This is a genomic window from Brevundimonas sp. (assembly GCF_030704825.1).
Lineage (GTDB): Bacteria > Pseudomonadota > Alphaproteobacteria > Caulobacterales > Caulobacteraceae > Brevundimonas.
In genome coordinates this window covers 53079-108174 of record NZ_JAUYNX010000024.1, presented here as the reverse complement: position 1 = coordinate 108174, position 55096 = coordinate 53079, and the positions used below count along the sequence as shown (strand labels likewise).

The 55096-nt window shown below is 69.7% G+C and carries 56 protein-coding genes (2 of these 56 only partly in view); 30 read left to right on the top strand and 26 right to left on the bottom strand.

The window, feature by feature from the left end:
- From Q8Q71_RS13345 to Q8Q71_RS13325, 5 genes are all read left to right on the top strand, one after another.
- Window positions 1–2141, top strand: the 3' portion of a protein-coding gene (locus Q8Q71_RS13345; protein WP_305760089.1) for a bifunctional [glutamine synthetase] adenylyltransferase/[glutamine synthetase]-adenylyl-L-tyrosine phosphorylase. The gene continues 748 nt to the left of window position 1, outside the view; 2141 of the gene's 2889 nt are visible here — the last part of the coding sequence; the start codon falls outside the window, past its left edge; it ends in the stop codon at window positions 2139–2141.
- 66 nt (window positions 2142–2207) lie between these two features.
- Window positions 2208–2804 carry an EF-hand domain-containing protein gene (locus tag Q8Q71_RS13340; RefSeq protein ID WP_305760088.1) on the top strand — a complete coding sequence of 199 codons (597 nt, stop codon included), beginning with the start codon at window positions 2208–2210 and terminating at the stop codon, window positions 2802–2804.
- A gap of 65 nt (window positions 2805–2869) precedes the next feature.
- Entirely contained in the window at window positions 2870–3433 is a 564-nt protein-coding gene (locus Q8Q71_RS13335; RefSeq protein WP_305760087.1) for an RNA polymerase sigma factor, read from the top strand.
- A 5-nt stretch (window positions 3434–3438) separates the two neighbouring features.
- A complete protein-coding gene (locus Q8Q71_RS13330) occupies window positions 3439–3867 on the top strand; it encodes a hypothetical protein (RefSeq protein WP_305760086.1) in 429 nt (142 codons plus the stop codon).
- Complete coding sequence (locus tag Q8Q71_RS13325) at window positions 3864–4385, top strand: periplasmic heavy metal sensor (protein ID WP_305760085.1); 522 nt, start codon at window positions 3864–3866, stop codon at window positions 4383–4385. The genes Q8Q71_RS13330 and Q8Q71_RS13325 overlap by 4 nt, the downstream gene beginning before the upstream one ends.
- A 9-nt stretch (window positions 4386–4394) precedes the next feature.
- On the opposite strand, the gene Q8Q71_RS13320 is transcribed toward Q8Q71_RS13325, so the two are convergent.
- From Q8Q71_RS13320 to Q8Q71_RS13310, 3 genes are all read right to left on the bottom strand, one after another.
- Complete coding sequence (locus tag Q8Q71_RS13320) at window positions 4395–6737, bottom strand: ATP-binding protein (RefSeq protein WP_305760084.1); 2343 nt, start codon at window positions 6735–6737, stop codon at window positions 4395–4397.
- 166 nt (window positions 6738–6903) lie between these two features.
- Entirely contained in the window at window positions 6904–7476 is a 573-nt protein-coding gene (locus Q8Q71_RS13315; protein ID WP_305760083.1) for a hypothetical protein, read from the bottom strand.
- Between the two features lie 93 nt (window positions 7477–7569).
- Window positions 7570–7980, bottom strand: coding sequence for a CBS domain-containing protein (locus Q8Q71_RS13310; protein ID WP_305760082.1), 411 nt, complete (start codon window positions 7978–7980; stop codon window positions 7570–7572).
- A 164-nt stretch (window positions 7981–8144) separates the two neighbouring features.
- On the opposite strand from Q8Q71_RS13310, the gene Q8Q71_RS13305 reads away from it, so the two are divergent.
- From Q8Q71_RS13305 to Q8Q71_RS13295, 3 genes are all read left to right on the top strand, one after another.
- On the top strand, window positions 8145–8546 hold the full coding sequence (locus tag Q8Q71_RS13305) for a hypothetical protein (RefSeq protein ID WP_305760081.1): 402 nt from the start codon (window positions 8145–8147) through the stop codon (window positions 8544–8546).
- Between the two features lie 97 nt (window positions 8547–8643).
- Window positions 8644–10155 carry an aldehyde dehydrogenase family protein gene (locus Q8Q71_RS13300; RefSeq protein WP_305760080.1) on the top strand — a complete coding sequence of 504 codons (1512 nt, stop codon included), beginning with the start codon at window positions 8644–8646 and terminating at the stop codon, window positions 10153–10155.
- A gap of 174 nt (window positions 10156–10329) precedes the next feature.
- A complete protein-coding gene (locus tag Q8Q71_RS13295) occupies window positions 10330–11427 on the top strand; it encodes a flavodoxin family protein (RefSeq protein ID WP_305760079.1) in 1098 nt (365 codons plus the stop codon).
- Between the two features lie 6 nt (window positions 11428–11433).
- Here the strand turns inward: Q8Q71_RS13295 and Q8Q71_RS13290 are convergent, their stop codons facing one another.
- Window positions 11434–12624, bottom strand: a complete 1191-nt coding sequence (locus Q8Q71_RS13290) for a winged helix-turn-helix domain-containing protein (RefSeq protein ID WP_305760078.1) — start codon at window positions 12622–12624, stop codon at window positions 11434–11436.
- Window positions 12625–12690: 66 nt separating this feature from the next.
- Entirely contained in the window at window positions 12691–14559 is a 1869-nt protein-coding gene (locus Q8Q71_RS13285) for a von Willebrand factor type A domain-containing protein (protein WP_305760077.1), read from the bottom strand.
- A gap of 151 nt (window positions 14560–14710) precedes the next feature.
- Between Q8Q71_RS13285 and Q8Q71_RS13280 the strand changes: the two genes are divergently transcribed.
- A complete protein-coding gene (locus Q8Q71_RS13280) occupies window positions 14711–16567 on the top strand; it encodes a monovalent cation:proton antiporter-2 (CPA2) family protein (protein WP_305760076.1) in 1857 nt (618 codons plus the stop codon).
- Window positions 16568–16607: 40 nt separating this feature from the next.
- Here the strand turns inward: Q8Q71_RS13280 and Q8Q71_RS13275 are convergent, their stop codons facing one another.
- Window positions 16608–17177, bottom strand: coding sequence for a DUF4142 domain-containing protein (locus Q8Q71_RS13275; protein ID WP_305760075.1), 570 nt, complete (start codon window positions 17175–17177; stop codon window positions 16608–16610).
- Window positions 17178–17270: 93 nt separating this feature from the next.
- Here Q8Q71_RS13275 and dusA point away from each other — a divergent pair, with 93 nt between their 5' ends.
- Window positions 17271–18284, top strand: coding sequence for a tRNA dihydrouridine(20/20a) synthase DusA (gene dusA / locus Q8Q71_RS13270; protein WP_305760074.1), 1014 nt, complete (start codon window positions 17271–17273; stop codon window positions 18282–18284).
- A gap of 110 nt (window positions 18285–18394) precedes the next feature.
- Complete coding sequence (locus Q8Q71_RS13265) at window positions 18395–18706, top strand: hypothetical protein (RefSeq protein ID WP_305760073.1); 312 nt, start codon at window positions 18395–18397, stop codon at window positions 18704–18706.
- Here the strand turns inward: Q8Q71_RS13265 and Q8Q71_RS13260 are convergent, their stop codons facing one another.
- Together Q8Q71_RS13260 and Q8Q71_RS13255 are read right to left on the bottom strand one after the other, a co-directional pair.
- Entirely contained in the window at window positions 18707–19333 is a 627-nt protein-coding gene (locus Q8Q71_RS13260) for a DUF4126 domain-containing protein (RefSeq protein WP_305760072.1), read from the bottom strand. It abuts the gene before it with no gap.
- Window positions 19334–19394: 61 nt separating this feature from the next.
- Window positions 19395–20009, bottom strand: a complete 615-nt coding sequence (locus Q8Q71_RS13255; protein WP_305760071.1) for a GyrI-like domain-containing protein — start codon at window positions 20007–20009, stop codon at window positions 19395–19397.
- A gap of 142 nt (window positions 20010–20151) precedes the next feature.
- On the opposite strand from Q8Q71_RS13255, the gene Q8Q71_RS13250 reads away from it, so the two are divergent.
- Window positions 20152–21135 (top strand): SDR family oxidoreductase, encoded by a 984-nt coding sequence (locus tag Q8Q71_RS13250; protein ID WP_305760070.1) that lies wholly within the window; start codon window positions 20152–20154, stop codon window positions 21133–21135.
- A 105-nt stretch (window positions 21136–21240) separates the two neighbouring features.
- On the opposite strand, the gene Q8Q71_RS13245 is transcribed toward Q8Q71_RS13250, so the two are convergent.
- The 5 genes from Q8Q71_RS13245 to Q8Q71_RS13225 form a co-directional block, all read right to left on the bottom strand.
- Entirely contained in the window at window positions 21241–21528 is a 288-nt protein-coding gene (locus Q8Q71_RS13245) for a GNAT family N-acetyltransferase (RefSeq protein ID WP_305760069.1), read from the bottom strand.
- Window positions 21529–21656: 128 nt separating this feature from the next.
- Window positions 21657–22076, bottom strand: a complete 420-nt coding sequence (locus Q8Q71_RS13240; protein ID WP_305760068.1) for a hypothetical protein — start codon at window positions 22074–22076, stop codon at window positions 21657–21659.
- A gap of 12 nt (window positions 22077–22088) precedes the next feature.
- Window positions 22089–22757: a hypothetical protein gene (locus Q8Q71_RS13235; RefSeq protein ID WP_305760067.1), complete on the bottom strand. Its 669-nt coding sequence runs from the start codon at window positions 22755–22757 to the stop codon at window positions 22089–22091.
- A 72-nt stretch (window positions 22758–22829) separates the two neighbouring features.
- Window positions 22830–23234 carry a dihydroneopterin aldolase gene (locus Q8Q71_RS13230; protein ID WP_371315963.1) on the bottom strand — a complete coding sequence of 135 codons (405 nt, stop codon included), beginning with the start codon at window positions 23232–23234 and terminating at the stop codon, window positions 22830–22832.
- Window positions 23235–23237: 3 nt separating this feature from the next.
- Window positions 23238–23996 (bottom strand): SDR family oxidoreductase, encoded by a 759-nt coding sequence (locus Q8Q71_RS13225; RefSeq protein WP_305760066.1) that lies wholly within the window; start codon window positions 23994–23996, stop codon window positions 23238–23240.
- Window positions 23997–24237: 241 nt separating this feature from the next.
- Between Q8Q71_RS13225 and Q8Q71_RS13220 the strand changes: the two genes are divergently transcribed.
- The 6 genes from Q8Q71_RS13220 to pgsA all read left to right on the top strand — a co-directional run bounded on the left by Q8Q71_RS13220 (window position 24238) and on the right by pgsA (window position 32176).
- Complete coding sequence (locus Q8Q71_RS13220; RefSeq protein ID WP_305760065.1) at window positions 24238–25065, top strand: alpha/beta hydrolase; 828 nt, start codon at window positions 24238–24240, stop codon at window positions 25063–25065.
- A 40-nt stretch (window positions 25066–25105) separates the two neighbouring features.
- Window positions 25106–25552: a DMT family transporter gene (locus tag Q8Q71_RS13215; RefSeq protein ID WP_305760064.1), complete on the top strand. Its 447-nt coding sequence runs from the start codon at window positions 25106–25108 to the stop codon at window positions 25550–25552.
- A gap of 16 nt (window positions 25553–25568) precedes the next feature.
- Window positions 25569–27452: an excinuclease ABC subunit UvrC gene (gene uvrC, locus Q8Q71_RS13210; RefSeq protein WP_305760063.1), complete on the top strand. Its 1884-nt coding sequence runs from the start codon at window positions 25569–25571 to the stop codon at window positions 27450–27452.
- Between the two features lie 62 nt (window positions 27453–27514).
- Complete coding sequence (locus tag Q8Q71_RS13205; RefSeq protein ID WP_305760062.1) at window positions 27515–30577, top strand: DUF3857 domain-containing protein; 3063 nt, start codon at window positions 27515–27517, stop codon at window positions 30575–30577.
- Window positions 30578–30620: 43 nt separating this feature from the next.
- Window positions 30621–31244: a carbonic anhydrase gene (locus Q8Q71_RS13200; RefSeq protein WP_305760061.1), complete on the top strand. Its 624-nt coding sequence runs from the start codon at window positions 30621–30623 to the stop codon at window positions 31242–31244.
- A 296-nt stretch (window positions 31245–31540) separates the two neighbouring features.
- Entirely contained in the window at window positions 31541–32176 is a 636-nt protein-coding gene (pgsA, locus tag Q8Q71_RS13195; RefSeq protein WP_305760060.1) for a CDP-diacylglycerol--glycerol-3-phosphate 3-phosphatidyltransferase, read from the top strand.
- Between the two features lie 8 nt (window positions 32177–32184).
- Here the strand turns inward: pgsA and Q8Q71_RS13190 are convergent, their stop codons facing one another.
- From Q8Q71_RS13190 to Q8Q71_RS13180, 3 genes are all read right to left on the bottom strand, one after another.
- Window positions 32185–32364 carry a hypothetical protein gene (locus Q8Q71_RS13190; RefSeq protein ID WP_305760059.1) on the bottom strand — a complete coding sequence of 60 codons (180 nt, stop codon included), beginning with the start codon at window positions 32362–32364 and terminating at the stop codon, window positions 32185–32187.
- Window positions 32365–32424: 60 nt separating this feature from the next.
- A complete protein-coding gene (locus Q8Q71_RS13185; RefSeq protein WP_305760058.1) occupies window positions 32425–34506 on the bottom strand; it encodes a S46 family peptidase in 2082 nt (693 codons plus the stop codon).
- Window positions 34507–34690: 184 nt separating this feature from the next.
- The gene (locus tag Q8Q71_RS13180; protein ID WP_305760057.1) at window positions 34691–36760 is read right to left on the bottom strand and encodes a S46 family peptidase; all 2070 of its coding nucleotides are present in this window, start codon (window positions 36758–36760) and stop codon (window positions 34691–34693) included.
- A gap of 190 nt (window positions 36761–36950) precedes the next feature.
- Here Q8Q71_RS13180 and Q8Q71_RS13175 point away from each other — a divergent pair, with 190 nt between their 5' ends.
- The 3 genes from Q8Q71_RS13175 to Q8Q71_RS13165 are packed head-to-tail and all read left to right on the top strand — an operon-like array spanning window position 36951 to window position 39912.
- Window positions 36951–38123, top strand: a complete 1173-nt coding sequence (locus tag Q8Q71_RS13175; RefSeq protein ID WP_305760056.1) for an ABC transporter permease — start codon at window positions 36951–36953, stop codon at window positions 38121–38123.
- Complete coding sequence (locus Q8Q71_RS13170) at window positions 38120–38875, top strand: ABC transporter ATP-binding protein (RefSeq protein WP_305760055.1); 756 nt, start codon at window positions 38120–38122, stop codon at window positions 38873–38875. The genes Q8Q71_RS13175 and Q8Q71_RS13170 overlap by 4 nt, the downstream gene beginning before the upstream one ends.
- A gap of 20 nt (window positions 38876–38895) precedes the next feature.
- Window positions 38896–39912, top strand: coding sequence for an HlyD family secretion protein (locus Q8Q71_RS13165; RefSeq protein ID WP_305760054.1), 1017 nt, complete (start codon window positions 38896–38898; stop codon window positions 39910–39912).
- Between the two features lie 8 nt (window positions 39913–39920).
- On the opposite strand, the gene Q8Q71_RS13160 is transcribed toward Q8Q71_RS13165, so the two are convergent.
- From Q8Q71_RS13160 to Q8Q71_RS13150, 3 genes are all read right to left on the bottom strand, one after another.
- Window positions 39921–40718 carry a crotonase/enoyl-CoA hydratase family protein gene (locus Q8Q71_RS13160; RefSeq protein WP_305760053.1) on the bottom strand — a complete coding sequence of 266 codons (798 nt, stop codon included), beginning with the start codon at window positions 40716–40718 and terminating at the stop codon, window positions 39921–39923.
- Window positions 40719–40755: 37 nt separating this feature from the next.
- Window positions 40756–41076, bottom strand: a complete 321-nt coding sequence (locus Q8Q71_RS13155; protein ID WP_305760052.1) for a hypothetical protein — start codon at window positions 41074–41076, stop codon at window positions 40756–40758.
- A 127-nt stretch (window positions 41077–41203) separates the two neighbouring features.
- Window positions 41204–41359 carry a hypothetical protein gene (locus tag Q8Q71_RS13150; protein ID WP_305760051.1) on the bottom strand — a complete coding sequence of 52 codons (156 nt, stop codon included), beginning with the start codon at window positions 41357–41359 and terminating at the stop codon, window positions 41204–41206.
- A 153-nt stretch (window positions 41360–41512) separates the two neighbouring features.
- Here Q8Q71_RS13150 and Q8Q71_RS13145 point away from each other — a divergent pair, with 153 nt between their 5' ends.
- Window positions 41513–41716 carry a DUF1289 domain-containing protein gene (locus Q8Q71_RS13145; RefSeq protein WP_305760050.1) on the top strand — a complete coding sequence of 68 codons (204 nt, stop codon included), beginning with the start codon at window positions 41513–41515 and terminating at the stop codon, window positions 41714–41716.
- 176 nt (window positions 41717–41892) lie between these two features.
- On the top strand, window positions 41893–42381 hold the full coding sequence (locus Q8Q71_RS13140) for a TIGR02281 family clan AA aspartic protease (protein WP_305760049.1): 489 nt from the start codon (window positions 41893–41895) through the stop codon (window positions 42379–42381).
- Between the two features lie 32 nt (window positions 42382–42413).
- Here Q8Q71_RS13140 and Q8Q71_RS13135 read toward each other — a convergent pair whose 3' ends face one another.
- A complete protein-coding gene (locus Q8Q71_RS13135; protein WP_305760048.1) occupies window positions 42414–43238 on the bottom strand; it encodes a sulfite exporter TauE/SafE family protein in 825 nt (274 codons plus the stop codon).
- 128 nt (window positions 43239–43366) lie between these two features.
- Here Q8Q71_RS13135 and Q8Q71_RS13130 point away from each other — a divergent pair, with 128 nt between their 5' ends.
- Window positions 43367–44236, top strand: coding sequence for a hypothetical protein (locus Q8Q71_RS13130; protein WP_305760047.1), 870 nt, complete (start codon window positions 43367–43369; stop codon window positions 44234–44236).
- Window positions 44237–44256: 20 nt separating this feature from the next.
- Here the strand turns inward: Q8Q71_RS13130 and Q8Q71_RS13125 are convergent, their stop codons facing one another.
- Together Q8Q71_RS13125 and Q8Q71_RS13120 are read right to left on the bottom strand one after the other, a co-directional pair.
- Entirely contained in the window at window positions 44257–44790 is a 534-nt protein-coding gene (locus Q8Q71_RS13125; protein WP_305760046.1) for a methylated-DNA--[protein]-cysteine S-methyltransferase, read from the bottom strand.
- Entirely contained in the window at window positions 44787–45575 is a 789-nt protein-coding gene (locus Q8Q71_RS13120) for an isocitrate lyase/phosphoenolpyruvate mutase family protein (protein ID WP_305760045.1), read from the bottom strand. Before Q8Q71_RS13120 ends, Q8Q71_RS13125 begins: the two co-directional genes overlap by 4 nt.
- A gap of 220 nt (window positions 45576–45795) precedes the next feature.
- Here Q8Q71_RS13120 and Q8Q71_RS13115 point away from each other — a divergent pair, with 220 nt between their 5' ends.
- The 4 genes from Q8Q71_RS13115 (at window position 45796) to Q8Q71_RS13100 (ending at window position 50259) form a co-directional block, all read left to right on the top strand.
- A complete protein-coding gene (locus Q8Q71_RS13115; RefSeq protein WP_305760044.1) occupies window positions 45796–45993 on the top strand; it encodes a hypothetical protein in 198 nt (65 codons plus the stop codon).
- 43 nt (window positions 45994–46036) lie between these two features.
- Window positions 46037–48373, top strand: coding sequence for an excinuclease ABC subunit UvrB (uvrB, locus tag Q8Q71_RS13110; protein WP_305760043.1), 2337 nt, complete (start codon window positions 46037–46039; stop codon window positions 48371–48373).
- 260 nt (window positions 48374–48633) lie between these two features.
- A complete protein-coding gene (locus Q8Q71_RS13105) occupies window positions 48634–49077 on the top strand; it encodes a hypothetical protein (RefSeq protein ID WP_305760042.1) in 444 nt (147 codons plus the stop codon).
- On the top strand, window positions 49078–50259 hold the full coding sequence (locus tag Q8Q71_RS13100; RefSeq protein ID WP_305760041.1) for a DGQHR domain-containing protein: 1182 nt from the start codon (window positions 49078–49080) through the stop codon (window positions 50257–50259).
- Here the strand turns inward: Q8Q71_RS13100 and Q8Q71_RS13095 are convergent.
- Window positions 50239–50898 (bottom strand): MT-A70 family methyltransferase, encoded by a 660-nt coding sequence (locus tag Q8Q71_RS13095; RefSeq protein WP_305760040.1) that lies wholly within the window; start codon window positions 50896–50898, stop codon window positions 50239–50241. The two genes, Q8Q71_RS13100 and Q8Q71_RS13095, sit on opposite strands and share 21 nt — an antisense overlap.
- A 507-nt stretch (window positions 50899–51405) precedes the next feature.
- Here Q8Q71_RS13095 and Q8Q71_RS13090 point away from each other — a divergent pair.
- Window positions 51406–52050 (top strand): hypothetical protein, encoded by a 645-nt coding sequence (locus Q8Q71_RS13090; protein WP_305760039.1) that lies wholly within the window; start codon window positions 51406–51408, stop codon window positions 52048–52050.
- A 146-nt stretch (window positions 52051–52196) separates the two neighbouring features.
- Window positions 52197–53096, top strand: coding sequence for a DMT family transporter (locus Q8Q71_RS13085; RefSeq protein WP_305760038.1), 900 nt, complete (start codon window positions 52197–52199; stop codon window positions 53094–53096).
- Between the two features lie 71 nt (window positions 53097–53167).
- Here the strand turns inward: Q8Q71_RS13085 and Q8Q71_RS13080 are convergent, their stop codons facing one another.
- The 3 genes from Q8Q71_RS13080 to Q8Q71_RS13070 form a co-directional block, all read right to left on the bottom strand.
- The gene (locus tag Q8Q71_RS13080) at window positions 53168–53371 is read right to left on the bottom strand and encodes a cold-shock protein (protein WP_183254651.1); all 204 of its coding nucleotides are present in this window, start codon (window positions 53369–53371) and stop codon (window positions 53168–53170) included.
- Between the two features lie 202 nt (window positions 53372–53573).
- Window positions 53574–54332: an extensin family protein gene (locus Q8Q71_RS13075; RefSeq protein ID WP_305760037.1), complete on the bottom strand. Its 759-nt coding sequence runs from the start codon at window positions 54330–54332 to the stop codon at window positions 53574–53576.
- 12 nt (window positions 54333–54344) lie between these two features.
- On the bottom strand, window positions 54345–55096 hold the 3' portion of the coding sequence (locus Q8Q71_RS13070) for a serine hydrolase (protein ID WP_305760036.1). Its footprint extends 358 nt past the window's final position; 752 of the gene's 1110 nt are visible here — the last part of the coding sequence; the start codon falls outside the window, past its right edge — the gene reads right to left on this strand; its stop codon occupies window positions 54345–54347.

Sequence of the window (55096 nt, the reverse complement as noted above, 5' to 3'; positions counted from 1 at the left end):
CCGTGGTCGTCGCGCCCATGGCGTTGGCCTATTACGAAAGCGTCGGCCAGAATTGGGAGCGCGCCGCCTTCATCAAGGCCCGGCCGGTGATCGGCGACCTCGCCGCCGGGGCCGAATTCGTCAAGGCGCTCAGACCCTTCATCTGGCGCCGCAGTCTCGACTATCCGGCCATTCTCGACATCCAGTCGATCAAGCGTCAGATCCACGTCCACAAGACCGGCGAGGGCATGGAGGCCGCGGGGGCCAATCTGAAACTGGGCCGCGGCGGCATCCGCGAGATCGAGTTCTTCGCCCAGACCCAGCAACTCATTCTGGGCGGCCGCGATCCGGCTCTGCGCCGCCCCCGCACCGTCGACGCCCTCGCCGCCCTGCGCGACGCCGGTCACGTCAGCGCGGAGGTCTGCGCCGGATTGACGGCGGCCTATGTCGAACTGCGCGGGCTCGAACACCGGGTTCAGATGCTGGACGACGAACAGACCCACATCCTGCCGGCCGAACCCGCGCGCCGCGCGGCCGTGGCGGCGCTGGCGGGCGTGGGTGACCTGGCCGCCTTCGACGCCCGCATCGAGGCGCTTCTTATCGGCGTCAACCGCCGGTACGGCGAACTGTTCGAGGGCGAGGAGGCGCTGTCGTCGCCCTACGGCTCGCTGGTCTTCACCGGCGTCGAGAACGATCCCGAGACCTTGGCGACGCTCGAGCGTATGGGATTCGCCGAGCCTGCGGGCGTGGCCGATACGATCCGCAGCTGGCACCACGGACGCATCCCCGCGACCCGATCGGCCCGAGGGCGCGAGCTGTTCACGCGTCTGGCTCCGCGCCTGCTGACGGCCTTGGCCGACACCGGCGCGCCGGACGCCGCCTTCCGCCGCTTCGCCGTCTTCTTCGCCGGCCTCAACAGCGGGGTTCAGGTCCAGGCCCTGTTCCTGGCCCAGCCGAAACTGTTCGACCTCGTGGTCGGAGTCATGGCCTTCGCCCCCCGGCTGGCGCGCACCCTGGGCCGTTATCCCGCCGCCCTGGACAGCATGCTGGACGCCCGCTTCGGTCAGGCCATCGACGAGGACTCCGGTCTGGTCGACCAGATGATCGCCGAGGCCGCCGCCGCCGCCGATTTCGAGGGAGCCCTCGACGCCGCGCGCCGGGTGCATCGCGAGCAGATGTTCCGCATCGGCCTGCAGACCCTGGCGGGCCACGCCGGACCCGAGGCCGCGGGACGGGCCTACACCGCCCTGGCCGATGCGGTCATGACGACCCTGGCCCCCGCCGCCATGGCCGAGGCCGTACGCCAGGGCGGAACCCTGCGAGGCGGGGCCGTGGCCGTGATCGCTCTCGGCAAGGCGGGGTCGCGCGAGATGACCGCCAGCTCCGACCTCGACCTGATGACCGTCTACGACGCCCCGGCCGAGGCCGTATCCGACGGCAAGGGCTGGGCCGCCGGCGTCTTCTATTCCCGCTTCACCCAGCGGCTGATCGCGGCCCTGTCGGCCCACACCGCCGAGGGCGGCCTGTACGAGGTCGACATGCGGCTGCGGCCCGGCGCGGCCAAGGGGCCGGTGTCGCTGCGGCTTCCGGCGGTCGAGGACTACTACGCCGCCGAGGCCGACACCTGGGAGTTCATGGCCCTGACCCGCGCCCGCGTGGTCTGGACGGATGATCCGGCCTTCGGCGCCCGGGCCGGCGCGGCGCTGGAGGCGATCCTGCGCCGGCCCCGGCCCGGCGTGAATGTGGCCGCCGACGCGCGTCGGATGCGCGACCTGATGGCGCGCGAGCGGCCCGGGCAGGGGCCCTGGGATCTCAAGCTGGCGCCCGGCGGCCAGGTCGACGCCGAATTCGTCGCCCAGGTCCGGCAGCTGGCCGCCGCGGCGGCCGGACCGCCGCTGACGGTGTCGACCCTCGAAGCCCTCGCGGACGAACCGGCGCTGGCCGAGGCGTGGCGGCTGCAACAGGCGTTGAGCCAGATTCTGGGCGCCGCCTTCGACGACCGGCCCGATCCGGAGCAGGAGCCCGAAGGCTTCCGCCGCCGTCTGGCGGAGGCGGCGGGGGTCGCCGATTTCGGCACGCTGAAGGCCCGCCTCTTCGAGATCCGGAGCGCGGCCCGCGCGGCCTTCGAAAAGGCCCTGCCCGCCATACGCGACGGAAACTGACCCCACCCTCGTTTCAGTCTCCAGACGCAAGCAAGGCCGCGTTGGGCGGCCGTGGAGAGCATCGAGATGAACAAGTCCCTTCTGGTTGGCGGCATGGCCGCCCTGGCCTTGGCCGCCGCGGCCGGCGTCGCCATCGCCCAGCAATCCCCGGCCCGCCCGGCCCACGGCGCGCGGGCCGACGTCGATGGCGACGGTCGCGTCAGCCAGGCCGAGTTCGTGGGCCGGCGCGTGCAACGCCTGACGGCGGCCGATGCGAACAGCGACGGCTCGGTGGCGCCCGACGAAATGCGCGCCGCCCGCCGGGCGCATATGGCCGCCCGCGCCGACGCCGGTTTCGACCGGATGGACGCCGATGACGACGGCGCCATCAGCCGCGCCGAATTCGACGCCCGACGCGAAGCCCGCGCCCACCACGGTCCCCGCCGCGCGGGCCGCGGAGCCGCTCGCGGCGGCCATATGGAGACGCGGGGTCCGGTGGTGATCGCCGAAGCCCAAAGCCGGGCCGAACAGGCCTTCGCCCGGCTCGACGCCGACAACGACGGCTTCGTCACCGCGGCCGAGCGTCAGGCCGGCCGGCAGGCGATGCGCGAGCACCATCGCGAGCGGATGGCCCAGCGCCGCGCCCAACGACAGGCGTCGCCCCAGGCGCCCGCTTCGGAGTAAGGAAATGTCGGGGACGACGGTCATGGACCGGCCTGCCCTTTCGGTAACGAGTGAAGAGGGCCGGATTGGCGCCGATCGCCGACCCCGACGAGGACCTGGTGCGCCGTGTGGGTCAGGGAGACCCCGCGGCCATTCAGGCCATGGTGGCGCGCAAACTGCCGCGCATGCTGGCGCTCGCCCGTCGGATACTGGGCGATCTGACCGAGGCCGAGGACGTGGCCCAGGACGTGATGCTTCGGGCGTGGAAACAGGCTCCGCGCTGGACGCCGGGTCAGGCCAGGTTCGACACCTGGCTGCACCGGGTGGGTCTGAACCTTTGCTACGACCGGCTGCGTCGGCGGCGCGAAATCCCCACGGGGACGCCGCCCGAGCGGCCCTGGGAAGGGCCGGCTCCGGACCGGGGCCTGCTGGCGGCGGACGTGGGCGTTCGCGTCGACGCGGCCCTGGCGCGATTGCCGGATCGTCAGCGAGAAGCCATCGTGCTGTGCCATTATCAGGAACTGACCAATATAGAGGCCGCGGCCCTGATGGAGATCAGCGTGGACGCGCTGGAGAGCCTGTTGTCGCGCGGGCGGCGGGCCTTGAGACAGGCACTGGCCGACATCCGGCCGGGCGCTGAAGGAGTATGAGTGGGATGACGGCGGAACGGTTCCTCGCCCTGGTCGCGGCCTGGGGCGCCGACGCGCGGCGCTGGCCCGAGGCGGAACGGGCGGCGGCGCAGGCCTTCGCCGCCGCGTCGCCCGAGGCTGCGCGCGCGGCCCTGGCCGAGGCGGACGCGACCGACGCCCTGCTTCAGCTGTCGCGCGCTTCCCATCCCTCCGCGGCGCTGCGCGACCGGGTTATCGCCTCGGCGGCCGGGGCGGGCCTGAAGGCGCGTCGCGAGGGCCGCCGCTGGCTGGATCGTCTGACCCTCGCCCTGGGCGCCGGATGGGTCGCGGCAGCCTGCGCCGGCATCGCGGCGGGCGTCATGATGACCGCCCATCTGACCGCCGCCGCCCAGGCCGACGCGGTTCTGTATGAGGCCTCCTTGCTGGGCATGGACGATACGGAGGTGCTGGGTTGACCGCTCGCACGCTGAAGATCGCGCTGGCCGTTTCGGTGGCGGTCAACCTGTTCGCCCTGGCCGCCGGGACGACCCTGCTGGTCACGCGCGCCCGGGTTGAACATCGCATCATCGAGCAGTCCCGGCCGCTGCGTCAGCCGCCGATGATCGAGGTCATGGGCGATCTGACGCCCGAGGTGCGCGAACGCGTTCGCGAAAGCCGGATCGCCTCCGCCCTTGCCGCCCGGCCCGATTTTCGCGAGGCGCGCCGGAAGCGACGCGAGGCGGTCGAGCTGGCGGCGGCCGATCCTCTCGACCTCGACCGGGTGCGGGCCTTGCTGGAGCAGTCGCAGCAGGCCGAACTTCGCGGGCGGGCGCGGCTGGAGGCCGACAGCCTGAGGCTGCTCTCGGAACTGGAACCGGCCGATCGAAAGATCGTGGCGCGGATCCTCGAGGGCCGCCGGGGCCGACGCGATCGCGATCGCAGGGAGGACGGCGCGCACGCGCCTCGTCCCGGAACCGGGAGCGCCGCCGGCTGAGCGTGCGGCTCAGGCCGCGCGGGCCTGCTCCGGTTGCGCGGCGGCGGGCCGGTGGATCGGCAGGTCGAAGCTCACCGTCGTTCCGCGCCCCGGCTCGCTCTCGATGCTCAGGGTTCCGCCGTGCAATTCGATCAGCGACTTGGTCAGGGCCAGGCCCAGGCCCGTGCCCTGGGTGGTCTTGGAGTGCTGGCCCTCGACCTGTTCGAACGGCCGCGCCAGCCGGTTCAGATCCTCGGCCGCTATGCCGATGCCGGTGTCCGTGACCGCGACCCGCACCCGGTCGTCATCCTCCCGCGACAAGGCCACGACGATGTCGCCGCCCTCGGGCGTGAATTTCACCGCGTTCGAGATCAGGTTCAGCACCACCTGCTTCAGACCACGGTAGTCGGCGTCGAGCTCGGGCAGATCGGGCGCGTCGACCAGAAGGTTCAGGCCGGCCTCCTGGATCTTGCCGCGCATCAGGCGGGCGGCGTCGTCGACCACCTCCTTCATCGAGACCTTTTCGTAGTGCAGCGTCAGCTTGCCCGCCTCGATCTTGGCCATGTCGAGGATGTCGTTGATCAGGCTCAACAGATGCTGACCCGATTTCAGGATGTCGGCGGCGTAACCCTTGTATTTGGGGTCGCCCAACGGGCCGAACATCTCGCCGGCCATGATCTCGGAGAAGCCGTTGATGGCGTTCAGCGGCGTGCGCAGCTCATGGCTCATATTGGCCAGGAATTCCGACTTGGCCTGGTTCGCCGCCTCGGCCCGGGTCATGGCCACCTCGTATTTGCGGGCCAGCAGGGAGAGCTTCTCCTCACGGTCCTCCAATTCGGTGATGGTGACGTGCAGGCGTTCGGTGGCGCGCTGGCGCTCGGCTTCCTTCTGCTTGATGGCGGTGATGTCGGCCGCGGTGACGACCGAGCCGCCGTCCGAGGTGAACCGCTCGACCAGTTGCAGCCAGCGCCCGTCAATCAGCTCGACCTCGCGCGCGCCGGCGCGGCCGCCCGTCGCCGGCTGGTCGGACTTGATGGCCAGGGCGGCGATCTGGTTGAGATCGTTCTTGAGGGCGCCTCGCCGCACCACGCCGGGCCCGAAGGCGAAGGCGTCCTGGAAGGCCTGGTTTGACAGGATCAGCCGCCCGTGCCGGTCGAACAGGACGAAGGCGTCCGACACGCTCTCGATGCCGTCCCGCAGCCGGCCCTCGGCGGCCTGGGCCTGGGCCTTGGCGCGCCGGGCCTCCGTGGTGTCCAGCGCCACGCCCAGAACGCTGGTGAAGCCGTCGTCGCCCCGGTCCCCGCGGGCCTGGCCCCGCGCATCGATCCAGCGCGCCCGGCCCTGCGCGTCAGGCACGGGAAAGCTGACATCGAACGTCCCGAAGGTCTGGGCCTGGCGCAGCGCATGCAGCACCGCCTCCTGATACCGCGGATGGATCCGGGCCATCAGTTCGTCGGTCGGGATCGGGCCGCCGTGCTCCAGCCCCATCAACTCGGCCATATAGTCCGAGACGGTGACCTGTTCGGTCTCGGTATCCCACTCCCAGACTCCGCAGCGCGCGGCCTCGACCGCGCCGCGAAAGCGCTGTTCCGACGCCGCCCATTGACGGCTGATGCCCTGCTGGCGCCGCTGCAGCAGCAGGGCCAGCAGCACCACGAAGGCGCCGATGCCGACCGGCGCGGTCAGCACCCAGGCGTCGTCCAGAAGGGCGTCCGCCCCGGTGTGGACCGGCGTCGAGGCCACGGCGATCAGGCCGGTCCCGTCCGCCGACACGGCGGTCCGGCGGATCGACCGCTCTCCGGCGGTCAGGGTGACGCCCCGGCCGTTGGCCACCACCGGCGTCGAGGGCAGGCCCAGGGCCGCGCCGTCGGATCGCGCGCCGGCCAGCACCGCTCCAGGCCCGGAAAGGATCGCAAGGTCCACGCCCTCGCGACGACCCAGCGCCGGCAAGGGCGCGCGACCGACCAACCGGCTTCCGCCCGGCAGATCCCTGGACACCAGAATGGCGCGGCCGTCGGCGGACAGCCGGGGCCGTCCGGGGGCCGGGGCGAAGGCCCGGACGTCGTCGCCCGCCGCCGCTACGACGCGGCCGTCGACGGCGACCACGGCGAAGGCCCGCCCGGGAGCCGTGGCCCGGGCGCGGTCGACGGCGGCCCGGGGCTGGTCGGCCCGGGCCGCAGCGGCTCCGGCCCGCACGCCGGCCTCGACGGGGCTGATCCGGGTCTCGATCTCGAGCGCCAGCAATCGCGCCTCGCGGTCCACCGCCGTCAGGCGAAGGGCGTCGGCTTCATAGCCCGGACGGGCGATCTCGCGGGAAAACAGCAGCACATAGGCCGCGACGGCCAGGGTCACCACGAGGATAGCGATGCGCACCCAAGAGGGCGGGCCCTTGCGCCGGTCCGCGGCGCGTCGTCCCTCGCTGGTTATGCGGCGCTCCTCACCCCGCAAGGCGCTCTCCCCCAAGGATTGACGACGAATAGGCGAATCTAGGCTGCGTCGCGGATTCCTGTCGAGGCTTGGTTAGGAACCATCAACCATTTCAGGCGGCCTGGGATTCCCGGGCCGCGGCCGCGGTGTCCGAAGGCGGCCCCAGCACGTCCTTGATCGACTTGAGGACGGTCCGGGCGTCGCGGGCCAGGATCAGCATTTCCGGAGGCGCGTCGTCCGGCGCGTCGTCGACGGCGGCCAGCACCCGCTCGGCCAGGGCCATCAGGCCGGGAGCGGCGGCGATCAGCCGGGCCTGGAACTCGATCTGGTCGGGGTCGCGGTCGTATTCGGCCCCCGGCACGCGCCAGCCGCCCCAGTCGGCCTTGTCGGTAACCACCACCGGATAGGTGCCTGGAAAGGGATGATGCGGGCAGTCGTCGGCGTTCTGCCACTTGTTGCGGGCCCGCATCAGCCGCCAGGTTTCGCCGCCGTTGGCGGCCGGATCCTCGGTCGGCAGCAGAAGCTCGTGGCCGAGGAACTCGCGGCCCAGGCCGACATCATAGGTGACGCGTACGGGTTCCTCGAAGCCCTTGGCCCACACCGGCTGGACCTTTTCGATCTGGGCCCATGCGCCGACACATTCGACCCAGACCTTCTGACCCTTCTGGAACTGCGCGCGCGCCATCGGCGTCTCCCGTACTCGACGGACAGACTAGAAGCGCCGGGTGAACGCGTGGTTTGGCGAAAGGGTTAAGAGGAGCTTGACGTCCCGCGCCCGTCAGGTGCGCGAGATATCTTCCAGCGCCTCGCCGGCGTATTTCTCCTTCACCCGCGTGGACAGGTCGCCCAGCGATACCACCCCGACCAGGCGGTCGTCCTTGTCCAGCACGGGCAGGCGGCGGATCTGCCGGGAGCCCATGGCGTCCAGCACCGTCTTCAGATCGTCGTCGGCCCGGGCGGTGTGGGGATCGCGCGAGATATACTCGACCACCGGCGAGGTGCAGGCTGCGCCCCCGGCCACGGCCCGCACGGCGATGTCGCGGTCGGTGATCGTGCCGATCAGGGTGTCGCCGTCCGCAACCGGCATGAAGCCGAAGTCGCCGGCGCTCATCCGCGCGGCCACGTCCTGAAGGGTGTCGCCGGGTCGGGCCACCTGCACGTCCTTGCTCATCACGTCGCGAACTTTCATCGGTCATCTCCTTGTCGAGGGGCTGCGGTCAAAACCCCCGCCCGGGGTCGCGGTTCCGGTTCATCTGGCTGACTGCCAGACAACGAGGCTCTCAGGGTCTCGTCACGCGCCGGGTGATTTCCTGCCTCCATGACCCGACAGGGGTCGGAAGAAGGAAGACGACAATGAAAACCGCCATGATCCGGAAGGCCCTGCTTTCCACGCTGGCGGCGTCGGCGGTCATGGTGGCCACGCCGGCGCTGGCCCAGAACGTCAGTTTCTCCATCGGCGTCGGCTCGCCGGGCTACAGCCAATCCTACGGCTATGGCCACCGCTACAACCGCGGCTATGGTCACGACCTGCGGGCCCGCGCCGAGCGGCTCGAGCAGCGGGTCGACCGGCTCGCCTGGAACGGCCGCATCAGCCGGCGCGAGGCGCAGACCCTCAGCTGGCGGCTGCAGGAATTCCGCAGCCTGGAATGGCGTTATGCGCGCGACGGACTGAGCCGTCGGGAGTACGCCGACCTCAGCCACCGTCTGGACCGTATCGAGCGCCAGCTCCGTCACGAGCGTCGCGACCGGTGGTAGTCTGACGCGACCCGCGCGGGCCGCCTCGACGACGGGGCGGCCCTTTCGCTTTGGCCCCGGTCCCGCTAAGCCGCGCGGGCCAGCCGGAGCCCGCCCCATGACCGTCCCGACGACCGCCGCCGCCGAATGCCGCGAGATCCTGAACCGCCTCGGCGTCCCGGCCGCCGCCTGGAGTTCGGACGGGTTCGAGGCCCGCTCGCCGATCGACGGCTCGGTCGCCGGTCGCGTGGCCGAAACGCCCGACCTCGACGCCGTCGCCGACCGCGCGACCGCCGCCTTCCAGCAATGGAAGCGCGTCCCTGCCCCGCGCCGCGGCGAACTGGTCCGTCTGCTGGGCGAGGAGTTGCGGGCGTCCAAGGACGACCTCGCCCGCCTGGTCACGCTCGAGGCCGGCAAGATTGTCTCCGAGGGGCTGGGCGAGGTTCAGGAGATGATCGACATCTGCGACTTCGCGGTCGGCCTGTCGCGGCAGCTGTACGGGCTGACGCTGGCCAGCGAGCGGCCCGGGCATCACATGCGCGAGACGTGGCAGCCGCTGGGGCCGGTGCTGGTCATCTCGGCCTTCAACTTTCCGGTCGCTGTCTGGGCCTGGAACGCCTGCCTGGCCCTGGTCTGCGGCGATCCGGTGATCTGGAAGCCGTCGGAGAAGACCCCGCTGACCGCCCTGGCCACCCACGCCATTCTCGACCGCGCCGTCGCCCGGTTCGGGGACGCGCCCGAGGGCCTGTGCCAGCTGGTCATCGGCGGGCGCGAGGCCGGAGAGGCCCTGGCCGCTGACCCGCGTATTCCGCTGGTTTCCGCCACCGGCTCGACCCGGATGGGCCGCGCCGTGGCGCAGACGGTCGCCGCCCGTCTCGGGCGGTCGCTGCTGGAGCTCGGCGGCAACAACGCCATGATCGTGACGCCCAGCGCCGACCTCGACATGACCGTCCGCGCCATCGCCTTTTCGGCCGTCGGCACCTGCGGCCAGCGCTGCACCACCCTGCGCCGTCTGCTGGTCCACGAGAGCGTCGCCGATGGTCTGATCGCGCGGCTGAAGGCGGCCTATGAGACCCTGCCCGTCGGCGATCCGCGCCAGGACGGCGTGCTGGTCGGGCCCTTGATCGACGAAAGCGCCGGCGCGGCCTTCGACGCGGCCCTGCGTCAGGCCGCGACCGAGGGCGGCGAGGTCGTCGTCGGCGGAACCCGCGGCGCCGGGGGGGGCGGCATCTACGTCCGTCCCGCCATCGTGCGCATGCCGGCCCAGACCGCCGTGGTCGAGCACGAGACCTTCGCCCCGATTCTCTACGTCCTGACCTGGTCCGACTTTGACGACGCCGTGGCGATGCAGAACGCCGTGCCCCAGGGCCTGTCGTCCTGCGTCTTCACCGACAGCGTGCGCGAGGCCGAGCAATTCCTTTCGGCCTGGGGCTCGGACTGCGGCATCGCCAACGTCAACATCGGCCCCTCGGGCGCCGAGATCGGCGGAGCGTTCGGCGGCGAGAAGGACACCGGCGGCGGCCGCGAATCCGGCTCGGACGCCTGGAAAGCCTATATGCGCCGCCAGACCCAGACGGTGAATTTCAGCGCCGCCCTGCCGTTGGCGCAAGGGGTGAAATTCGACATCTGAGGCGTCCGGCCGACCAGGCCAATTCGTCCGATCCACTCGACATCGTCGGTCGGGACAGGGTGACATGCACGACACCTTCGACATCTTGCGGAGAATCCCGTCCGGAGGCTGACGGAACGACGCGCCGCAGCTTCACGTTGACGCTCCAGCCCATGCCGGGCTGGAGCCGCCTGCATGGCCGACGACGCCCCGCCCGTCGAGACGCCCGACCCTCGCAAGGGCATGCCGAGTCCGCAACTGGACAAGACCGCCTTCACCGCCCGCTTCCTCAGCCGCTACCGCGATCCCGCCTTCGACGACCTGCGGGCCGAACTGGACCGCATCGCGGAGGTCGCCTGGGACGGCTACGACCAGGGCCGCAAGTCGCCGGTGACGCGGAAGGCCGGGCCCGGGTTCGCCGATCCCGACTACGACCTGTCCGTCGACTGGATCGCCGCCCGGGCCATGATCGAGGCCGCCCAGGCACGGCACGATGACAAGGGCCGCCCGCCCCGCGTCCTGCTGATCAACGGTTCGTCGCGCAGCGAACACACCTGCCCGGGCGAGATGTCCAAGAGCTTCCGCCTGGTCGAGATCGCGCGCGCGGTGCTCGAGGCCGACGGGGTCGAGACCGAGGTGCTGGACCTGTCGCGTCTGGCCTCCGAATTCGGCCGGACCATCCATCCCTGCAAGGCCTGCTTCTCCACCGCCGCGGCCCTCTGCCACTGGCCGTGCAGCTGCTATCCCAACTACAGCCTCGGCCAGGTCGACGACTGGATGAACGACATCTATCCGATGTGGGTCGCCGCCCACGGGATCATGATCGTCACCCCGGTGAACTGGTACATGACCTCCTCGCCGCTCAAGCTGATGATCGACCGGATGGTCTGCGCCGACGGCGGCAATCCGGACCCGACCCTGACCCAAGGCAAGGACGCGAAGAAGGCCAAGGCGGTCGAGCTGGCCGGCTGGGACTATCCCCGCCACCTCAAGGGCCGGGTCTTTTCGGTCATCGTCCACGGCGATGTGGAGGGGGCCGGGAACGTGCGGCGCTCGGTGTCGGACTGGCTGCGCTTCATGAAGCTGCTGCCCGCCGGTCCGACCGCCGAACTGGACCGCTACATCGGCTACTGGGAGCCCTACGCCACCAGCCATGACGCACTGGATCGGGACGAGGCCGTGCAGGAAGAAGTCCGCAACGCCGCCCGCACCCTGCTGGAGGCGGTCGCGGCCCAGCGCGAGGGCCGGCTGGCCTGCGCCGGCGCCGAGCTCGAGAGCCCACGCCAGAAATAGCCGGTGTCAGAGGATCGCCTGCAACGCCCCCGCCAGATCGCCCTTGCCGACGACCTCCACCGCCTCAAGCCCCAGCCATCCCGCCATGCGCTGCAGCTCCTCCCCCAGTCGGGCCGCTGTCTCCGGCGTCGCATCGGGCTCGCGCCACGCCGCCTGCACCAGCAGCCGCCCGGCCTTGCGGTCGGACTTCAGATCGACCCGGGCGGTGATCGCCTCGTCCTCGAGGAAGGGCAGGACGTAGTAGCCGTGCGCCCGCTTGTGCGCCGGGGTGTAGATCTCCAGCCGCACCCTGACCCCGAACAGCCGCTCGGTCCGATCGCGGGCCCAGACGAGGTTGTCGAACGGCGACAGCAGGGCGGCGCCCGCCACCTTGCGCGGCGACCGCGCTCCGGCGGCCAGATACGCCGGCTGCCGCCAGCCCTTGACCGGGACCGGCGCCAGCTCGCCCGCCTCGACCAGCTCCGCGATCCGGTCGCGCGCATCGGCCAGCGGCAGCCGGAAATAATCCCGCAGGTCCGCCGCCGTCGCCACGCCCATGGCCCGCGCCGAGATGCGGACCAGTTCCCGCTGGGCGTCGGCCTCGTCGGGCGTCGGCAGGTCGACGATGCGGGCGGGCAGGGCGCGTTCGGTCAGGTCATAGACGCGCTCGAACCCGTTGCGCGTCTTCGTGGTGATCAGCCCGGCCCAGAACAGCCATTCCAGCGCCCGCTTGCCGTCCGACCACGACCACCAGCCGGGCGCCCCGCGCGGGCCTTCCGCGAAGTCCGCCCCCGTCACCGGCCCGCGCCGCTCGATCTCGGCCAGCACCCCGTCGATATAGTCGCGCTTCTCGCGCCCGAACCGCGACAGGCCGGTCCACATGGCCCCGCCCCGCGCCCGCTCCATCCGCCAGCGCAACAGCGGCTGGCTCTCCAGCGGCAGCAGCGACGCCTCGTGGCCCCAGTATTCGAACAATCCGCGCCGCGCCCCCCAGGCCTCCGCCTCCAGCGCCTCGCGCGGATAGTCGCCCAGCCGCGAGAAGGCCGGCAGATAGTGGGTCCGCGTCACCACGTTGACGCTGTCGATCTGGATCACGCCCAGACGGCGCGCGACAGCGCGGACCTGGCTGCGGCCCGGCGCGGCGGGGTGCGCGCGGCCGAACCCCTGCGCAGCCAGGACGATGCGGCGGGCGGTCTTGAGGGAAAAGGTGTCAGTCACCCGATCAGCCTAGCGGGAGTCTCCCGGCGCGCCAGATCACGGGCGCGCCGGGATGGCGGAAATCGGCTACGGCGCCGCCCGCGCCGGCAATCCCTGCGCCGCCCGGACCAGTTGCACGAACTCGGCCCGCTCGCCATAGGGATCGTCGCCGCGCGCGCCCTGCGCCTGTTCTAGGATGTCGTCCCAGCCGTACTCCGCCGGCATCCACGGATCGCCGCGCAACCTCTGGCCGAAGGCGGCGACGGCCAGCGCCCAGCGGGTGCTTTCGGGGCCGGTCCAGTCGCCGTTTCGCATCGTCGGCCGGTCGGCGTTGGACGCCACCCGCTGCATCAGCCGCGACTCCGCCTCGCCCGGCAGTTTGTAGCGCACCTGGACGAAGCCGACCTCGCCGTCCGGATCGCCGCCGCCGACGCTGAGGCTGTTGCGGTTCTCGGGATAGCGCCGATCGCCCATCTGGCTGGGCCCGCCGACCGGAGTGATTTCGTAAAGGGCCGTCACCGAGGCGCCCGACCCGACCTCGCCGGCGTCGACGCGGTCGTTGTTGAAGTCCGCCTCGTTCAGCAGCCGGGTCTCATAGCCGATCAGCCGGTACTCGCTGACGCGCGCCGGATTGAACTCCACCTGGATCTTGACGTCGTCGGCGATGGGGAAAGCCCCGCGATCGAACGCCGGGCCGAACAGCCGCCGCGCTTCGTTCAGGTCGTCGACATAGGCCGCCGTCCCGTTGCCGGCCTGGGCGATCGTCTGCATCCGCGCGTCCTGATAGTTGCCGCGCCCGAAGCCGTAGACTGACAGATAGACCCCGGTTTCCCGCTTGGCGGCGACATAGTCCTCCAGCCGCATGTTGTCGGTGACGCCGACGTTGAAGTCGCCGTCGGTGAACATCAGGATGCGGTTGACCCGGTCGCGGGCGAAGCTGGCCTCGGCCTGCTGATAGGCGTTGGTCATGCCGGTCGCCCCGGCCGTGCCGCCCGAGGCGTACAGGCTGGCCACCGCGCAACGCAGCTTCAGCTTCTGGTCGCCCGGCGTCGGGGCCAGGCGCGTGCCCGCTCCCTCGGCGTAGAAGGTCACCGCCGCCGTATCCTGCGGCCGCAGCCGGTCGATGATCAGGTTCATCGCCTTCTGCGCCAGGGCCAGCTTGTCGGGGCTGTCCATCGAGCCCGAGACGTCGACCAGGAAGGTCAGGTTCAGCGGCCGCCGCTCGCCCTCGGGCAGTTCGTAGCCCTGCAGTCCGACATGGACGATCTGCCGTCCCGGCGCCCAGGGCGAGGCCGTGACCGCCGTGGTGATGGCGAACGGCTGCGTCGCCGAGGTCGGCCGCTCATAGCCGTAATCGAAATAGTTGATCAGCTCCTCGACCCGCACCGCGTCGGCCGGCGGCGCGCGGCCGTCGTCGATGAAGCGGCGCACATTGGCGTAGCTGGCCGTGTCGACGTCGATCGAAAAGGTCGAGACCGGTTCGTCGGCCACGCGGCGCACGGGATTGGGCGTGGCGTCCGGATAGCGTTCGGTGTCGGTCGGTCGCGGCGGGGCGATGACGCCGGGCGAGGGCGCTGGCGCGCGCGACCCGGAGACCACGACCTCGTTCAGCGCCCTGGCGTCGGCCGCCGACATGGGCGCGGGCGCATGCAGCAGGGGCGGCGGCGGGGGAGGAGGCGGAGGCGGAGGCGGAGGAGGCGGGGGCATCGGCGGGGCATAGGCCGGCGGCGCGCCGGCATGGGCCCGGGCGGTCCCGCCGCCGCCCACGCCATAGTTGGCGTTGCGCTCCTGCGGCAGGGTGAAGCCGAACACGCGGCAGGCGGCGGGTGATACCGCGCCGTCCGACGGCTTGTCGGGGTCGACGCTCTGCGCCCGCACGGGCAGGGGGGCCATCGGTACGGCCAGGGCGAGGCTCAATACCCCGGCCATGGCCTGTTTCAGCGGAAGGGTCGTCATCGGCGCATCTCCCCTTGTTGATATGACCGATGAGGCCGGCCGGCGTCGGGCGAAACTGTGGCGCTCCGGGCTGACGGAGTCTGACGGCGTCGGGCTGGCGCCGCGAGGCGTCACCCCCCACTATCCGTCCGACGCACGACAGGGGACCCGCATGCACGAGACGACCAGCATGGGACTGGGCCACGCGGTGGCCCTGCTGGCCGCCATGGTCGTGGCCGCCACCCTGTTCCGCCGCTTCGGCCTCGGCGCCGTGCTCGGTTATCTGGCCGCCGGCCTGCTGATCGGCCCCTCGGTGCTGGGGGTGGTGAACGATCCCGAGTCGGTGCTCCACGTCGCCGAATTCGGCGTCGTCATGTTCCTGTTCATCATCGGCCTGGAGATGCGGCCCGCGCGATTGTGGAGTCTGCGCAAGGAAATCTTCGGTCTTGGCGCGGTCCAGGTTCTGGCCTGCGCCCTGCTGCTGAGCGGCCTCGCCATGGCGGCCGGTCTCGCCTGGCCCGCCGCCCTGATCGCCGGTTTCGGCTTCGCCCTGTCGTCGACGGCCATCGTCATGCAGCTGCTGGAAGAGCGCAACGAGAACGCCGAGCCGGCGGGCCAGCGCGTGGTCTCCGTCCTGCTGTTCGAGGATCTGGCCATCGTGCCGCTGCTGGCCCTGGTCGCGGTTCTGGCCGGGACCTATGGCTCTGCGGTCGGGACCGGCCATCCCATCTGGTTGACCATCGGCCTGGCCATCGCCGCCGTGGCGGGGGTCTACGCCGCCGGCCGCTGGGTGGTGAACCCCTTCTTCCGCCTGCTGGCCCGCTACGGCGGCCGCGAGGTCATGACCATGGGCGCCCTGTTCGTCGTCCTGGGCGCCGCCTACGCCATGAACCTGGGCGGGCTGTCCATGGCCATGGGCGCCTTCCTGGCCGGCGTCCTGCTGTCGGAATCGACCTTCCGCCACCAGCTGGAGGCCGACGTCGAGCCGTTCCGCGGCCTGCTGCTGGGCCTGTTCTTCCTCAGCGTCGGCATGTCGCTGGATCTGCGCGTGGTGGTCGCCGACTGGGCCTGGGTGCTGGGCGGACTGGCCGCCTTCATGACCGCCAAGATGGTCGCGGTCTACGCCGTCGCCCGGCTGCGGCAGAAGCATGGCGAGGGCCTGCTGCGCGCGGCCCTGATGGGCGAGGGGGGCGAGTTCGCCTTCGTCCTCTATTCGACCGCCTTCGCCGCCGGCCTGTTCGACGCCCGCACCGCCGCCATCCTGTCGGCGATCGTCATCCTCTCCATGGCCCTGACGCCGCTGCGGGTTCTGCTGGCCGACCGTCTGCGCCCCGACGAGGATCTTTCGCCGGACGACGCCGAAGGCGTCGACCACGCCCGCAATCTGCGCGAACGGGTGCTGATCATCGGCTTCGGCCGCTTCGCCCAGGTCGTGTCCCAGCCCCTGCTGGCCCGCGACGTCGACGTCTCCATCATCGACATGGACGTCGAGATGATCCAGGCCGCCGGCAATTTCGGTTTCAAGGTCTACTATGGCGACGGATCGCGCCTCGATGTCCTGCGCGCATCCGGAGCCGGGAACGCCGAAACCATTCTGGTGTGCGTCGACAAGCCCGAGGTGGCGGACCGCATCGTCGAACTGGTCAAGGCCGAGTTCCCCCTGACCAAGCTTTTCGTGCGCGCCTTCGACCGCGGGCATTCGATCCGGCTGGTCAATGCGGGGGTCGAGTACCAGATCCGCGAGACCTTCGAGAGCGCCCTGGTGTTCGGCTACCAGGTGCTGATCGACCTGGGTTTTTCGGACGAAGAGGCGCGCGAGACGATCGAGGACGTTCGGCGACGGGACGAGAAGCGGTTCACCCTGCAGCTCGCCGAGGGAATCCAGGCCGGCCGCGCCCTGATGCGCGGCAACATCGCCACCACCCGGCCGGAGCCCTACGTCAAGCCGCGTCGCGAGGGCCAGGCGCTCAACGAGGAAGCCGCCGACGCCCTGGAGGAGGACGAGCCGCACGAAAAAGCCGACGCCTGAGGGCGCCGGCTCTCTCGCTCCAACCCGGAAGACGGAAGGCCTAGAGGGCGGCCTTGATCTGCTCGGCCATGCGCAGGTGGGCCTCGATCTTCGGAACCACTGAGCGGGCGTGCGCCGCCAGTGGGGAATCCTCGTTCGAAAAGCCCCGGTGCAGGGTCAGGGCCTCGTTGTGGGCCGCGATCTGCTGGTCGATCCAGGTCGCGTCGAAATTCGTCGCCGAGGCCGAGCCGAGGTTGTCGATGAGGCCCTGGCGCCGCTCGTCCAGCTCGGCCGGAACCGCGGCCCCGGGCGCGGCTTGCGGCAACAGGGCCTTGAAGGCGTTGGACGCGGCGGCGTGGTCGGTCTTGAGCATGGTCGCGAGTTCGCGGACGCGGGCGTTCTGCGAACGTTGCAGGGCGATGTCGGCCGCGGCGATCTCGTACATGTCGCCGATGGCCGCGCTCGGGATATAGGCCGACTGCATATTGGCGCCCATGGTCGCGGCCGAGGTCTGGCCCACCGGTCCGGCGGCCATGTCCTGGGCCTTGTCGACAGCCTCGGGGCTGCGTTCCTGGTTGCAGGCGGCCAGCAGGGCGAGACAGGCGGCGCCGGCGAGAAGCGGTCTGATCATGGGGTTCCTCCTTGTGGCCGGGAAAACCGCCTGGAAGGGAGCGGGTTCCATCGTTGGCGCAGGAGACGCCTTTCGGTGTAGAAGCCCCGCGCCATGAACCGCCGCCTCTCGATCGCACCCATGATGGACTGGACCGACCGGCACTGCCGGGCGTTCCATCGCGCCCTGACGGCGGAAACCCTGCTCTATACGGAGATGGTCACCGCCCCCGCCGTCGTTCACGGCGATCGGGACCGCCTGCTGGGCTTCGACGCCGTCGAACACCCTGTCGCGCTCCAGCTCGGCGGCTCCGACCCGGTCCAGCTGGCCGAGGCCGCCCGGATCGGGGAAGCGTTCGGCTATGACGAGATCAATCTGAACGTCGGCTGCCCGTCCGACCGGGTCCAGTCGGGCCGGTTCGGCGCCTGCCTGATGCGCGAGCCTGGACTGGTCGCCGACTGCATGGCCGCCATCCGCGAGGCGGTGTCGGTCCCCGCCACGGTCAAATGCCGCATCGGCGTCGACGACCAGGATCCGCAGGTGTCGCTGTTCGCCACGGTCGACGCCTGCGCCGCCGTCGGGATCGAGGTCTTCATCGTCCACGCCCGCATGGCCTGGCTGAAAGGCCTGTCCCCGAAGGAAAACCGCGACGTTCCGCCGCTCGACTACGGCCTGGTGCGGCGGCTCAAGCGCGAGCGGCCGCATCTCAGCGTCACCCTCAACGGCGGCGTCGCCTCGCTGGATGAGGCCGAAGCCCACCTGGACGACAGCGACGGCGTGCGGCTGGACGGGGTCATGCTGGGCCGCGCCGCCTATCACGAACCGGCCATCCTCGGTCAGGCCGACCGGCGCCTGTTCGGCGCGGCGACGCCGGACGTGGACGCTTACCAGGCGATCGACCGCTATCGTCCCTACATGGCCGCGCGGCTGGCCGAGGGCGTCCACCTGCCGGCCATGACGCGGCATATGCTTGGGCTCATGCACGGGCGCCCGGGGGCACGCGCCTTCCGCCGCATCCTGACGGTCGAGTCCATCGGCCCGGGCGCGGGGCTGGAGGTGGTCGATCGCGCGGTCGACGCGGTCCGCGAGGCCGAAGCCCGTCACGAGCTCCGGGGCGAGGCGGCCTGATCCGGGCCTGTGATTCCGCGGCCACACCGCCGCAACGACCCACAGCCGGTTCGCCCGTCGGGGGAACGCCGCGGCGGCGCTTCGCATTGGTCCGGGCAGGAGACTGGTCCATGCCCAAGAGTCCGCCCGCCAAGCCCGATCTGCGCCTCGTCCCGGCCGAGGCCGAAATCTACGACCTGATGCGCACCCCGGAGACCACGACCGAACGGGTCCGGCGGCTTCAGCTCGAAGCGCGCGCCCTGGCCGTCGAACAGGTCGAGGCGCTCGAGAAGGTGCTGATGCAGGCTTCCGTCATGGCGAGGGAGATCGCGGACGGCGGCGACGCCTATCCGGTCGGGGCCCGGGAATTGGCCGGCCGCCTCGCCGCGGACCTGCCGTCGAAGGCCGAGACCCTGAAGGCCATCGTCAGCCGCGTCCTCTGATCAGGCGGCCCGGGTCTCTCGCCGGTCGCGGATCCGCCGCGCCAGCCGGAACACCACCACGATCAGGATCAGCAGCACCAAGGGTATGACGATCGGCGCCAGGAAGGCGACGATCACGGTCAGCGCCGCCAGCACGTCCTCGATCAACGACACCAGCGGATTGCCCAGTCCGCCGGTGGCGGCCGTCGATCCGACACGCACCCCCGTCTGCGCCGCGTTGAAGGCCAGGGCCGCCGGCGCCCCGACGATCAGGCCGGCGACGGCCGCCGCCGCCGGATCCACGTTCCAGAACACGCTGCCCGCCGCTATGGCGCCGGCGACCGGCCGGGTGACATAGCCGATGGCGTTCAGTCCGTGATCGATGGCCGGGACCTTGTCTCCCAGGAATTCGGCCACGGTCGCGGTCCCCAGCGCCGCTATGGCGGGCCAGGAGACCAGCCAGTCCATCTGATCGATCAGGCGAACGCCGAACATTTCGAACCGCGCCGCCAGCGCCAGCATCAGCAGCGGCAGGAAGGTGCGCAGGCCCGTGGCCGAGGCCAGCCCCAGTCCCAGCAGGGCGGGCAGCACCCAGGTCTGCAGCGGTCCCGCGGCGGCGCCCACGGCGGACAGGTCGATGTCTGGCATGGCGGCGTTCCTTGTCGTCGAACATCACAATGCACGGGAACGCCGGTGCGCTCCATCGGCGTCAGGCGGCGCGCACCGGCTGGCGGAGGATGGTCCTCAGCTTCTCCGGCGCCGCCTTCCGCGGATCGCCGAGATAGATTTCGTGATGCCTGCCGACGGGGACCAGCCCCTGCCCGGGCAGGAATTCATCATGTAGCCGCGCCAGGATCGGGCCTTCCCCGTCATAGGGACCGACATGCAGAACCTGCACGCAGCGGCCTTCCTCGAGCCGTTCGGAGCGCAGACGCGACAGCGCGGCCGTCGGGTTCTTGAGCCCGGCTTTCGCGACCGCCGCCCTGACCTGGTCCGCGGAGATCCAGTCCGGCTGCAGCATCATCATCGTCCAGCGCCATTTGCCCTTGGCGCGCTGCCGGAAGGCCGCCATGTCGTCGGCCCACCACAGCCCCTCGAGTGGCGGCACGACATAGTCCCGGCCGACGGCCTTGCTGGCGAACTTCAGGGCGTAGGCGACGCCATAGAGGGCCTCGACCGCTTCCGCATAGGCGGGCGCCGTGTTCGGATCGCCTTCGCCGTCGACCATCAGATAGGTCAAAGGCGGCGGCTCGACGAAGGCGAACCGATCCTTCGGCGCCGTATAGAGGTCCTTGTGGACCTGCTTGAGATCAACCTTGCCCATCTCCGCCCTCCAGCGTTCGCAACGTCTCTTCAGTCCGGGACAGCCGCACCCGGCTGGCCCGGGACGTAGCCCAGGATGACGCCAACGGGAACGCTTGCCCGCTCCATCGGCTTTTCCATCAATCCTGAGATTGGAGGCCGCCATGGACGACCGTTTCGAACCCCGCGCCGGGAAGATCGCCGATCAGGAGCGGAAGATTCAGGCCGGAATCGATGCGAAAGCCGGCGCGGGCGGCGATGAGTCCGAAAAGGCGGTCCAGGCCGGGGCCCGCGAATACCCCGAGCCGCCCTTCCCGAAACAGCATCAGACCAAGCCCGGCGACGAGGCCGCGCTGGATCCGGCGCCCATGTATGACGCGCCTTTCTGGAAGGGCTCGGGCAAGCTGGAGGGCATGGCGGCCATCATCACCGGCGGCGACTCCGGCATCGGTCGCGCCGTCGCCGTCCTGTTCGCCCGCGAGGGCTGCGACGTCGCCCTCTGCCATCTCGACGAGGAACGGGACGCGGCCGCCACGAAAGCCGCCGTCGAGGCCGAGGGCCGCAGGGCCATCGTGCTGAAGGGCGACGTCGCCGACCCCGCCTTTTCCGAGGCCGCCGTCAGGGCGACGCTGGACGCCTTCGGCCGCCTCGACGTGATCGTGCCCAACGCCGCCTTCCAGGAACATGTCGAGGCGCTCGAGGATCTGACCTTCGAGCATTTCGACCGCACGCTGAAGACCAATCTCTACGGCTATTTCAACCTGGTGAAGGCGGCGGTTCCGCACCTGAAGCCGGGCGGCTCGATCGTCATGACCGGCTCGGTCACCGGCATCGAGGGCAACAGGAACCTGCTCGACTATTCGATGACCAAGGGCGGCATCCACGCCTTCGCCCGTTCGCTGGGTACGCACCTGGCGCCCAAGGGAATCCGCGTGAACGTGGTCGCGCCGGGCCCGGTCTGGACGCCGCTGAACCCCGCCGACCAGCAGGCCGACAAGGTCGCCAAATTCGGCTCGAAGACGGTGATGAAGCGCCCGGCCCAGCCCGAGGAGATCGCGCCGGCCTTCGTCTTCCTCGCCTCGCCCCAGATGTCGAGCTACATCACCGGCGAGATCCTGCCGATCATCGGCGGCTACGGTGGGGGATAGGCCGCGTCGGGTCGAAAAGGCGGAGCCTTTTGAGCGCGGCCCGCCGGAAGTCAGGCCGCGTCGGGTCGAAAAGGCGGAGCCTTTTAAGCGCGGCCCGCCGGAACCTCAGGCCGCCAGATCCTCGAACTCGCGATGCCGCTTGAGCCAGGCCACGGCGTAGCTGCATCGGGGCTGGAGTTTCAGGCCCTCCGCCCGCGCATGGTCCGCCAGCGACTGCATGAAGCGTCCCGCCGCCCCCGATCCGCGCAGGGCGGGATGGGCCTCGACGTGCAGGATCACCCGCGTCGTTCCCTGCACGGCATAGTCGGCGAACACGGTGCGCAGCACGCCCTCGTCGTCCGTGAAACCCTGCTCGAAACGCTGCTCGGCGCGGACGTCGCGAAAATCGGTCACGGGAGGCTCCTGGAGGTATGTCGGCGAACGGACATAGTCGCCAACTCCTTGCTTGTCCTGCCGTTCCTCGTCGAACCGGATAACCTCGAACATCCTCGCCGGTGTCGCTCCACCGCCACAGACGAGGCTCAGGGCGCGCGATCGCCCAGCAGGTTGATCAGACCGATGATGCTCTTGATCGTGAACCAGACCGTCAGGAACAGCAGCGCCAGCAGCAGGAGGACCGCCAGGGGGACCAGCGCCACGCCAAGGGCCGGCGCCGTGAACACGCCGACCACGCAGGCCCAGAACCCGACCCAGAGCAGGATGGTCCACCAGAACACCGACCAGAAAAGACCGATCTGGGCGTCGATATGGGCCCGCGACAGGCCGTCGGACCCGCTCCGTCCGGCATAGGCGACGATCAGGCCGACGATGACCAGCAGGTTGGCGCTGGGCAGGGACAGGATGTACAGGCCCCAGGCGATCAGCGCCGCCGGCTTGCCCTGCGATTCATGACCTGGCGCGAAGCGCGGCCCCTCGGTTCTTTCGGGCGTCGCGTCGGCCATGCGGTCTCTCCGTCAGATCCACCAGCCGAGCGGATCTGCGATCGCGCGGCCGGACTTCAGGGCCCAAACGCCCGAAGCGCCGCGAAGCACCATCCACAGGGCCAGAAGGAACAGGATCGGCACCCCGAGGGCGAAGGGGGCGGCCATCAGGATCAATCCCGCCACCGCCGCGACGGCCGCCGCCCACAGGGTGCGCTGCTGGTAGATGAAATGCGAGGACGACAGGTCGTCGTCCGGCCCCGCCCGCCCGGTGACCGCGAAAAGGCCGATCGCCGCGGACACGCCCAGCGTCGGCACGGCGAACAGGATCAGGGCGTAGACGGCGTACAGCCCCATGCCGCCGCCCGGCACGGCGGCGGGCTGGTCGCGCCGCCGCGAACGGGTCGAAAACTCCCGCGAGGACTGGAAGACGGAACCGGCCTCCACCGGCGTCGGCCCGGGCGGCGGCGCGTCCTCGACCGTTTCGAACAGTTCGGGCTCAGGTTCAGGCTCGGGCTCAGGGCGCGGCTCCGGTTCGAACGCGAACTCCGGTTCGGGATCAGGCTCAGGTCGCGGATCCGGCTCGAACGTCGGTTCCGGTTCCGGCGCGCGCATGCGCCCCTCCAGCGACGCCGGAGAGGCGAAGCCGATCAGGTCGTCGTCGTGGTCGTCCGCGTTCGTGGGATCGCCGGCTTCGGCCATCGGATATCCTTCAGTCCGGTCCAAGGTATGACGGCCCCCCGCCGCCCGCGCAACCGCCCAGGCGCCGCAGGCTCAGCGCGCCAGCACGACCTCGCATCCGGCCGCGGCGGCGCCCTCCAGCGCGCCGGGCTTCTCGATCCGCACCGAGCAGCGCCGCACCCGACCGTCTTCCAGACACGCCAGGGCCAGTCGTTCGGCGAAGGTCTCGACCAGTCCGACATGGCCCTCGGCCGCGATGGCCAACGCCCCCCGGGCCACCGTCTCGTAGTTGACGGTGTCCGACAGCCGTTCGACCGGCGCGGGAGTCAGGTCCAGCGTCACGTCGATGATCAGGGTCTGCAGCCGGCCCAGCTCGTGGTCGTGCACGCCGATTCCGGCCTGGACCGTCAGGCCCCGCACGAACACGGTCAGGCCCTCGCGGCGGGGCGCGTCGCCGGCCGCCGAAGCGCCGGAGAAGGGCAGGGGGGAGACGGTCAAGGCTTACTCCACGATGTCCGGGGTTCGCCAGGCCAGATGCTGGCCCCCGTCGACGGCGATCATCTGGCCCGTCACCAGTTCGGCGTCCACCAGCCAGCGCACGGCGGCGGCCACGGCTCCGGGACTGCCCGCCCGCTGCAGCGGCACGGCCCCGGCCTCGGCGGCGAACTCTTCGGCCGTCTGGTGCACCGACGGCAAGGTCGGTCCGGGCCCCACGCCGTTGACCCGGATGCGCGGCGCCAGGGCTTGGGCCATGGTCCGGGTGGCGAACCACAGCGCCGCCTTGGACAGGCTGTAGGAAAAGAATCGCGGGTCCGGCTTCAGCACCCGCTGGTCGAGGATGTTGACGATGGCCGCGCCGTCCGGCGCCTGCCGCGCGAACACCTGGGCCAGCAGCACCGGCGCGCGCAGGTTGGTGTCGATATGGTCGTTCCAGCTCTCGCCGGTGATGGTGTCCAGCCGGTCGTCCTCGAACACCGAGGCGTTGTTGACCAGAACCGACAATGGTCCCAGCGCCCCGGCCGCGCGGTCGACCAGTTCATGGACCGCGACCACATCGGTCAGATCGGCGGGCAGGGCGACGGCGCGCCGACCCAGGGCCTCGATCTCGCCCGCCACGCCGGCGGCCTCGTCCCCGGAATCACGATGATGGACGGCCACGTCGAAACCCGCCGCCGCCAGTTCGAGACAGATCGCCCGGCCGATCCGCCGGGCCCCGCCGGTGACGAGGGCGGCGCCCCGACGGGCCGGAATCTCAGTCAACCCGGCCGAACTCGATGAAGTTGATGGCCGCGAGAACCGCGACGAAGCCGAGAATGATGTAGAGGGCCAGCATGGAAACGCTCCTTGGTTGGGGTCGCAATAAAGCGCCGCGGCCGGCGGTTCAAGAACGCACGACAGTCCGGGCGGCTCTCGTGTCGACCCGGGCCGGGCGGGTGAGCGACGGAACATCGCCTCGCCGCCGTGAAAGATCACGCAAGGCCAAGCCTGAAGGAGCCCGCCCATGCTTACCTCCCGCCGCGCGCTTCTGACTCTCGCCCTCGCCGCTGGCCTGGCGCCGTCCCCGGTTCTCGCCCAGCGCGCCGCGGCCACGGCGCGCGCGGTCTCCTTCGGAAGCCATCCGCTTCAGACGCTGGACCTCTATCCCGGCGCCGAGAGCGGGCCCGTCCTGCTGTTCGTGCACGGTGGCGGCTGGAGCCGGGGCGAGCGGAGCATGGTCCATGATCTGCCGGCCTACGCGACCCGGCACGGGCTGACGCTGGCCTCGACCTCCTACCGGCTGGTCCCGGAGGTCAGTGCGCGGGAGGCGGCCGAGGATGTCGCCGCCGCCGTCGCCCGGCTGAAGCGGGACCTGCCGGGTCGCCCCCTGTTCCTGCTGGGCCATTCGGCGGGCGCGCACCTCGCCGCCCTGGTCGGCGTCGATCCCGTCTATCTGGGTGCGCATGGGCTGGCCCCGGCCGATATCGCGGGGGTCATACTGCTGGACGGGGCCGGTTATGACGCCACGGGCGATCGAGGTCCCGGGATCGTCGGGCGCGCGCTGGACCGGAGATACGAACAGGCCTTCGGCGCCGACGCCGCGGCGTTGTCACCGACGCTGCGGGTCGAATCCGGCCGGGCCTATCCGCCGTACCTGATCTTCCACATTGGCCGCCGTCAGGATTCCGCCGCCCACAGCCGGGCCCTGGCCGAGGCTCTGGTCCGCGCCGGCGGCCGGGCCGAGGTCGCCGTGGCGCCGGACGACAGCCATCGCGACATCAATGTCGGCTTTGGCGGGCCCGGCGATCCGGAGGGAGTGCGCGCCGCTCGCTTCATCTCCGCGGAGTCCTGACGCCTCGTGTGACCCGGCCGACGTGTGCTAGCCAGAGTCCATGAACCCCAACCTGCTCGCCATGATCGCTGTCGTGTTCGGGGGCGCCGCCACCGCCCTGCAGGCGCCGACCAATGCGAAGATGATGACCGCCGTCGGTTCGCCGGTGAACGCCGCCTTCGTCTCCTTCGCGGTCGGCACGGCGGCGTTGGGCATTCTCGCCGTCATCCTCCAGACCCGCCCCGACATGGCCGCCTCGCGGGCCCTGCCCTGGTACGCCTGGGTCGGCGGGCTGTACGGGGCCATCTTCGTGGTCGCGGCGGCCTGGGGCGTGCCGCGGCTGGGGGTGGCCACGACCATCATCCTGATGGTGGCCGGCCAGCTGTTGCTCAGCGTCACGCTCGACCATTTCGGGGCCATGGGCATGCCGAAACAGCCGATCAGCTGGGGCCGCGTCGCCGGCGTGCTGATGGTGCTGGGCGGCGTCCTTATGGTTCGCCGCTTCTAGCCCTATATCGGTCCCGATGACCGAGGCGCCGATTCCCGAAACCGCGAGCGACGCCGGCGCCCTCAAGGCCGCCGACCTGATCCGCGACGAGGCCCGGCGCGCGCCCGACAAGCCGGGCGTCTACCGCATGTACGGCGAGGACGGGACCTGCCTCTATGTCGGCAAGGCGCGGTCGATAAAGAAGCGCATCCTCCAGTACGCCCAGGGCCGGTTCCACACCCAGCGCATCGGCCTGATGGTGTCCCTGACCCGGTCGATGGAGCTGGTCGTCACCGCCTCCGAGACCGAGGCCCTGCTGCTCGAATCCAACTTCATCAAGAAGCTGAAACCGCGCTTCAACGTGGTGCTGCGCGATGACAAGTCGTTCGCCGAGCTGATGATCCGCCGCGACCATCGCGCCCCCCAGGTGCGCAAGCATCGCGGGGCGCACGCCACGCCCGGCGACTATTTCGGCCCCTTCGCCTCGACCTGGGCGGTCAACCGCACCCTGACCACCCTGCAGAAAGCGTTTCTCCTCCGCTCCTGTTCGGACAGCGTCTACGAGACCCGCACCCGCCCCTGCATGCTGCACCAGATCAAGCGCTGCTCGGCGCCCTGCACCGGCCTGATCTCGCTCGAGGACTATGGCGACCTGGTCGAGGAGGCGTCCCTGTTCCTGCGCGGCAAGTCGCGCGCCGTCATCGGCCGGCTCTCGGCCGAGATGAGCGCCGCCGCCGAGGCCATGGACTACGAACAGGCCGCCCGCGTCCGCGACCGCATCCGCGCCCTGTCGGCCATCTCGATGGAGAATTCCGTCAGCGCCGACAGCGTGGCCGAGGCCGATGTCTTCGCCCTGTTCTCCGAGGGCGGTCAGGCCTGCGTCCAGGTCTTCTTCTACCGCGGCGGCCAGAACTGGGGCGGCCGGGCCTATTTCCCGCGCGTCGACCGCAGCGACACCGACCCCGAAATCCTCGCCGCCTTTCTCGGCCAGTTCTACGAGGACAAGCCGATCCCGCGTCTGGTCCTGTCCAACGTCCGCCCGCACGAGCTGGAGCTGCTTGAGGAGGCCTTCTCGATGAAGGCCGGGCGCAAGGTCGAGATCGCCAACCCCCGGCGCGGCGACAAGCTCAACCTCGTCGACCACGCCCTGACCAACGCCCGCGAGGCGCTGGGCCGCAAGATGGCGGAAGGGTCCGCCCAGGGCAAAATCCTCGACGAGGTCTGCGAGGCCTTCGGTCTGGACAGCCGCCCCGAGCGGATCGAGATCTACGACAACGCCCACATCCAGGGGACCAACGCCGTGGGCGGCATGGTCGTGGCCGGACCCGAGGGCTTCCAGAAGTCGCAGTACCGCAAGTTCAACATCCGCGGCGAGGACCTGACCCCCGGCGACGACTACGGTATGATGCGCGAGGTCATGCGCCGCCGCTTCTCGCGCCTGGTCAAGGACGAGGACGCGGGCGAGGAGGTGGTCCGCCCCGACCTGCTGCTGATCGACGGCGGCGCCGGCCAGCTGGCCGAAGTGCTGGCCGTGCTGGCCGATCTGGGTCTGGACGACATCGTCGCCGTCGGCGTGGCCAAGGGTCCCGACCGCGACGCCGGCATGGAGCATTTCTTCATGCTCGGCAGGCGGCCCTTCATGCTGCCGCTGAAGTCTCCGGCCCTCTATTACATCCAGCGGCTGCGCGACGAGGCCCACCGCTTCGCCAACGGCGCCCACCGCACCCGCCGCTCGATGGACATCAAGAAGAACCCCCTCGACGAGATCGAGGGCGTCGGCCCCGGCCGCAAGAAGGCCCTGCTGCACGCCTTCGGCTCCGCCAAGGGCGTCGGCCGCGCCTCGGTGGCCGATCTGGTCAAGGTCGAGGGCGTCAGCCAGCCCATGGCCGAACGCATCCACGCGTTTTTCCGAAAGGCGTGAGCCCCGGCTGGCGGTTTCACGCGCCCGTGATAAACCTGAGCGGGAGTAGGGGGGCGTTTTCAATGTTTGTACGGTTGTTCGTGGCGGTGGCCGCGTCTCTTGTCATGCTTGCGACCACCGCGGCGGCGCAGGAAGTTGAGCATGCGCCCGCGCCGGCCTGGGTCGCGGCGCCCTCGCTGGACGCGCCCACGCCCGCCACCGGCGACGCGGCCCTGCGCATCCTGACCAACGACCACCAGATGCGCTTCGACGCCGGGGGGACGCACACCTACACCTTCCAGCGTTTTCAGGTTCTCACCCGGCAGGGTCTCAGCAGCGTCGGCACCGTCAGCCTGGTGTGGAGTCCGCCGCGTGAGACCGTTCAGGTCCACGCCCTTCGGCTCGTTCGCGACGGCCAGGCGATCGACGTGCTGGCCGGTCAGGAGTTCGAGACGATCCGCCGGGAGAACAACCTCGAGTCCGCCATGCTGGACGGCCAGCTGACCGCGACCCTCCAGCCGCGCGACATTCGCGTCGGCGACATCCTCGAGCTGGCGTTCACCGTTCACGACACCCACGGGGTGCTGGCGCCCCACCGGGAGGCGTTCGACAGTGCGGTCTCAGGGCAGGTGATCGACCACTATCGTCTGCGGGCGAGCTGGTCGGATGACCGCCCGATGCGCGTCATGGCCACGGCTCCGTGGGCGGATATTCGCCCGCGCCGGGTCGGCCGCGATTGGGTCTATGAGATCGACGCGCGGAGCCTGACGCCTGAGCGGGTCCCTGAAGACCTCCCCGTGCGCTTCACCCTCACCCGCACGGTTCAGTTCACCGACTTCGAATCATGGGCCGACGCCTCGCGGCTTATGGCGCCGCTCTATGAGAAGAGCGCGACGCTGGAGCCCGACTCGCCGCTGTTGGCCGAGATCGAGCGCATCCGGGCGGAGAACGACACCGACGCGGGCCGCGCCGCGGCCGCCCTGCGGCTGGTCGAGGATCAGGTCCGCTACCTCGCCCTGGCCATGGGCGAAGGCAACTATGTCCCGATGACCGCCGACGAGGTCTGGCGCACCCGCTATGGCGACTGCAAGGGCAAGACCGTGCTGCTGCTGGCGCTGCTCAAGGGATTGGGCATCGAGGCCGAAGCGGCCCTGGTCAGCACCAATTGGGGCGACGGGCTGGACGCCCAGCTGCCGCTCATGACCTGGTTCGACCACGTCATCGTTCGCGCGATCGTGGACGGCAAGGTCCACTGGATGGACGGCACCCGCATCGGCGACCGCACGCTGGAGGGCCTGATTCCGCCCCCCTATCGCTGGACCCTGCCTGTCCGGGCGGAGGGCGCGGCCCTCGAGCCCATCGCCCAGCCCCCGCTGACCGTTCCGCTTACCGAGGTAACAGTGAGCATCGACGCGAGCGCCGGCATCGACGCCGACGCCGGGATGGTGCTCGACGTCGCCTACGGCGGCGACTTCGCGACGGCCATGCGAAGCCAGCTTGGAAACATTCCGGCGGACCAGTTGGAGACCATGCTCAAGGCGCGGTGGGCAGCCGCCGATTCCGGCGTGACGATCGAGACCGTGGAAACCCGCTACGACGAACCGGCCAATGTGCTTCACATCATCATGCGTGGCGCGACGCGGATGAGTTGGGTCAACGGGTCCGCCGGCCGGGTCATGGCATTTCCTGAGTCGGCCATCGTCCTGCCCGGCACGGCCGAGCGCAAAGGCCTCCTCGCGGCGTTCAAGGACCATCCCTATGCGATCGGCCATCCGACGATGACCCGGTCCGTCTCCCGGATCACCCTTCCCCACGGCGGCCGCGGTTTCCAGCTCGAGGGCGGCGACCAGGTGCTGGAGGGCGGGGGTTACCGGCTGGAGCGACGCGGCTCGCTGGAGAATGGAGTCGCCGAAATCACCGTGAACATCACCAGTCTGAGGTCCGAGATCACGGCCGCGGAAATGGCCGCCGCCCGGACCAGCGCCGAAAACGCCCCGGCCCTGCCCCTGCGCCTCCGCGCCCCGGCCGACTATGTAGCGACCAGCGGCGACGCGGCCCGCCAGCAGCCGGGATCGAGCGACACGGCCGATCTTCTCGCGCGCGCGGGCCGCCTGCGCGCCGCCGGCGACCATGACGGCGCCCTGGCCCTGCTCGACGCGGCTATCGAACGCGAACCGGACAACGCCGAGGTCGTGCGGGCGCGGGGCCAGGCGCGGGCCGCGGCGCGGGACTTCGACGGCGCACGGGCCGACTATGACCATGCGGTCGATCTGGACCCGGCCGATCAGGCCGCGGTCATCGGCCAGGGTCGCGCCGCCTTCGGCCAGCGCAAATACGGGGAGGCGGTGATCAGCTTCTCCGTGGCGCTGCGGCTGGACCCTTCCGACGGCGGCGCCTTGGGCGGGCGGGCCGCGTCCTACTACCAGCTCGGCCGCTGGGACCGTGCGCTCGCCGACTATCGCGCGTTCCGCAACGCCTCGCCCGACAGCGACTTCGCCGCCTCGGGCGAACTGGCGACGCTGATCAAGCTGGGGCGCGGCGAGGAAGCCCGACCCCTGCTCGAGGCGCGGCTGCAGACCGATCCGACCGACCCTACGGCGCTGGAAGCCCTGGTCCGGCTGGAGCGGCAGGCCGGCGCGCCCGCAGACGCCCTGCCGGCTCTCGACGGCGCCATCGCGGCGGCTCCGGACGCCGCCCACCTGCTGAGCCTGCGCGGCCAGATTCGCGCCGCCGCCGGCGACGTCGAAGGCGCGCGCAGCGATTTCGCCGCCATGCGGGCCATGGACCGGAACGATCCCACCCTGGCCAACAACGTCTGCTGGGCCCAGGCGATCTCGGGCTTCGATCTGGAACTGGCGCTGACCGACTGCGATCGGGCCCTGTCGGCCGGGGAGGCCGCCTATATCGACAGCCGCGCCATGGTGCTGCTGCATATGGGTCGCTACGCCGAGGCGCGGGCCGACTACGAACGCGCGGTCGCCGCGGCGCCCGACCAGGCCGCGTCTGTCTACGGGCTCGGCATGGCCCGGCTGGCGCTCGGCGACGAGGGCGGCCGCGAGGACCTCGCCAGGGCGCGCGCCATCGATATCGATGTCGCCGAAGACTTCGCCGTGTTCGAGGCGCGTCATCCCGGGCTTGTGAACTGAACACGGGCTGGCGCCGTCGCGGGGTTTGAGGCATGCCGCGTCCATGTCAGACGAATCCCGCGACGCCCTGCTCTCCGGCTACCGCCGCTTTCGCGAGGGCCACTGGGCAGAGGCCCGGGCCGAGTACGAGGCCCTCGCCGAACAGGGGCAGAGGCCCCACACGCTCGTTGTCGCCTGCTCCGACAGTCGCGCCGACCCGGCCCTGATCTTCGACGCCGCGCCGGGCCAGCTGTTCGTCGTGCGCAACGTCGCCAACCTGGTCCCGCCCTATGAGCCCGACGGCCATCTGCACGGCGTCTCGGCGGCGCTGGAGTTCGGGGTCAAGGTGCTGAACGTCTCGCGCATCATGGTCATGGGCCACGCCCTCTGCGGCGGCGTGAACGCCATGATCCATGGCGCCCCGGCCGACTGCCAGGATTTCGTCGCCCCCTGGGTGGCGCAGGGCTCGGCGGCCGTCCGGCGGGTCTGCGAGGAATGCCCGCCCGAGGAGCTCATGCAGAGGGCCGAGGAGGCGGTGGTCCGGCTGTCGCTCGACAATCTGCGCACCTTCCCGTGGATCGCCGAACGCGAGGCGGCGGGAACGCTTGCGCTCAGCGGGGTCCATTTCGGCATCGCCGACGGCATCCTGCGCTCACTGCGCGGCGCCCGGTTCGAGGTCCTGGACTAGGTCTGGAGGCGCCCCTGCGTCCGAATCTGACGCAGGCGGGTGCTTTCCTGATCGCGACCTCCCCGAGGTCCGGTCTTTGACAATCGAACAATGCGAGGCATCCGGACGCTTCGGACGCTTCGGACGCTTCGAACGCCTCGGACGGTGTTTTCCGCCCTGCACGCTGCGCACTCTTCGGACGCTTCGGACGCTTCGCACCGTGTTTTTCGCGGGCCCGGCATGAACCCGACGGCCAACCGCCTCGCTTCATGCAGCGAAGCGTGGCAGATCGGCGTTGAAGGCAGCGGAGCCCTTGCATGACCCCCAATCCCCACGCCAACCCCATCCCCAACATCCTGACCGGCCTGCGCCTGTTCGCCGGGGTCATCATGTTCCTGATCCTCGCCGGCGCCGCGCCCCAGGGCATCCCCGTCCTGTCCGAATATCTGAGCCCGGACGACCAGTTCCGCTTCGGCCGCACGGCCTTCGTCATCTTCGTGGTCGCGGCCTCGACCGACTGGGTCGACGGCTTCCTGGCGCGGCGCTGGCACGCCACCACCCGCTGGGGCGCCATTCTCGATCCGATCGCCGACAAGGTGCTGGTCACCGGAGCCATCCTCGGCGTCCTGGCCTGGGGCGCCCTGCCGCAGATCGCCATCCCCTGCGGCCTGATCCTGTTCCGCGAGTTCGCCGTCTCGGCCCTGCGCGAGACCGTGGCCGGCAAGGTCAAGCTGCCGGTCACCCTGCTGGCCAAGTGGAAGACCCTGCTGCAGATGGTCGCCCTCGGGGCCCTGCAGATAGCCCTGCTGTGGGACGGCTTCGGCTTTCCACTGGAATGGCAGCCGCATTTCCAGATCTTCGCCTACGTCCTGATCTGGGTCGCCGCCATCGTCACCCTGTGGACCGGCTGGCAGTATTTCTCCAAGGCGCAGCAGAAGATGAGCCAGCTCTAGGTCTCTGATCAGGCGGGCCCGTTAGTCCGCTTGATCATCCAGCGACCAATGAGGTGCATGACCGATCCTCCCGCCACATTGGCGGCGATGATGCCTGCGGCGAACCAGGTCATCTGTCCGGCGACCACGGCTACGACCAGAAGGAAAAGCGCGCCGACCACCATAATGGCGCCCACGTAGTAGAACATGTACGCCCTCAGATGACGCACTCGAGTCTCAAGGCGTGGGAAGTCGATCATGGGTCGTTTTCACCGAACCCCCAGTTCCTGCACCAGCCGCTCCATCCCGTACACATCCCGCAGCGCCGCCGTCACCGCGCCCGTGGTCACGATCACCGAGCGGTTGACCCTGACATCATAGCCATAGGCGTTGCGCTGGGTCAGGACGGTGGAGTCGAAATTGGCGCCCAGTATCTCGCCCGCCGCATTGACCACGGGCGAGCCCGACGAGCCGCCGATGGTGTCCGAGGACAGGGTCATGTTCATCACTGTAGCGCCGTCGATCCGTTCGCGCGCGGCCAGCAGCCGCGGGGCCACGTCGAACGGCGGAGCGCCCGTCGCCCGGTCCCACAGGCCGTCGAAGGTGGTGAAGGGACCCCAGCGCTGACCGGGAACGTCCGAGCCTTCGATCTTGCCATAGGTCAACCGCAGGGTCCCGGTGGCGTCCGGATAGACGGCGGAGCCATAGGCCTGGAAGCGGGCGGCGGCCAGGGCCTCCGAGGCGCGGTCGGTCGGGGCCTGGACCTTCTCCTCCCAGTCCGAACGGATGGCGCGGGTCTCGTCCTGGATCGACAGCAGGTACCGGATCAGCGGGTCCTGCGAGGCCTCCACGGCGGCCAGGCCGCCTTCCCACAGGGCGCGGCGCACGGCCGGATCGGCCAGGGTCGTGCCCTCGACCAGGCGGGCCGAAAGTTGCTCGGGCGATTCCCGCCCCAGCAGGCCGCGCACGGACGGGTGATCGACCGTCAGCCACTCTCGGGTCTTGGACAGCCACCATTCCATGCGGACCTGCTCGAGGCCCGGATAGACCGGTCGTTCCGCGAACAGGCCGGACTGCACGCCGGACAGACGGCTGTCGGCGTACTCCGGCAGCCGCTCGGCCGAGGGCTTGGCCCGCTCCTGCGCTCCACGCACCAGGGTCCGGGCCCACAGGAACAGCTGCGATCCGCCCGCCACCGGCGTGGTGCCCATGCCGGTGCCGCCCTCCAGCAGGGCCATGGCCGGATAGAGCTCGCGCGCGATCGGTTGCACCGCCGCCAGCTCGCCCCAGGGGTCGGCGCCGGACGTGCTGGAGCCGGACGCATACCGCCCGCGGAAGTCGGCCTCGCCGTCGGCCTTCATGCGCATGAAGTCAGCGTCGATCAGGGCCGCCATCCGCCCGCGCCCGCGCTTGTAGGTGTTCTCCAGACCCACGATCGGATCCATGGCGATGAAGGCGTTCTCCTCGCTCTCCTCGCTGAACCGGATCAGCCGCCCGCGCAGCTCCGAGGCGAGGAGCTGGTCCATCGGCAGCACCACGTCCCGTATGGTCATCAGCTGGTCGATGGTGAGCAGCCGCTGGGTCGCGCCGGGGCTGCCGGAGACGAACACCGGCGAGCCCTCGACGGGCTTGTCGGCGTTCCAGACGAAATGGGTCGGCGTCGCCGCCGGCGCGTCGTTCTCGTACAGCCGGATGAAGGCCGCATCGATGGCGAAGCGGGGGAAGCTGAAATTGTCCAGGTCCCCGCCGAAGGTCGCCGCCCGGTCCTCCGGCGCGAAGGCCAGGCGGACGTCGGAGTATTTCTTGTAGGTGTAGAGCTTGAACTGGCCGCCCCGGTACAGGCTGACCACCTGGCAGCGCCTGCCGGCGTCGCCGCCGCAGGCCTCCTGCTCGATCCGGCCCGCCTCGGCGTCGCGGGCCCGCGTGAAGGCCTGGCCTTCCAGGCCGGCGCCCGCCGCGTGCATCCGCTCCGTCACATCGGCGATGTCGGTCAGGATCTCGGCCGTGCCGCCGGGGCATTTCAGCTCCTCCTCGCGGCTGCGCGGGGCGAAGCCGGTCTCGGCGTAGTTGACCGCCTGGGTCGACAGGTTGGCCACGCAGGTGGCGACGCAGTGATTGTTGGTCATCACCAGCCCCTCGCCCGAGACCAGGCCGGCCGAACAGCCGCCGAACTTGACCGAACTCAGCCGCACCCGGTCCAGCCAGGCCTGGTCGATGTTCGTTCCCAGCGTGGCGTTGGCGCGCGCGATGGGGAAGTTGTCGAAGGTCCACATGCCTTCTTCCGCCCGCGCGGCGGAAGCGGCAGCGAGGGTCAGAAGGGCGGCGGCGAGGGCGGGGGTGAGGTGACGCATCAGTATCTCCTTCCTTCTCCCCTTGAGGGAGAAGGTGGCCCGCGGAGCGGGCCGGATGAGGGGTGATACACCCATGAAAGACGTGAGGGGCGAAACGGCAAGTCATCTCTGACCAGCGCGTTTCACCCCTCATCCGTCATCCCCGGCTTTCGCCGGGGCTGACACCCTCAAGGGGAGAAGGTGACTACCGGACTCCCAGCTCTTCCAGCAGGCGCGGCTGCGGATAGATGTTGCGCAGCGCTTCCGTGATCGCCGCCGTCGACACCGTCACCGTCCGGTTCAGCTCGCCGTCGTAGCCGAAGGCCCCGCCCAGCGAATGGATGTTGCCGTCGAAGGCGGCGCCGATCACCTCGCCGTCGGCATTGATCACCGGCGAGCCCGAGTTGCCGCCGATGATGTCGTTGGTCGAAACGAAGTCATAGACGACGTCCTTGTTCACCCGGCTCTCGGCGTCGAGGAAGGCCTGGGCCGCGTTGAACGGCTCCGACCCCGTGGCCCGCTCGTACAGGCCGCCGATATAGGTGAAGGCCGGCACGGTGACGCCGCGATAGGTCCACCCCTGGACCTGTCCGTAGGACAGGCGCAGCGAGAAGGTGGCGTCGGGATACAGGTTGGTGCCGTAGGCGGCGAAGCGCGCCTGGGCGACCCGCTCCGCGGCGCGGGCGGTCGGGGCGTTGACCTCGGCGGCCCAGCGATCGCTGATCGCCTTGGCGGCGTCGTCATTGGCGATCACGAAGGCCAGCAGCGGATCGGCCTCGGCCAGTTGCGCCGTGGTCATGCCGGCGGCCTGGGCGCGGAAGGCGGCGTCGGCCATACGGGTGTTCGAGATCAGCCGCTCGGCCAGGGCTTCCGGGCTTTCGCGGCCCAGCATGGCCTTCACCTGTGGATTGTCGACCGTCAGGTATTCGCGGGTCTTGGACAGCCAGTAGCGCAGCCGGATCTCCTCCATGTCCGTCGCGATCGGCGTCTCGGCGCCCACCATGGCGAGCAGGCGGGCGCGCTGGGCGTCGGTCGTCGACGCATCCTTTGACGCGCGGACGATGGCGCGGGCCATCTGGTAGAGGGTCGAGCCGCCGCCCGCCGCCTGCTCCAGCTGGCGATAGGGCAGGTACAGGTCGCGCGCCGTGGCCTGGACCGCCTCCAGTTCGGTCCACGGATCGCCGATCCGCTGCAGCAGGGCGGGGTCGGCGGCCACGCGCTGGCGCAGGTCGGCTTCCTCGGCGCGTTTGCGCGCCATGAAGGCCGGATCGGTCAGGGCTCCCTGCTGGCCGTAATAGACCTTGAAGCTGTTCTCGAGGCCGAAGATCGGGTCGAACGACAGTCGTTTGGCCTCGTCGCCGGTTAGCGAATACTCCAGCAGCCGGCCGCGCAGCTCCGAGCTCTGGATCAGGGTCACCGGCAGCTGCTGGTCGCGCAGACGCTCCAGCTGGCTCATGGTCAGCAGGCGCGAGGTCGAGCCCGGATTGCCGGCCACGAAGGTCACGTCGCCCTCGGCCGGCGGGTTCGGGTTCCAGCGCAGATAGTTGGGCGTCTCGACCGGAACCCCGTCCTCGTAGGCGCGCAGGAATCCGGCGTCGAGGGCGTAGCGCGGGAAGTTGAAATTGTCGGGGTCGCCGCCGAAGAAGGCCGCCTGGTTCTCGGGGGCGAACACCAGCCGCACGTCATCGTATTTGCGGAACTTGTACAGGGCGTAGCGGCCGCCGCGATAGAAGCTGATGACCTGGCAGGTCAGCTTGGGATCGCCGGCGCAGACCTCCTGCTGGATGCGGTTGATCTCGGCGGTGCGGGCGGCGTTGAACGCCGCGCCTTCCAGGCCCTGTCCGGCGGCCAGCACCCGGTCGGTGACGTCGGTGATGTCGGTCAGGACCTCGGCGGTCTGGCCGGGGCAGCGCTTCTCTTCCTCGCGATTGGCGGTCAGCCAGCCGTTCTTGACGTAGTCGTGCTCGGCGCTCGACAGCTCCTGCACGCAGCCGACCACGCAGTGCCAGTTGGTCAGGATCAGGCCCTCGTCGGAGACGAATGAGGCCGAGCAGCCCTGCAGCCGGACCGCCGAGTTGCGCACCCGGTCGAGCCAGGCCTGGTCGATGCGCGTGCCGTATTTGTCGTTCACCGTCTGGATGGGGAAGTTGTCGAACGTCCACATGCCTTCGTCGGCGCGGGCCGTCGTGGGCGCGGCCATCATGGCCAGGACCCCGGCGACGGCGGCGATCGAGGCGGTCGTCGAAACGGCGGCGCGAAGCGAACGAAGCGGCATGCTGCGAAATCTCCCGTGGGTCGGCGTTCGTCGCCGACGTCTGCTGCCTGCATAGACCCGATGAACGAACCTCGTCCATCGTCCCGGAGCGACCGGACGAAGCGGCCGCGGCCGCCTTACCCCGATTTAACTTGGCCCCGTCTCCGGGCGTCGTCAGATAGCGGTCAACGTCAGGGGCCTGTCCGTTTCCATGTCGCTCGCACTCTCAACGCTGCTCTACGAGTGGCGCCGCTATATGGCCGCCGTCATGGCGCTGGCCCTGTCCGGCCTGCTCGTGCTGGCCATGACCGGGGTCTTCATCGGCATCGGCAAGGGCTTCACCGCGACCATCGAGCGGTCCAGCGCCGACATCATCATCATGCAGCCGGGCGCCAAGAGCCTGATGGGCGGGCCGTCGGGCGTGCCGCGCCGGTTCATCCCGCTGGCCTACCGCAACCCCCAGGTGATCGAGGTCCAGCCGCTGGACGGCGCCGGCGGCTCGTTCCAGAGCGTCAAGAACGTGGATCCGACCATGTCCCAGGCCGAACGGGCCCGCCAGGGCGCGCCCCGTCAGGAATTCGTCCAGGCCAGCATCATCGACACCACGCCCGGCGCCGTCACCATACCCCAGGACTATTCGCAGGAACTGGTCGACGCCCTGCGCCAGCCCTACACCGTCGCCATCGACGAGACGGCCGTGACCAAGCTGGGCGTCAATCTGGGCGACAAGGCGCTGTACAACGGCCAGACCGTGACCGTGGTCGGCATCACCCGCGGCTATCCGAACATGATGCAGGCCAATGTCGTCATGTCGCGCGACACCCTGCGGATGCTCGGTCAGGCCGACACCGGCCCCCGCGTCGGCCCGCTGATGGTCAAGCTGCGCGACCCGACCCAGGCCGCGATCGTCGCGGCCCAGCTCAACACCCTCGGCGACGGGCAATGGAAGGCCTGGACGCGTCAGGAACTGGCCGACGCCAACGCCGGAGCCATGTTCGAGGAGGGCATTCTGGTCATCATCATCGGCGGCTGCGTGGTCCTCGGCACCATCATCGGCGTGGCCATCACCTGGCAGACCCTGCGCGGCGCCATCATGGCCAACATCAAGGAGTTCGCCTCGCTGCGGGCGCTCGGCGTCGGCATGGGCTCGCTGAACCGCATCGTCATGGAGCTGAGCTTCTGGGTGGGCATCGTCGGCGTGGGCGCCGCCATCTTCCTCACCTGGCTGGTGCAGCTGCTCGCGGCGGCCAACGCCGTCATCATCGCCCTGCCGGCGATTCTTCTGGTCGTCGTCGGCGGCGGACTGATCGTCATCTCCATGCTCTCCGGCCTGCTTTCGCTGGGCGTCCTCAAGAACAGCCAACCGGCGGACCTGCTGCGATGACCGGCCACACCACGCTTCACGGCCGTCACGGGGCCGCCGCCATTGAGGCCACCGGCCTGGTCAAGCGGTTCAAGTCCGGCAAGTCCTTCATCGAGGTGCTCAAGGGCGTCGACTTCGATGCGAAACACGGCGATCTGACCATGGTCATGGGGCCGTCGGGCTCGGGCAAATCGACCCTGATCGCCGCCCTGTCCGGCCTGCTCCGACCCGAGGAAGGCCGCGTCGACACGCTCGACGTCGATAATCTCTGGAAGCTGTCTTCCGGCAAGATCGACAAATTCCGCCTCGACCACTGCGGCTTCATCTTTCAGGGCTTCAACCTGTTCCCGGCGCTGAGCGCGCTTCAGCAGGTCGAGATCGTGTTGAAGTTCCAGGGACTGTCCAAGGCCGACGCCCGGAAACAGGCGACGATCGCGCTGGAGGAGGTCGGCCTCGGCCCGCGCCTGCATCAGCGGCCCTCGGCCCTTTCGGGGGGCGAGAAGCAGCGCGTCGCCATCGCCCGCTGCCTGGCCAAGAATCCCCAGATTCTCTTCGCCGACGAACCGACCTCGGCTCTCGACGGCGAGAACGGCCAGATCGTCATCCGGCTGCTGCGCCGCGCCGCCACCGAACACGGCGCCGCGGTCATCTGCGTGACCCACGATCCTCGCCTCGAGGAATGGGCCGACCGGGTCATCAAGCTCGAGGACGGCGTGATCATCGACGATCAGCGCCGCATTCCCAATCCCAACGCCACGCTGGCCTCGCACTGACGCCTTCAAGGACCTCCGAAATGCCCGCCTTCCTCAAGAACAAATGGCTCTGGATCGGCCTGGTGCTGGTCGTCCTCATCATCGTCGGCTTCCTGTTCGTCCAGGGCGCGGGCAAGGCGAAGAAGGCCGAGATGGAAAAGGCCGCGTCCGAGAAGGTCGAAAGTCCCTATGCGGCCATCGCCAACGGCAAGGTCGATGTCGAGGGCGGCATCATCCAGATCGCGGCCCGCCGCGGCGGCGTCGTCCGCGAGGTGCTGGTGCAGGAAGGCGACCGCGTCGTCGCCGGCCAGATCCTCGCCCGTCAGGAGGACGACGAACCCCGTCTGGCCCTGCAGAGCGCCAACGCCGACGTCGCCCAGGCCGAAAGCCAGCTGCGTCTGATCCAGGTCGACATCCGCACCGCCCAGCGCGAACACGATCGCCTGCAGCAGCTCGTGGCGTCCAACTTCGTCGCCGCCTCGCGCATGGACCAGGCCCGCGACGCCATCGCCACCGCCCAGGCCCGCCTCGCCAACCAGCAGGCGGCCGTCCAGACCGCCCGCGCCCGCCGCGACCAGGCCGCCTACGACGTTGAGCTGACCGTGATCCGCGCCCCGCAAAGCGGCCGGATCGTGCGCCGCTACGCCAATCCCGGCGCCGGCGCCTCGACCCTGAACGTGTCCAATATGTTCGACCTCGAGCCCGACGCCCCCCGCATCGCCCGCGCCGAGATCGTCGAGAGCGACATCCCCAACATCACCCCGGGCCAGGCCGTCGAGATCACCCCCGAGGGCGATCCGTCCAAGGTCTATGTCGGCGCCGTCCTGCGCCGCGCCGCCGTCTTCGGCGCCCGCAAGCTGGCCTCGGACGACCCGTCGCAACGCTCGGACGAACGGGTGGTCGAGGTGGTCGTCACCGCCGGCGACGCGCCCCTGCTGATCGGCCAGCGCGTGCTGGTCAAATTCATGAAGCCCGGCGAGACGGCGGGCGCCCCCCGCGCCGCGGCCGTCGGCGTTCCGGCCGGCCGTTCGATGCGGGCTCCGGCGCAGGCCGGGTAGGCTTTGAGCTAGCGGCCGGTGAAGTCCGCCGGCCGCTTCTCCAGCGCCGCCGCCACGCCCTCCGCGTGGTCCTCGCCCAGATGCGCCAGCGCCTGCATCGAGGCGGTCATCTCCAGGATCTGGTCGAAGGTCGCGTCGCGGCCCTGGCGCAGCAGGGCCTTGGTCATGCGCAGGGCCCGGGGAGCCCGGGAGGCCACGTCCTCCGCGATCTGCATGGCCTCGTCCATCAGCCGTTCGGGCGCGACCACCCGGCTGATCAATCCCCATTCCATCGCGGTCGGCGCGTCCAGCACCCGGGCCGTGAACAGCATCTCGGCCGCCCGCGCATACCCGATGTTGCGCGGCATCAGCCAGGCCCCGCCGTCGCCCGGCAATATGCCCAGCTTCAGGAAGGGCACGCCGAACGTCGCCGTCTCCGAGGCGATGCGGATGTCCGCCAGCCCGGCGATGTCGCAACCCAGCCCCATGGCCGGCCCGTTCACGGCCGTGACCAATGGAACCTCCAGCCCGTACAGCGAGCGGACGATCCGGTGCACCACGCGGCGATAGCGTTCGCGGATTTCGGCGCCCGAGCCGGCGAACAGATCGCGCCGCTCCTTCATGGCCTTCAGGTCGCCGCCGGCCGAGAAGGCCCGCCCGGCCCCGGTCAGAACCACGCAGCGCACGCCCATGTCGGCGTTCACCGCCTCGCAGGCAGCCGCGAAGGCCTCGCCGTCCTCGAGATCGGGCAGGGCGTTCAGCCGGTCGGGCCGGTCCAGGGTCCAGACTTCGACGTGGTCGCGGCGGTCTCGGCGGATCAGGGTCATGGCTCCGCTGTGCCGCAAGCGCGGCCGCGCCGCAACGTCAGGCCCTGGGCGGCTTGCTGGCCAGCGACCACCAGGCCCGCAGTCCCGCGGCTTCCGGCGCGCTTTCGACCGAGGCCGCCTCGGCCGCGGCCAGGCTGACGAAGGTTCGTACGATGGCGAGGTCGGACGGGACGGCGAGGTCCTCGTCCAGGAAGCAGGCCGGCTCGGCGTGGGGGCGAGGGTCCCGCTCCGTCGGCGGCGCGACCGTCGGCGGGACGCGAAGGGTCATGGCGAAATCGACGCCGCGCTCGAGCGGCCAGCCGACGCGCCAGGGCCGCGCGGCCGTCCTCGCCACCAGCGTCGCCTTCAACCAGAGCATGTCCCCGTCTCCCCGTCGTCCCATAGTGGCACGGATCGACCGCCAGCGCGACTGACCGGACCTGACCGCCAATTGCAGAGCCCCGGTCTTGCGGACCGGGGCTCTGCGGGTCGACGGATCGGGAAGGCTAGCGCCGCTTCTCGATCTTGATGGGGACGAAGTTCGACGGGTGGCTGACCACGCGGTCGCCGGCCCCGTTGCCATTCTTCGTGTTGACCAGCATCCCGCCCCACAGGGCGAAGGACATCATGGCGTGCTGCAGGTTGCGGTCTCTGTCGTTCATCCTGGCGTCTCCTTTCGATGGAACGATGAAAAGAGACACGTCGTGCTTTTCGGGAATCTCACCGTCATAGTCGTTTCGCGTCATCCTTAACCTGACTTCGCGACGCGAAAAACGCAAGTGTTTTACTCCGCAGCCGGAGCATATTTCGTATTGATGTCATCAACTGTCGCCCAACCGCCACAGCCGCCGCGCGCCGTCGCCACGCCCTGCGTCAAGGTCTGCGTCGTCGACGGCGCTTCGGGCCTCTGCCTGGGCTGCTGGCGCACCCTGTCCGAAATCGGCGGCTGGAGCGGATTCACCGACGCCGAACGGGCGGCGATCATGGCTGAGCTGCCGGGCCGGGCGAGGTTCACGTGATCAGGGACTAGGCCCGGGGCCGCCGCAACGGCCTGATCCTGCCTTAACCCCCCGCAAACCATCCCCCTTCACGGCATGCCAACCGCGCTGTGCGACAGGGAGAGGCCGCGGAAGCGGTCATCTGTCCGCGTGAGCACGCCCCGAACATGCGTTTCGACTTTTCCTCTCTCGGAGTCATGGCCCTCGCGGTGGCTTCGGCCCTGACCACCGCCTGGTGGCTCAACCACGCCGATGCCCGGGGTCAGGCGCAGGCCGCTACGCCCCCGGCCGCCTTCGCCGAGGTCCATGCGGCCCGCGGCGCCCCGGCCCAGGTGTTGAAATCCGCCGACGGCCACTATTGGGCGGAAGCGGTCATCGACGGCCGGGCGGTTCGCGTCATGGTCGACACCGGCGCCAGCGTCGTGGTTCTGACGACCGATGACGCCGTCCGTCTGGGCCTGCGGCTCAAGGCCGATGATTTTTCGGGCACGGTGATCACCGCCTCGGGGCCGGTGCGCGCCGCCCCGGTCGAGCTCGGGGCCGTCGCCGTGGCCGGCGCCCGTGTCGAGCGGGTCGAGGCCATGGTTGTCGAGCACGGCCTGCCCCATTCCCTCCTCGGCATGAGCTATCTCGGCCGCCTGTCGGCCTTCACCGCCACTCCGGCCGGAATCACGCTGCGACCGTAAAGGGCGGGCCGGGCATCCCGGATGCCCGACCCCTACAACGCCTTCACTACCACCAGCGCCGCCGTGATCAGCAGCCAGATCGCGAACGCCTTTCTCAGCACCCGCCGGTCCAGACTGTGCGCCAGCTTCGCCCCCCACGGGGCCACCGTCGTCGTCAGCACCGCCATCACCACCGCGCCCGGGACGTTGACGTACCCCAGCGACAGCGGCGGCCGCCCCGCCGCGTTCCAGCCGAACACGACGAACCCCAGCGTCGCCGTCGCCCCGATGGCCAGGCCGAAGCCGGAGGCCGTCGCCACCGCCTGGTGAATCGGCCGCCCGCACAGCGTCATGGTCATGCCGCCGAAACTTCCGCCGCCGATCCCCATCATCGCCGACAGCCCGCCGATGGCCGTGCCGACCACGCGTCGCCCCCAGCCGGTCGGCAGGTCGGGCCGCAGCACGTACCGTTCCGGCATCAGCCCGAGCTGCGCCGCCACCAGGGCCAGGCAGACGCCATAGACCAGGGCCAGACCCTCCATCGAGGCGACCCCCGCCGCCGCCGCGCCGAGCAGCCCTCCGAACGCCACCCACGGCGTCCACGTCCTCAGCACGATCTCGTCCACCGCCCCATGCGCCCTGTGCGCCTTCAGTGATCGCCAGGAGGTGGCCACGATGGTCAGCAGCGAGGTCCCGATCGCCGTATGCAGATTGCCTTCGCCTCCCACGCCCAGAACCTCGAAGGCGTAGAAGACCGCCGGCACGATCACCGTCCCGCCACCGACGCCGAACAGCCCTGCGATCAGCCCCCCGACCAGTCCCGCCGCCGTCAGGGCGGCGAGCAGGAGCAGCAGGTCGGCGAGGGGGAGGGCGGTCATGGGGTCAAGCTCTAGCGTCTCCTCGCCCGCGGAGGGAGGGGGGCGGCCATCGCATCGGCCCCGGCAACCTTCCCCGCCTACCCCCGTTCTTTCCGCCACAGGGCAACCCCCGCCGGAAAGAACCCCCCATGACCGCCATCAAGACCCTCACGGCCGCCGCCGCGGCCCTCACCCTCGCCGCCGCCGCCGCCGGCGCCTCGGCCCAGACGCCTTACAACCAAACCCCCTACAGCCCGCCGCCGCAGGATTCGTCCCAGGGCGGGCGGGTGCTCGAAACCATCCTGGGCGCGTTGTTCGGGACCGGCCAGACCACGCTGGACTCCGAATGGAGCCGCGGCCGCCGGCCGCTGTTCAACCAGCGCGCAGCCTTCGAGGCGCGGCTGGACGCCGGTGTCCGCGACGGGACGCTGTCGTACAGCCAGTCGACGCGGCTGCGCGCCGACTACGGCGATCTGGTCGCGTTGGAGACCCGCTACGCCGCCGACGGCCGGTTCACCACGGCCGAGCGGACCGAGCTCAACAACCGCTATCGCGACCTGACCCGGCGCCTCGATTCCGACGGGTATGACGACGACGGCGACGACTATGACAGCTGGGAGCCGTTGGCCGGCCAGACGGGCGCCTTCAACGCCCGCGTCGCCGCCGCCCTGCGCGCCCGCGACATCACCCGGGCGGAATCGACCCGCCTGCGCAGCGACTTTCAGGCCCTCGTGCGGCTTGAAGCCCAGTATGAGCGCGACGGCCTCAGCGCCCGCGAACGCGAGGATCTGGAGGCGCGCTACGCCGACCTGAACCGCCGGGTCGGCGACGACTACGGGTCCGGGAACGACGGCGGCTACGGCGCGGATCCCCGCGCGGTCCAGATCGAGGCCCGCATCGCCGCCGGGGTTCGCGACGGCTCCATCAGCCGCGCCGAGGCGACCCGCCTGCGCGAGGAGCTCCGCGAGCTGACCCGCCGCTGGGCCGATCTCGAAGCGCGGGTCCAGGTCCGCCGCTAGGGCGGAACGAGGGGCGTTGCTCAGATCAGCAGCGCCCCCTCGTGCCTCAGCAGCCAGCCCTTGCGCTCCAGACCGCCGCCGAAGCCGACCAGGGCGCCGCCGGCCCCGATGACCCGATGGCAGGCCAGCACCAGCGGGATGGGATTGCGGTTCAGGGCCACGCCCGCCGCCTGGGCCGCACCGGGTTCGCCGGCCCGCTTCGCCATCTCGCCATAGCTGATGGTCACACCGGCCGGGACGGCGGCCAGGGCCTTCCACACCCGCGGCTGGAAGCCGTCGCCGGACGCCGCGCCTTCCAGCGACCACGACACGCGGTTCAGGGCCTCGCGGTCGCCGTCGAAATAGGCGGTCAGCTCGCGCGCGACGGCCGCCGGGGTTTCTCCGTCCGCCAGCGCCGCCTGCGGATACTCGCGCCGCATCGCCTTGATCAGACCCCCGTCGGCCGGGGCCCCGAACGACACGCCGCGCACCGCGCCCGCCGCGTCGCAAGCCAGGGCCAGCGGCCCGATCGGGCTCTCGACCCAGGACAGGGTCAGGCGGTCGGGCGGGTTCATCCCGCGTCCGGCATCAGCGCGTTGACCTCGCCCCAGCCCAGGGCGCCTTCGCCCAGCGGCTCCGAGCGTCCGTCGGCGAGGAAACCCTCGGTCAGCGCCGCCGCCCGGCCCCAGGTCGCCCCGCAGATGCCCGATCCGGCGCTCAGCCGCCGCACGCCCAGCGCCTCCAGCGTCTTCGCGTCCGGCAGGCCGGGATAGGCCAGCAGGTTCAGGGGCAGGAGCGTGGCGGCGACCATGGCCGCGATGTCCGCCGCGTCGGTCAGCCCGGGCGTGAACAGGCCGTCGGCCCCCGCCGCCTGATAGATCGCCCCCCGCCGCGTCGCCTCGGCCACGCGCGTCCCGGGCTCTCCGACCCCTCTCAGCCACACGTCGCAGCGGGCGTTGACGAACAGATCCGGTCCGACCGCCGCCCGGATCGCCGCGATCTTGCTGGCCAGCAACTCCGGCGTCCCGCCGCCGTCCTCGATATTGATCCCCTGCGCCCCCGCCTCGACCAGACGCTTCGCCTGCGCCGCCACCGCGGCCGGATCGTCGGAATAGCCGCCCTCGAAATCGATCGACACCGGCAGCCCCTGGGCCGCGCGCACCACGTCCACGCACACCTGCACCGCCCGGTCGACCGGCAGGGCGTCCCCGTCCGGCCAGCCCAGCGCCCAGGCCACGCCGGCGCTGGTCGTGGCGATCGCCTTCGCTCCCTTCGCCCGCATCAGGGCCGCCGAGCCCCCGTCCCAGGCGTTGGGCAGGATCAGCAGGCCGTCGTGGTGCAGGGCGTGGAAGGGGGTCATGGAAGGCTCCTCGGTGAGACTGGCAACATGGGGACGGCCGGGCCGGGCCGCTCGCGGTTTCCGGACATCCTCATCACCCTGCCGCCACCGGCTGTCAGCAGCGGCCCGGTCGCCTCAGGTTAGCGGCGCGTGGACGTGCGGAACAGGGGCGCGCGCGCCGCGTTACGGCCAAGCTCGACCGCTGCATCCCGCGCCGCGTCGCGCATCAGGACACCGCCCCATGGCCCTTCGTCGCGTCGGCCTTCCCCTCACGGCCCCGTCCGTGCCCCTGTTCGCCCTCGCCGTGGTGCTGGCCGTCCTGGCCATGCTGGCCCAGTACGGCGACGTCGCCATCCCGGTGGTCAGCGAGCACGTCTTCAACACCCTGGCCGTCGCCTTCGCCGTCCTGACCGCGGGTGTTCTGCTGCGCAACGCATAGTCCGCCCCTAGCCGAACCGGGCCTCGCACCCTAGGTTCTGTTCATGGCCCGTTCCCCCTCCCAGCCCGGCAAGCCCGTCCACGTCCCCGGCCAGTCGGGCCTGTCCGAGGCGCCCGCGTCCTTCATCTTCGACCCGGCGGCGGCGAAGAACCGGCCGCCCATGTTCGCCCCCGTCACCGGCCCGCGCCTGACGCCCGACGAACCCCCCGGCAAGCCCGCCGACTGGACCCCGCACCGCCCCGACCGGCCCGAGGGGCGCAAGCACATCCCCTTCCGACTGCACTCCGAATACAGCCCCGCCGGCGACCAGCCCTCGGCCATCGCCGAACTCGTCGCCACGGCGCAGACCGGCGAGCGCGATCAGGTCCTGCTCGGCGTCACCGGCTCGGGCAAGACCTTCACCATGGCCAAGGTCATCGAGGCCACCCAGCGCCCCGCCCTGATCCTCGCCCACAACAAGACCCTCGCCGCCCAGCTCTATTCCGAGTTCAAGAGCTTCTTCCCGGACAACGCCGTCGAATACTTCGTATCGTATTATGATTATTATCAACCTGAAGCGTACGTCCCGCGAACCGACACCTATATCGAGAAGGACTCAAGCATAAACGAGCAGATCGACCGCATGCGCCACTCGGCGACGCGGGCGATCCTCGAGCGGGACGACGTCATCGTCGTGGCCAGCGTCAGCTGCATCTACGGCATCGGCTCGGTCGAGACCTATACGGCCATGACCTTCACCCTGAAGGTCGGCGACACCATCGACGAGGCCAAGCTCCGCGCCGACCTGATCGCGCTTCAGTACAAGCGCAACGACGCCGCCTTCGACCGCGGCATGTTCCGCAAGCGCGGCGACGTCATCGAGGTCTTCCCCGTCCACATGGAGGACCGCGCCTGGCGCATCCAGCTGTTCGGCGACGAGCTGGAATCCATCCAGGAGTTCGACCCCCTGACCGGTAAAAAGACGGCCGACCTCACCGAGATCACCGTCTACGCCGCCAGCCACTACGTCACCCCGCGCCCCTCGCTCAACCAGGCCATCACCGGCATCAAGGCCGAGCTGAAGGAGACGCTCGACTGGATGGTCGAGAACGGCAAACTGCTGGAGGCCCAGCGCCTCGAGCAACGCGTGCGCTTCGATCTGGAGATGATGGAGGCCACCGGCTCCTGCGCCGGCATCGAGAACTACAGCCGCTGGCTGACCGGCCGCGCCCCGGGCGAGCCGCCGCCCACCTTCTTCGAATACATCCCCGACAACGCCCTGCTGTTCGTTGACGAGAGCCACGTCACCGTCGGCCAGATCAGCGCCATGTACCGCGGCGACTACCGCCGCAAATCCACCCTGGCCGAATACGGCTTCCGCCTGCCCAGCTGCATCGACAACCGCCCGCTGAAGTTCGACGAATGGGACGCCATGCGCCCCCAGACGATGTTCGTCAGCGCCACCCCCGGCCCTTGGGAGATGGAGCGCACCGGCGGCGTCTTCACCGAACAGGTCATCCGCCCCACCGGCCTGATCGACCCCCCGGTCGAGATCCGCCCGGTCTCGGGCGCGACCCGCAACCAGGTCGACGACTGCATCGACGAGGTCAAGGCCGTCGCCCGCGCCGGCTACCGCAGCCTGGTCACCGTCCTGACCAAGAAGATGGCCGAGGACCTGACGGAGTACATGCACGAACAGGGCGTCCGCGTCCGCTACATGCACTCCGACGTCGACACCATGGAGCGGATCGAGATCCTGCGCGACCTGCGCATGGGCGCCTTCGACGTCCTGATCGGCATCAACCTTTTGCGCGAAGGGTTGGACATTCCGGAATGTGGTTTGGTCGCCATCCTCGACGCCGACAAGGAGGGCTTCCTGCGCTCCGAGACCTCCCTGATCCAGACCATCGGCCGCGCCGCCCGCAACGTCGACGGCCGCGTCATCCTCTACGCCGACCGCATGACCGGCTCGATGGAGCGCGCCATCGCCGAGACCAACCGCCGCCGCGAGAAGCAGGAGGCCTGGAACGCCGAACACGGCATCACCCCGGAGTCGGTCAAGCGCGACATCCGGGAGATCATGGCCAGCCCCTATGAGAGCCGCGCCCTCGACAGGCTGACGTCGCCGGGCGTCGCCGAGGCCTCCAAACCCTTCGTCGGCACGAATTTCCAGACCACCCTCAAGGACCTCGAAGGCCGCATGCGCAACGCCGCCGCCAACCTCGAGTTCGAGGAGGCCGCCCGCCTGCGCGACGAGATCAAGCGCATGAAGCTGATGGACCTGGAGTTCGCCAACGAGGTCCTGACCGCCGAGGGCGAAGAGGTCGACAAGTCGGCGCCGAAGCGGTGGCGGGCCGATGCGGCTGCGGAGAAGGCGGAGGCGTTCCGGAAGGGGCGGTAGGGGGAGGGCGGGAAGGGTAGCCGACTTGACAACCCAGAGACGACGGCAGCCTATCGTCATGCTTCTTGGGGGAAAGCTTGACGGACCAGAAAATAGATCAGCCGCCGACTTGGCGACGGACCGCGGCCCACATCTGCCGGGTCGCTTTTTCCATGGTGCCATTCTTAGGTCGAATGGAGTTCTCAAACTGGGAAGCTTGGAAAAAGACGTCACTCCAAACAAGCGTCTCCGTTATATTGTCGTCCCTTCCAATCTGGATAGTGACGATCGCTCTGCTTTTTGGGAAAGTTGAGCTCACTTTGGCCGACTCGATAAGGTATGCCATCAAGAACGGTGAGTTGCTTTTGCTCTCATCTAGCGCGGTGTCCCCGCTTCTTTATCTGGTGGCTACCACCAAAACTACAAAAGCAAATCGGTTTCTAACTAGCTTCCCGCATGGCCTGTTTTATATAGTATTTACGCTATTAGTTATTATCGCTTGTGCCGTATTCATTACTCTTAGGGCCGTAAGCGGCCACCCGCCGGCTTCGCCGAACGACCAGATCGGAGGAACGATGTTTCCTTGGTCTCTGTGGCTCTATGCGTTTTCTGTGTTTTTGTATTTCACTGCGACTTTCCACAAAAACGCGGCTTCCGACGCTGATGCTCGCTCCTTGATAATTCCTGGGGAAGCGGAATTCGGTACAGCTTGGGAGAATCGATAGATGGCTGAGTTGCCTTTCGATCGTCCAGTTGACCCGAACAATCAAAGCATCCGGCTCAAGGCGCTGAGAGTTCGGCAGCCCATTGGTGACATGTATGTCGTCTCCATGCCTCATGATATAGTCACACGTGTCAGCGATTTTGACGTGCGACGGCTCATAGATGACGAAAGAGAAGTCGAAACCTATCTCGGTATACAGAGACCTCTCAACGTCAAGAGAGCGCAAGAAATCGCCACTTACGTAAACTTCGTCGATGCAACGTTTCCTAGCGCAATCATACTGGCGGTGTCTGACGAGTATGCATCCTTTGATGCTGTCACATCGGAAGTCGAGCTCCGCAATCATAAGGTAGGAGACGATGTCCCTAGCAAAATGATGCGAGATTTGGCCAAGGTTCTCGACGGGCAGCACCGCATCGAAGGTCTAAAGGGTTTTCGCGGCGAGTCCTTTGATGTGTCGGTAACAATATTTATTGGCGCGGATATTTCAGATCAGGCCTATATTTTTGCGACAGTTAATCTGGAACAAAGGAAGGTCAATAGAAGCTTGGCCTACGATTTATTTGATCTAGCCAAATCTCGTAGTCCGGAGAAAACTTGCCATAATATCGCAGTGGCATTCGACAAGGACACGAAGAGCCCATTCTATCATCGTATCAAACGTCTCGGTACGGCGACCGATGGACGAGACGGAGAGACAATCACGCAAGCGACGTTTGTCGATGGTCTGCTTCAGCATATCTCTCGGCAGCCAAAAATTGATCGTGATCTACTCCTGCGGAAGAAACGCCTTCCGTCACCATCTGAACGCGATCTGGAAGAAACTCCACTTCGTGGATTTTTTGTCGCTGAGCACGATTTGGAACTCGCGCAGATCTACGATGCCTATTTTCGAGCGGTGCAAGACCGGTGGCCGGTCGCTTGGGCATCACGCGAGGACGGCTATATCCTCAACCGGACCAATGGCTATCGCGCCCTGTCCCGGTTTTTCCGGACAGCGTTTAGAAGCTTCTCAAAGGGTCTGAAGCCGGTGGGATACGATGAATTCCGGGCCGTCTTTGACGGCGTCCACCTGCGTGACGAGGACTTCACGGTCGCTACTTTCCCGCCAGGAACGTCAGGCGAGGCCGAACTTCATCGTCGATTGATGGCAAGCGAGACTTTACGCGGATTCCAGTTCTAGAGGGCCAACGGTTCGCGCGCTGCCGCTCAACCAGGTGGGTTCATATCCATCGTCGGCTTGGTTGCCCCAACTCGCCCAATTCGGGCGTGTGCCGCGCGCAAAAAGTTCGAGGTAGGGACCCGGGCTACATGCCTCCATGAGCTCATATTGCTCGTCAGGCTTCCTGCTATGCTCGCGCTTCCGGGTTTCGATCATATTCACTTGACGACGCCCGGCGTCGAGAGTGCGTGCGTTCTTACCGCGAACGCCGAACAGGATGAGTTCAGTGACGTTGCGGAAGTAAAAACCTACACCGCGACCGTCTGAGCCACCGTCTTTCCGTACTTTGTGCCAGACGAGATTCGATTTGTAAGTGAAACCCCAAGCTTCCATCACCTTCAGTCCGTCTGGCAGCAAGGCGTTTGGAACCCACATATAGAGATGGGCGGTTTCCGTGGCGCACCCGTCCACCGGCAGCGCACAAATGTCCGTCAGCTCCATGGTGGGATACCGGGTTAGGCGGTGGTGCTCCGGTGCGATCTTTCCCGTGCGGTTCTGAAATTGCCACGGCGGGTCAGCCAAGATCGTGCTGAACTTCTTGCCTTGAGTGACAAGCTGAAGATCGATGCTCGCGTCACGAGCAATGGTGCTCAGGGCCATAGTCCGCACTCCACAACGGCGAGATCCGACCACGTTCAGATCTACGTTCGGTTAACGGAACGTTTAGTGAACGATGCTGGCGTCACTATCGGTCGTACCCCTCCCGCTATCGTCATCCCGGGTGGAGCGGCGCGCAGCGGCTCGGAGACCCGGAACCCAGCGGCGCGCGAGAGCGCGACCCTGTCGCGGACGCCCTGCCTGAACAGGTCGCCTTCGGCGCCGCTGGGTTCCGGCCTTCGCCGGAATGACGATAGCGGGTGAGGGTTGCGCCCGGCGGCGACCGGTAAGCGGTCCACTGGCGGTCGATGACTCCCCGGCCTGAGAGACCCCTCATCCGACCTCGCTCCGCTCGGCCACCTTCTCCCGCAAGGGGGGAAGGGACTCTGATGCTGGCAAGACCACTCCTCCCGCGTCCAAAACCCGCCCCTTCGACCCCCGCTACGTCCGCTTTTGACGCCCCCAACCCCCACAATCCGCCCGCATTCACGGAAGGGGGACCGCCACATCATGCCAACACACCAACCGCCCGACACCCGCTACGTCACCGTCAGCCCCGACTGCTGGAGCCTGATCCGCGGCGCCTACCTCTCCGGCCTGTCGGCCCGCACGGTCGCCGGCCGGTTCGGCATATCCGAGGGGGCGTTGCGCAAGCGGGCCGCGCGCGAGGGCTGGACCAAGCGCGCCTTCGCCGCCCGCGCCACGCCCTGGCCCGGGGCGCTCGAACGGCCCCGGACGGCGGCCTTCGCCGGATCGGCCGGGACCGCCGCGCCTTCTGCGGCGACGGCGGGCGAGGCCGACGCGCCCCTGACCGAGGACGACATCGTCGCCGCCTGGACCGCGCCGATCCAGATCCGGCCCGGCGACCTGGCGCGGCGGGCGCTGGCCTCGGCCGCCGAGGCGGTGCGGGGCGGGCGCGGCCTGACGGCCCTGCGGCTGGCCCGGGCGGCGTCCGAGATCGCCCGTCTCGACGCCCTGTTCGAATGGGTCGAACTCGACCCCGCCGAGCAGGAGGCCCGCAGCGAGGAGAGCCAGCTGATGGCCCGCCGTTTCCTGCGGGAAAGGGCGTTGAAACTGGCCCGCGACCTCGCCCTCGGCCGCCCCCTGCCGCCCGAATACGACGAGTTCGCCGCCCCGCCGGAGCGGGACGAATGAGGGTCGAATGTCTCCAGATGGGCGGAAATCGCATTTTCGCGTGGGCCGACCCAACTCGCCCTTCTCCCGCAAGGGGAGAAGGGTCGCCGGGGCAGGGGGAGAAGGAACCGATGACGCCCGCCGGCCCCGCGCTCTATACCCCTCCCATGCCCGCCTCCCGCCTCTCCGCCCTGATCGTGCTGGTCCTCGCCGCCATGGTGCTGGGGCTGGCGCCCATCCTCGTGCGGCTGGCGGACGCCGGGCCGGCGGCGGCGGGGTTCTGGCGCTTCGCCTTCGCCCTGCCGTGGCTGCTGGTCATGACCGCAAGGCCCGGCGGCGAGGGGGTCGGGCGGCCGTCGGGCTGGATGGCGCTGGCGGGCGGCATGCTCGTGCTCGACCTGACCTTCTGGCACTACAGCATCGCCCTGACCTCGGTGGCCAACGCCACCACCCTGACCAATCTGACGCCGGTGGTGGTGACCCTGGTCGGCTGGTGGCTGTTCCGCGACCGGCCGCGGGCCCTGTTCCTCGCAGCCCTCGCCGCGGCCATCGCGGGGGCGGTGGCCATGTCGCTGGGAGCCGACGGGGGGCAGGGGTCGAACCCGCCGCTGGGCGACGCCTTCGCCGCCGTCACCGCCCTCTGGTACGCGGGCTATTTCATCGCCGTGAAGGCGGCGCGGGGGCGGTATTCGGCCGGACGGGTCATGCTGTGGTCGACGGCCCTCGCGGCGCCGGGCCTGCTGCTGGCGGCCCTGGTGCTGGGCGAACAGGTTTTGCCCGGCTCATGGGGCGGCTGGGCCGCCTGCGCGGGGCTGGGGGCGGTGCATGTGGTCGGGCAGGGCGGGGTGGCCTGGTCGCTGGGCCGGCTGCCGGCGGCCCTGACGGCGGTGACGGTGCTGATCCAGCCCGTGGTCGCCGCCCTGCTGGGCTGGCTGATCTTCGCCGAGACCCTGACCCCGATGCAGGCGCTGGGCGGGGCCGTGGTGCTGGCGGCGATCGTGCTGGCGCAGTGGTCGAGTACGCAAAAGAAAGGCGCGGAAGCCGAAGCCGCCGCGCCCGTCTCATGATGGTGATGTCCGTGGCTTCAACCAGGCCGCGTCGGGTCGAGAAGGCGGAGCCTTCTGACCGCGGCCCGGCCTTAAAGAAGCTTCAGGTCGACCGCCGAGGTCTTGCCGCGCTGGGATTCCAGCTCGTATTCGACCTTGGCGTTTTCATCCAGGCCTTGCAGGCCCGCCTTCTGGACGGCGGTGATGTGGACGAAAACGTCCTGACCGCCGCCATCGGGCTGGATGAAGCCGAAACCCTTCGTCGGGTTGAACCACTTGACCGTGCCGGTCGCCATGTTGCGTCTCCTGAACGCGCTTTCCAGGCAGGCGTCCCGAAAGGGAGGCCCGTCAGTCCATCTGGACGGCTCGATCAGGCGAAGGAGCAGGCACGGGTGTGGACGCCGCGCGAAATCCGGACTGCGCCGACTTTCTCTCGCGCAATTCGGGGACGGTCAACCGCAAACGATTCGCTCGCCGGGCGAACGGGGGCGGCGCTCGTCAGGCGCACAGGGGCCGCGGGGCTCCGTCCAGATGCAGGTGGTTGGCGTGGGCGGCGTTGTAGTCGGGCGTCAGCACGGTGGCGAACACCCGGCACGCCCCCGCCCGGATCCGCGTCAGGAAGGTTCGCCCCTCGGCGCCGTTGGGGCCGGTTCCGGGCCAGTCCGCCAGCACCGAAACCCGCCGCCCGTCCTCCAGCGTCATGCCGCCGATGTCCAGCGCATTGGCCCGGGCGTGCTCGCTGGGTTTGGCGTCCACCGCCGTCTGGCCGTAGATGCGGCGGCAGGCGTAGGCGCCCACGTCGTTCAGCCGCGCCACCCGCGATCCGAAGGTCGCCTCGGCCGCGGGCTGCAGCACCTGGCGGTCCCAGATGACGTACCGCACCGCCAGCGGGCACTGCATGACCGGATTTCCGGGCAGGGGGGTGACGGCGCCGCCGGTGATCCGGACGGCGCCGCGCACGACGCAGAAGCCGCCGTCGTCGCGGTCGGGCGCGCGCTCGACCTGGACCCCGGCCTCGCGCAGCACCTGGATGCAGGCGTCGGTGACGGCGGTGATCTCTTCGGGGGCGGCGGTGCGGGGCAGGACGAAATCGCCCACCTTGGCCGCCGTCGCCTGGCCGATCGGATGGCTCAGGTCCAGCGGCTTCCACGGCAGGTCCTGGTGCGGCGCGAACAGATTGAGCAGGGCGAAGGCGGCGCAGACGCCGAGCGCCAGCTCCCACAGCAGGTTCCAGAAATCGGCGAAATCGCGCTTCATGCCCGGCCAGCCTTACCCGGCGTCGGCGCCCTCCGCCAGCCGCCGGACCAGGGTCAGGCAGGCCCGCTGCCCCGCCGCGCCGTCGTTGGACAGGGCGATGAACCCCAGCCCCCGCTCCGGCGCCGCCAGCACGGTGGCGAACCACAGGGTGTTGGAGCCGTTGTGGGTGATCGTCGGCCCGGGCCCGCCGAGGCCGGCCCAGGGCGCGCTCCCCACGCCCCAGCCGGCCGCATACGCCGGCGGTTCTCCGGCGGCGGGGGTCAGCAGCCGGGCGCGGGTCGCCTCGCCGAGCCAGTCGGGAGCGCCGCCCATCATGGCAGCGACGAACCGTGCGTAGTCGGCCAGGCTCATATGCGCCGTGCCCGCCGGTCCCAGCGCCCGGGGATTGTCCGCGAAGCCGGCCGGATCGAGGCCGACGCCGCCCCGGTGGCCCCAGGGCGCCTCGCCGCGCGGCGCCCCGAAGCCGGCCGAGGCCAGCCCCAGCGGGGCGAACAGCTCGGCCGCCATCGCCGCCTCCCAGGCCTGGCCGGTCAGGGCCTCGATGGCCGCCCCGACGAGGATGTAGTTGCCGTTGCCGTAGGCGAACTGGCCTGCCCGAACAGCTGGCGGCGCCGCCAGCGCCCGCGCCGCGAACTCCGCCCGCTGTTCCGGCAGGGGCCGCGGGTCGATATGGGCTCCGAGCAGCCAGGCCTGGTCCAGCAGGCCAGGGTCCAGCAGGCCGGCGCGGTGGCGCATCAGGTCGTCGAGCGTGGTCCCCGCCCAGG

Coding starts and splice junctions, on each gene's coding strand:
- Q8Q71_RS13175 (WP_305760056.1), top strand. CDS start 36,951: ATGTCGCTCGCACTCTCAACGCTGCTCTACGAGTGGCGCCGCTATATG.
- Q8Q71_RS13340 (WP_305760088.1), top strand. CDS start 2,208: ATGAACAAGTCCCTTCTGGTTGGCGGCATGGCCGCCCTGGCCTTGGCC.
- Q8Q71_RS13135 (WP_305760048.1), bottom strand. CDS start 43,238: ATGACCGCCCTCCCCCTCGCCGACCTGCTGCTCCTGCTCGCCGCCCTG.
- Q8Q71_RS13310 (WP_305760082.1), bottom strand. CDS start 7,980: ATGAAAGTTCGCGACGTGATGAGCAAGGACGTGCAGGTGGCCCGACCC.
- Q8Q71_RS13085 (WP_305760038.1), top strand. CDS start 52,197: ATGCCCGCCTCCCGCCTCTCCGCCCTGATCGTGCTGGTCCTCGCCGCC.
- Q8Q71_RS13080 (WP_183254651.1), bottom strand. CDS start 53,371: ATGGCGACCGGCACGGTCAAGTGGTTCAACCCGACGAAGGGTTTCGGC.
- Q8Q71_RS13330 (WP_305760086.1), top strand. CDS start 3,439: ATGACGGCGGAACGGTTCCTCGCCCTGGTCGCGGCCTGGGGCGCCGAC.
- uvrC (WP_305760063.1), top strand. CDS start 25,569: ATGACCGAGGCGCCGATTCCCGAAACCGCGAGCGACGCCGGCGCCCTC.
- Q8Q71_RS13280 (WP_305760076.1), top strand. CDS start 14,711: ATGCACGAGACGACCAGCATGGGACTGGGCCACGCGGTGGCCCTGCTG.
- Q8Q71_RS13170 (WP_305760055.1), top strand. CDS start 38,120: ATGACCGGCCACACCACGCTTCACGGCCGTCACGGGGCCGCCGCCATT.
- Q8Q71_RS13140 (WP_305760049.1), top strand. CDS start 41,893: ATGGCCCTCGCGGTGGCTTCGGCCCTGACCACCGCCTGGTGGCTCAAC.
- Q8Q71_RS13235 (WP_305760067.1), bottom strand. CDS start 22,757: ATGGCCGAAGCCGGCGATCCCACGAACGCGGACGACCACGACGACGAC.
- Q8Q71_RS13120 (WP_305760045.1), bottom strand. CDS start 45,575: ATGACCCCCTTCCACGCCCTGCACCACGACGGCCTGCTGATCCTGCCC.
- Q8Q71_RS13075 (WP_305760037.1), bottom strand. CDS start 54,332: ATGAAGCGCGATTTCGCCGATTTCTGGAACCTGCTGTGGGAGCTGGCG.
- Q8Q71_RS13185 (WP_305760058.1), bottom strand. CDS start 34,506: ATGCGTCACCTCACCCCCGCCCTCGCCGCCGCCCTTCTGACCCTCGCT.
- Q8Q71_RS13125 (WP_305760046.1), bottom strand. CDS start 44,790: ATGAACCCGCCCGACCGCCTGACCCTGTCCTGGGTCGAGAGCCCGATC.
- Q8Q71_RS13130 (WP_305760047.1), top strand. CDS start 43,367: ATGACCGCCATCAAGACCCTCACGGCCGCCGCCGCGGCCCTCACCCTC.
- Q8Q71_RS13250 (WP_305760070.1), top strand. CDS start 20,152: ATGGACGACCGTTTCGAACCCCGCGCCGGGAAGATCGCCGATCAGGAG.
- Q8Q71_RS13205 (WP_305760062.1), top strand. CDS start 27,515: ATGTTTGTACGGTTGTTCGTGGCGGTGGCCGCGTCTCTTGTCATGCTT.
- Q8Q71_RS13180 (WP_305760057.1), bottom strand. CDS start 36,760: ATGCCGCTTCGTTCGCTTCGCGCCGCCGTTTCGACGACCGCCTCGATC.
- Q8Q71_RS13215 (WP_305760064.1), top strand. CDS start 25,106: ATGAACCCCAACCTGCTCGCCATGATCGCTGTCGTGTTCGGGGGCGCC.
- Q8Q71_RS13100 (WP_305760041.1), top strand. CDS start 49,078: ATGGCTGAGTTGCCTTTCGATCGTCCAGTTGACCCGAACAATCAAAGC.
- uvrB (WP_305760043.1), top strand. CDS start 46,037: ATGGCCCGTTCCCCCTCCCAGCCCGGCAAGCCCGTCCACGTCCCCGGC.
- Q8Q71_RS13190 (WP_305760059.1), bottom strand. CDS start 32,364: ATGTTCTACTACGTGGGCGCCATTATGGTGGTCGGCGCGCTTTTCCTT.
- Q8Q71_RS13265 (WP_305760073.1), top strand. CDS start 18,395: ATGCCCAAGAGTCCGCCCGCCAAGCCCGATCTGCGCCTCGTCCCGGCC.
- Q8Q71_RS13295 (WP_305760079.1), top strand. CDS start 10,330: ATGGCCGACGACGCCCCGCCCGTCGAGACGCCCGACCCTCGCAAGGGC.
- dusA (WP_305760074.1), top strand. CDS start 17,271: ATGAACCGCCGCCTCTCGATCGCACCCATGATGGACTGGACCGACCGG.
- pgsA (WP_305760060.1), top strand. CDS start 31,541: ATGACCCCCAATCCCCACGCCAACCCCATCCCCAACATCCTGACCGGC.
- Q8Q71_RS13200 (WP_305760061.1), top strand. CDS start 30,621: ATGTCAGACGAATCCCGCGACGCCCTGCTCTCCGGCTACCGCCGCTTT.
- Q8Q71_RS13090 (WP_305760039.1), top strand. CDS start 51,406: ATGCCAACACACCAACCGCCCGACACCCGCTACGTCACCGTCAGCCCC.
- Q8Q71_RS13300 (WP_305760080.1), top strand. CDS start 8,644: ATGACCGTCCCGACGACCGCCGCCGCCGAATGCCGCGAGATCCTGAAC.
- Q8Q71_RS13095 (WP_305760040.1), bottom strand. CDS start 50,898: ATGGCCCTGAGCACCATTGCTCGTGACGCGAGCATCGATCTTCAGCTT.
- Q8Q71_RS13165 (WP_305760054.1), top strand. CDS start 38,896: ATGCCCGCCTTCCTCAAGAACAAATGGCTCTGGATCGGCCTGGTGCTG.
- Q8Q71_RS13305 (WP_305760081.1), top strand. CDS start 8,145: ATGAAAACCGCCATGATCCGGAAGGCCCTGCTTTCCACGCTGGCGGCG.
- Q8Q71_RS13150 (WP_305760051.1), bottom strand. CDS start 41,359: ATGAACGACAGAGACCGCAACCTGCAGCACGCCATGATGTCCTTCGCC.
- Q8Q71_RS13255 (WP_305760071.1), bottom strand. CDS start 20,009: ATGGGCAAGGTTGATCTCAAGCAGGTCCACAAGGACCTCTATACGGCG.
- Q8Q71_RS13260 (WP_305760072.1), bottom strand. CDS start 19,333: ATGCCAGACATCGACCTGTCCGCCGTGGGCGCCGCCGCGGGACCGCTG.
- Q8Q71_RS13155 (WP_305760052.1), bottom strand. CDS start 41,076: ATGCTCTGGTTGAAGGCGACGCTGGTGGCGAGGACGGCCGCGCGGCCC.
- Q8Q71_RS13220 (WP_305760065.1), top strand. CDS start 24,238: ATGCTTACCTCCCGCCGCGCGCTTCTGACTCTCGCCCTCGCCGCTGGC.
- Q8Q71_RS13285 (WP_305760077.1), bottom strand. CDS start 14,559: ATGACGACCCTTCCGCTGAAACAGGCCATGGCCGGGGTATTGAGCCTC.
- Q8Q71_RS13145 (WP_305760050.1), top strand. CDS start 41,513: ATGTCATCAACTGTCGCCCAACCGCCACAGCCGCCGCGCGCCGTCGCC.
- Q8Q71_RS13115 (WP_305760044.1), top strand. CDS start 45,796: ATGGCCCTTCGTCGCGTCGGCCTTCCCCTCACGGCCCCGTCCGTGCCC.
- Q8Q71_RS13240 (WP_305760068.1), bottom strand. CDS start 22,076: ATGGCCGACGCGACGCCCGAAAGAACCGAGGGGCCGCGCTTCGCGCCA.
- Q8Q71_RS13275 (WP_305760075.1), bottom strand. CDS start 17,177: ATGATCAGACCGCTTCTCGCCGGCGCCGCCTGTCTCGCCCTGCTGGCC.
- Q8Q71_RS13315 (WP_305760083.1), bottom strand. CDS start 7,476: ATGGCGCGCGCGCAGTTCCAGAAGGGTCAGAAGGTCTGGGTCGAATGT.
- Q8Q71_RS13160 (WP_305760053.1), bottom strand. CDS start 40,718: ATGACCCTGATCCGCCGAGACCGCCGCGACCACGTCGAAGTCTGGACC.